Annotated in this window: 32 protein-coding genes, 1 tRNA gene and 7 pseudogenes (1 of these 40 running past the window's edge); 27 read left to right on the top strand and 13 right to left on the bottom strand. The window is 71.2% G+C overall.

Annotation, left to right across the window (positions count from 1 at the left end; all coding sequences use genetic code 11):
- Together ACZ60X_RS07270 and ACZ60X_RS07265 are read left to right on the top strand one after the other, a co-directional pair.
- Nucleotides 1–101 (top strand): annotated as a pseudogene (locus ACZ60X_RS07270) (DUF1772 domain-containing protein); the annotation flags it as partial.
- A gap of 456 nt (nucleotides 102–557) precedes the next feature.
- A complete protein-coding gene (locus ACZ60X_RS07265) occupies nucleotides 558–1,067 on the top strand; it encodes a hypothetical protein (protein WP_469594356.1) in 510 nt (169 codons plus the stop codon).
- Between the two features lie 1,483 nt (nucleotides 1,068–2,550).
- Here ACZ60X_RS07265 and ACZ60X_RS07260 read toward each other — a convergent pair.
- Nucleotides 2,551–2,865, bottom strand: a pseudogene (locus ACZ60X_RS07260) (LysR family transcriptional regulator); the annotation flags it as partial.
- A 116-nt stretch (nucleotides 2,866–2,981) separates the two neighbouring features.
- Between ACZ60X_RS07260 and ACZ60X_RS07255 the strand changes: the two are divergent.
- The 3 genes and pseudogenes from ACZ60X_RS07255 to ACZ60X_RS07245 all read left to right on the top strand — a co-directional run.
- A pseudogene (locus tag ACZ60X_RS07255) lies at nucleotides 2,982–3,146 on the top strand (helix-turn-helix domain-containing protein); the annotation flags it as partial.
- A 720-nt stretch (nucleotides 3,147–3,866) separates the two neighbouring features.
- Complete coding sequence (locus ACZ60X_RS07250) at nucleotides 3,867–4,316, top strand: DUF4395 domain-containing protein (RefSeq protein ID WP_469594354.1); 450 nt, start codon at nucleotides 3,867–3,869, stop codon at nucleotides 4,314–4,316.
- Nucleotides 4,317–4,323: 7 nt separating this feature from the next.
- A complete protein-coding gene (locus ACZ60X_RS07245; RefSeq protein WP_469594352.1) occupies nucleotides 4,324–4,752 on the top strand; it encodes a thioredoxin family protein in 429 nt (142 codons plus the stop codon).
- A gap of 369 nt (nucleotides 4,753–5,121) precedes the next feature.
- Here the strand turns inward: ACZ60X_RS07245 and ACZ60X_RS07240 are convergent, their stop codons facing one another.
- Entirely contained in the window at nucleotides 5,122–5,859 is a 738-nt protein-coding gene (locus tag ACZ60X_RS07240) for a metallophosphoesterase family protein (protein WP_469594349.1), read from the bottom strand.
- Nucleotides 5,860–5,945: 86 nt separating this feature from the next.
- On the opposite strand from ACZ60X_RS07240, the gene ACZ60X_RS07235 reads away from it, so the two are divergent.
- A complete protein-coding gene (locus ACZ60X_RS07235; protein WP_469594347.1) occupies nucleotides 5,946–6,449 on the top strand; it encodes a GNAT family N-acetyltransferase in 504 nt (167 codons plus the stop codon).
- Here ACZ60X_RS07235 and ACZ60X_RS07230 read toward each other — a convergent pair.
- Together ACZ60X_RS07230 and ACZ60X_RS07225 are read right to left on the bottom strand one after the other, a co-directional pair.
- The gene (locus ACZ60X_RS07230; protein ID WP_469594344.1) at nucleotides 6,416–7,441 is read right to left on the bottom strand and encodes an SAM-dependent methyltransferase; all 1,026 of its coding nucleotides are present in this window, start codon (nucleotides 7,439–7,441) and stop codon (nucleotides 6,416–6,418) included. The two genes, ACZ60X_RS07235 and ACZ60X_RS07230, sit on opposite strands and share 34 nt — an antisense overlap.
- Nucleotides 7,442–7,494: 53 nt before the next feature.
- Entirely contained in the window at nucleotides 7,495–8,721 is a 1,227-nt protein-coding gene (locus ACZ60X_RS07225; RefSeq protein WP_469594341.1) for an ATP-grasp domain-containing protein, read from the bottom strand.
- Nucleotides 8,722–9,185: 464 nt separating this feature from the next.
- Here ACZ60X_RS07225 and ACZ60X_RS07220 point away from each other — a divergent pair, with 464 nt between their 5' ends.
- The 13 genes from ACZ60X_RS07220 (at nucleotide 9,186) to ACZ60X_RS07160 (ending at nucleotide 23,660) form a co-directional block, all read left to right on the top strand.
- Nucleotides 9,186–9,935, top strand: coding sequence for a YqcI/YcgG family protein (locus ACZ60X_RS07220; RefSeq protein WP_469594339.1), 750 nt, complete (start codon nucleotides 9,186–9,188; stop codon nucleotides 9,933–9,935).
- A gap of 166 nt (nucleotides 9,936–10,101) precedes the next feature.
- Nucleotides 10,102–11,007: a nucleoside-diphosphate kinase gene (locus ACZ60X_RS07215; RefSeq protein WP_469594336.1), complete on the top strand. Its 906-nt coding sequence runs from the start codon at nucleotides 10,102–10,104 to the stop codon at nucleotides 11,005–11,007.
- Nucleotides 11,004–12,050, top strand: a complete 1,047-nt coding sequence (locus ACZ60X_RS07210; protein ID WP_469594333.1) for a GNAT family N-acetyltransferase — start codon at nucleotides 11,004–11,006, stop codon at nucleotides 12,048–12,050. The genes ACZ60X_RS07215 and ACZ60X_RS07210 overlap by 4 nt, the downstream gene beginning before the upstream one ends.
- 53 nt (nucleotides 12,051–12,103) lie before the next feature.
- On the top strand, nucleotides 12,104–13,486 hold the full coding sequence (locus ACZ60X_RS07205) for a cupin domain-containing protein (protein WP_469594330.1): 1,383 nt from the start codon (nucleotides 12,104–12,106) through the stop codon (nucleotides 13,484–13,486).
- 5 nt (nucleotides 13,487–13,491) lie between these two features.
- Entirely contained in the window at nucleotides 13,492–14,376 is an 885-nt protein-coding gene (locus ACZ60X_RS07200; RefSeq protein ID WP_469594328.1) for an isocitrate lyase/phosphoenolpyruvate mutase family protein, read from the top strand.
- Nucleotides 14,373–15,527, top strand: coding sequence for a phosphonopyruvate decarboxylase (gene aepY / locus ACZ60X_RS07195; RefSeq protein ID WP_469594326.1), 1,155 nt, complete (start codon nucleotides 14,373–14,375; stop codon nucleotides 15,525–15,527). The genes ACZ60X_RS07200 and aepY overlap by 4 nt, the downstream gene beginning before the upstream one ends.
- Before the next feature lie 5 nt (nucleotides 15,528–15,532).
- A complete protein-coding gene (locus ACZ60X_RS07190) occupies nucleotides 15,533–16,723 on the top strand; it encodes a phosphonoacetaldehyde reductase (protein WP_469594435.1) in 1,191 nt (396 codons plus the stop codon).
- Between the two features lie 103 nt (nucleotides 16,724–16,826).
- Nucleotides 16,827–17,864 (top strand): C-terminal binding protein, encoded by a 1,038-nt coding sequence (locus tag ACZ60X_RS07185; RefSeq protein WP_469594323.1) that lies wholly within the window; start codon nucleotides 16,827–16,829, stop codon nucleotides 17,862–17,864.
- Entirely contained in the window at nucleotides 17,861–18,997 is a 1,137-nt protein-coding gene (locus ACZ60X_RS07180; protein ID WP_469594321.1) for a pyridoxal phosphate-dependent aminotransferase, read from the top strand. Before ACZ60X_RS07185 ends, ACZ60X_RS07180 begins: the two co-directional genes overlap by 4 nt.
- A gap of 51 nt (nucleotides 18,998–19,048) precedes the next feature.
- Nucleotides 19,049–19,984, top strand: coding sequence for a nucleotidyltransferase domain-containing protein (locus ACZ60X_RS07175; RefSeq protein ID WP_469594319.1), 936 nt, complete (start codon nucleotides 19,049–19,051; stop codon nucleotides 19,982–19,984).
- A complete protein-coding gene (locus ACZ60X_RS07170; RefSeq protein ID WP_469594316.1) occupies nucleotides 19,981–21,159 on the top strand; it encodes a GNAT family N-acetyltransferase in 1,179 nt (392 codons plus the stop codon). The genes ACZ60X_RS07175 and ACZ60X_RS07170 overlap by 4 nt, the downstream gene beginning before the upstream one ends.
- 10 nt (nucleotides 21,160–21,169) lie before the next feature.
- The gene (locus ACZ60X_RS07165; RefSeq protein WP_469594314.1) at nucleotides 21,170–22,546 is read left to right on the top strand and encodes an MFS transporter; all 1,377 of its coding nucleotides are present in this window, start codon (nucleotides 21,170–21,172) and stop codon (nucleotides 22,544–22,546) included.
- Between the two features lie 43 nt (nucleotides 22,547–22,589).
- Nucleotides 22,590–23,660, top strand: a complete 1,071-nt coding sequence (locus tag ACZ60X_RS07160) for a GNAT family N-acetyltransferase (RefSeq protein WP_469594312.1) — start codon at nucleotides 22,590–22,592, stop codon at nucleotides 23,658–23,660.
- Nucleotides 23,661–23,969: 309 nt separating this feature from the next.
- On the opposite strand, the pseudogene ACZ60X_RS07155 reads toward ACZ60X_RS07160, so the two are convergent.
- Together ACZ60X_RS07155 and ACZ60X_RS07150 are read right to left on the bottom strand one after the other, a co-directional pair.
- A pseudogene (locus tag ACZ60X_RS07155) lies at nucleotides 23,970–24,110 on the bottom strand (MFS transporter); the annotation flags it as partial.
- Nucleotides 24,111–24,730: 620 nt separating this feature from the next.
- Entirely contained in the window at nucleotides 24,731–28,066 is a 3,336-nt protein-coding gene (locus ACZ60X_RS07150; protein WP_469594310.1) for a GH92 family glycosyl hydrolase, read from the bottom strand.
- Nucleotides 28,067–28,875: 809 nt separating this feature from the next.
- On the opposite strand from ACZ60X_RS07150, the gene ACZ60X_RS07145 reads away from it, so the two are divergent.
- On the top strand, nucleotides 28,876–29,295 hold the full coding sequence (locus tag ACZ60X_RS07145; RefSeq protein ID WP_469594308.1) for a ribonuclease domain-containing protein: 420 nt from the start codon (nucleotides 28,876–28,878) through the stop codon (nucleotides 29,293–29,295).
- A 931-nt stretch (nucleotides 29,296–30,226) separates the two neighbouring features.
- Here ACZ60X_RS07145 and ACZ60X_RS07140 read toward each other — a convergent pair.
- Nucleotides 30,227–30,841 carry a TetR/AcrR family transcriptional regulator gene (locus tag ACZ60X_RS07140; RefSeq protein ID WP_469594305.1) on the bottom strand — a complete coding sequence of 205 codons (615 nt, stop codon included), beginning with the start codon at nucleotides 30,839–30,841 and terminating at the stop codon, nucleotides 30,227–30,229.
- 136 nt (nucleotides 30,842–30,977) lie between these two features.
- On the opposite strand from ACZ60X_RS07140, the gene ACZ60X_RS07135 reads away from it, so the two are divergent.
- From ACZ60X_RS07135 to ACZ60X_RS07115, 5 genes and pseudogenes are all read left to right on the top strand, one after another.
- A complete protein-coding gene (locus tag ACZ60X_RS07135) occupies nucleotides 30,978–31,436 on the top strand; it encodes a cupin domain-containing protein (RefSeq protein ID WP_469594302.1) in 459 nt (152 codons plus the stop codon).
- A 49-nt stretch (nucleotides 31,437–31,485) separates the two neighbouring features.
- Nucleotides 31,486–32,304: an alpha/beta fold hydrolase gene (locus ACZ60X_RS07130; RefSeq protein ID WP_469594300.1), complete on the top strand. Its 819-nt coding sequence runs from the start codon at nucleotides 31,486–31,488 to the stop codon at nucleotides 32,302–32,304.
- Nucleotides 32,305–32,558: 254 nt separating this feature from the next.
- Complete coding sequence (locus ACZ60X_RS07125) at nucleotides 32,559–32,882, top strand: hypothetical protein (protein ID WP_469594297.1); 324 nt, start codon at nucleotides 32,559–32,561, stop codon at nucleotides 32,880–32,882.
- Between the two features lie 424 nt (nucleotides 32,883–33,306).
- Nucleotides 33,307–34,588 (top strand): annotated as a pseudogene (locus ACZ60X_RS07120) (IS256 family transposase).
- 349 nt (nucleotides 34,589–34,937) lie between these two features.
- A complete protein-coding gene (locus tag ACZ60X_RS07115) occupies nucleotides 34,938–35,327 on the top strand; it encodes a hypothetical protein (RefSeq protein ID WP_469594295.1) in 390 nt (129 codons plus the stop codon).
- Here ACZ60X_RS07115 and ACZ60X_RS07110 read toward each other — a convergent pair.
- Both ACZ60X_RS07110 and ACZ60X_RS07105 read right to left on the bottom strand, forming a co-directional pair.
- Nucleotides 35,292–35,376 (bottom strand) — tRNA-Leu (locus tag ACZ60X_RS07110). The genes ACZ60X_RS07115 and ACZ60X_RS07110 overlap by 36 nt on opposite strands.
- Before the next feature lie 226 nt (nucleotides 35,377–35,602).
- Nucleotides 35,603–35,982 (bottom strand): annotated as a pseudogene (locus ACZ60X_RS07105) (aldehyde dehydrogenase family protein); the annotation flags it as partial.
- 538 nt (nucleotides 35,983–36,520) lie between these two features.
- Here ACZ60X_RS07105 and ACZ60X_RS07100 point away from each other — a divergent pair.
- Both ACZ60X_RS07100 and ACZ60X_RS07095 read left to right on the top strand, forming a co-directional pair.
- Nucleotides 36,521–36,962 (top strand): annotated as a pseudogene (locus ACZ60X_RS07100) (MFS transporter); the annotation flags it as partial.
- A gap of 118 nt (nucleotides 36,963–37,080) precedes the next feature.
- Nucleotides 37,081–38,325, top strand: a complete 1,245-nt coding sequence (locus tag ACZ60X_RS07095) for a low temperature requirement protein A (RefSeq protein WP_469594293.1) — start codon at nucleotides 37,081–37,083, stop codon at nucleotides 38,323–38,325.
- Here the strand turns inward: ACZ60X_RS07095 and ACZ60X_RS07090 are convergent, their stop codons facing one another.
- The 4 genes from ACZ60X_RS07090 to ACZ60X_RS07075 form a co-directional block, all read right to left on the bottom strand.
- The gene (locus ACZ60X_RS07090) at nucleotides 38,326–39,003 is read right to left on the bottom strand and encodes a GntR family transcriptional regulator (RefSeq protein WP_469594291.1); all 678 of its coding nucleotides are present in this window, start codon (nucleotides 39,001–39,003) and stop codon (nucleotides 38,326–38,328) included.
- Between the two features lie 181 nt (nucleotides 39,004–39,184).
- The gene (locus ACZ60X_RS07085; protein WP_469594289.1) at nucleotides 39,185–40,132 is read right to left on the bottom strand and encodes a beta-ketoacyl-ACP synthase III; all 948 of its coding nucleotides are present in this window, start codon (nucleotides 40,130–40,132) and stop codon (nucleotides 39,185–39,187) included.
- A 147-nt stretch (nucleotides 40,133–40,279) separates the two neighbouring features.
- Nucleotides 40,280–40,408 (bottom strand): MFS transporter small subunit, encoded by a 129-nt coding sequence (locus tag ACZ60X_RS07080; protein ID WP_469594286.1) that lies wholly within the window; start codon nucleotides 40,406–40,408, stop codon nucleotides 40,280–40,282.
- Nucleotides 40,383–40,936 carry the end of an OFA family MFS transporter gene (locus ACZ60X_RS07075; RefSeq protein ID WP_469594284.1) on the bottom strand. Its footprint extends 781 nt past the window's final position, so only the last 554 of its 1,335 coding nucleotides appear in the window; its start codon lies beyond the right edge, outside the window; it ends in the stop codon at nucleotides 40,383–40,385. Before ACZ60X_RS07075 ends, ACZ60X_RS07080 begins: the two co-directional genes overlap by 26 nt.

Here is a 40,936-nt window from a genome sequence, read left to right as displayed (position 1 = left end):
CCGACTGGAAGGAGCAGTCGAACCGCTGGGACCGCTGGCACTACGTCCGCGTCGCCGTCCTCATCGCCGCCTTCACCCTGCTGGTCGCCGCCCTCGCCTGACCCCGCGGACCGACACCGCGGTCTTGGTATTCGACAGCCACGGTCCGGACTTGGTCTCATCCCGAGAACCAGAGCACGCACGCCGCATTCGCCACGACACATTTCCTCCACCGAGACTGCTGCGGTTGAGTGGCAAGGAGTACGGCTCTCCGAGGACCTCCCGAAATGACGAGTTGATTTCTCCTATCTTCTGCTGAGATGCGGATCCGGAGATACGGATGTGTCACCCAGCAGGCGGTCGCCTGCGTCCGCCGCCCATGGAGGTATTGGATGAGTCTTCGTCCCTGGGTTGCAGCGCCGCTGGCGGGTGCGGCTATCGCCCTCGTGTCCTCGTCGGCCGGAGTCGCGGCGCCGGCTCCTGCGCGGCAGGCGTCCGGCTCTCTGTCGCGGCCTGAAGGGGACGGACATCACGATCACCACAGTCCCTGGCGCGACTGCCACAGCCACCGCCGTGTCGTGCTCATCGACAAAGGCTTGAGGGCGATTCTCAAGAATGGCCGACGTGGGCCGGAGGCACTCGTCCTCCAGGGCTCGGGACCCTCCTCGTCGCCGGGGGCACCGTGGAACACCTTTACCGTCTCGACGTTTCTTGACGTGAACTATCCCACCCAGACCTCGGGCCAGTATGAGTTCGCGATTCGCGACTTCTTCAGGGTGCACCCGATCTTCGTGGTGAAGGCCTTCGACAACCACGAGCGGGTCTTCCCCTTCCCGGCCGCCCACTGCAACGACGGCCAGGACGACGGTGACCGCGAGGACGGTGCTCGTCCGCATGGCGGGAAGGCTGCTGACGGCAGTGGCTCGTCCAGTTCCCCGTCGCCAGGGAAAGGCCGTGAAGGCGCTGCTGCCGGCTGGAGCACCGACCTTCTGAGCGCGAAGCACATCGCGATCGCGGTCGGTGGTCTGCTGACGGTTCTGGGAATGTTCGCCATGACCTGGCTTCGCCGACGTCGTTCTGCCGAGTGACACTCGGCCGGAAGAGGAAACGGCAGCACCTCTGGGCCCTGACTCACATCATGTCAGTGCCCAGAGGTGCCGGCGTGTCAGCTGTACCGATCGACGAACGGCCCGCCTCCGGGGAGGCGCTCGGACCGGACATCCCGGGGCTGTGCCGCGTCCGTGTAGTCCCGTCCGGCTGCCCATGTGCCCGTCGGACAGCCGAGGACGTGGTTCTCCGCAACTGCATGTGCGGCTTGCAGAAGGCTCGCTGTGTAGTCTGCGAGGCCGGCCCGGTCAATTGCCGGCCGGCCGATCCCGCTGGGGAGATCGGGGCGAGAGCCGTGCAGGTCTCCCGCACTCGGTAGCACCTGCGGTTCGACCGCCACCGGCGGGTGCGCACCGCCGCTGCTCATGGCCGCCGGAGGTGTCTCGGCGGGACCGGTCAGGGGGAACTGCTGCTGCTTCTGGCGGTGGCCGAGGGGGCGGGACACGGCCGTCGTGGCGGGAATGGCCGAGTGCTTGGGCGTAGCCAAGCGGTGGGGCCTGGCTAAGCGGCTGAGTCCGGCCGAGGTACCGCCGCTGCCGGTGGACGAACCACCGCTCGTGGAGGAACCGCCGCTCGTGGAGGAACCGCCACTCCCGGTGGAGCCCGATGTTTCCGACGAACTGGGTGAAGCCGAGGCTTCGGGTGTGGCCGAGGGGCTCGGGCGGGGGTCGTGACGGCAGATCCAATCAGGGTCCTTGAATCCGTAACTCAGGCCCCAGTCCTTGTCGCAGCCGCCCCAGTACGTTCTCACCCAGCCGCAGTAGGGGCCGCCGTAGCTGAAACAGGGAGGTCCTGCTCCCCGCAGACCCGGATCCGTGACGGATGGCTCGGGCCCTTCGGCTCTGTTCCGCGAGACACCGACGGCACTGACCATGCGGACCTGCGCGGCATCGGAGCTCTGGGAGGTCCTGCCCGCGAAGAAGAGGGGCACGCCGATGGCTGAGGCGGCCGCCGCCACCGTTGCAGCAGCGAGAGCGCAGCGGGTCACACGCATGACTGCTCCTCTCGACTTTGTGGTCTGTGGAAGGTGGCAACGCCGTACACGAGCGCCGCCGCTATGAGCGTCAGAGCTGAACGTATGGTTTACAGACCACTCCAACAACCAGCGAACCGCCAGTCAGGTGGCCCTGCTCCGGTTTTTCACTCGAAGGGTCTCGCCTCGATCCACTGTCATGCGGCCGGCCAGTTTCACCGGAAGCTGTCCCGAGGTGACATGAGGATTCCCGTGGCTGCGGGACGACATCGTGTGGCAGGCCCTGAACCATTCATCGGCGCACGCAAGAAAGTCGCAGGCGGCATCCACCTGTTGTCCCGGATCGGATCGCCACCACAGGCCCTCGCATGACCACGGCACGGGAACGGCCGAGCCGGCCCCGGAGGCCGATAGTGCCTGGAGCCGATACGCCTCTGGCGAGCACGGCCGGTCACCACCAGGCCGCCTCCCGGAGAACCGATGACAGTTGCTCACGGCTGGTCCAACCGGCGATCGAGCGCGGCACTCGCGTCGGGGCAGTTCCTGCGGACGCAGTCGAGGAAGGCGCCCAGCACGGGCGAGCGGTCCCCGTCGGCGAAGGACAGGACCAGGTCGGCAAGCGCCGTGCGCGGGGTCACTTCACAGAACCGGATCCCCGGGCGCGGGGCCGACAGCATGCGAGAGGGCCCGAGGCCCACGCCGACCCCGCAGGCGGCCAGGCCGATGATCGTGTGCACGTCCCTGGCGACGGTCGCACCGTCCAGTGCGGCGGCGTCCTCGTCCAGCAGAGTGCGCAACCCCGCGGCCTTCGGCCCACACCTCGGCCGCGGCCCGAGCCGGGGCGCTCGGCCACGCCGCCGCCCGCAGCAACAGGGCGGACAGCATGCACCGTTCAGGACCCGCGTCCTGCACGAGCACGGCCACCGGCCACACCGTCGTCGCCTGCATCCGTCAGCGCCGCCTGGAACGCGCCCGCCACCTGCTGCGCGAGTCGACCCTCTCCGTCGCCGTGATCGCCGCCGCGGTGGGCATCCCCGACCTCCAGGCCTTCAACAAGGCCTGCCGCCGGGAACCGGGAGCCTCCCCCGGGCCCTGCGCGAGGCAGCGGGGCCCGCCCACCACCGGGCAGCGTCGCGGGAACCCGGCGACTGACAGCCGCCCCGCGCGCCCGACGGCACCGACGGCGGCGGACTCGACCACCGCCGAGGGCGCCCGACCGGAAGTCAGTCGTCACGGGCCCACCGCGGGGACGTGCAGGGTGCCGTCGGCACGCGGGATCACGACGGTCCGCTGAGCGCCGTCCGCGAAGGCGTGCATTCGGGGTTCGACGCCGTCCGCCCGGACCGAGACCGGGCGCCGGTCAGGACGTTGGTCCAGGTGCCCCTCGGGCACGTGGTACTCGACCGTGCCGTCGCCGGTGGAGACAGGGGCGACGAGGAGGTCGTCGCCGTAGTCCTACCGGACCCGTAGGAACGGCTGCCGTGCAGGCGGCTGTGCGAGGAGCGCAGACGAACTGCAGCCAGCGTGCGCCGCCGACGTACGACGAGCAACGAGGACCGCGACCGTCAGGTCGAGGCCCTCGATCCCGTATTCGGCCTGCTCCACTCGCCCCCGCCGGCCGGCCCGTGTGTCCGGCAGGTGGGCGGTGATTGACCCCGGTCGGGGCGGCTGCTGCAATGACGGGATGTTCTCCGTGACGTTCCTGGTGATCAGGGCACACATCGACTTCGGTCGGGTGTGGTCGGCCGCGTGTCGCTGAAGCGCCTCTGCCTCACCGAAGTCCGTCCGTGCCGTCCCGGAGTCCCTCATGCCCGATCGCACCCCCGATGTGCCCGTCCGCGTCGACCCGCGCGGGCCGCGCTTCGCCGCCGTGCTCACGACCCTCGTTCTGCTTCTGGTCCTGGTCACCGGCAGCGGCGTGCTGCTCGTGACGCAGGCCGTCGTATTCGCCCTCGGGGCCGTTCTGGGACTGCGCTGGTCCCCGTACGGTCTGCTCTACCGTCAGTTGGTACGACCCCGTCTCGGACCGCCGCGGGAACTCGAGGACGAGAAGCCGCCGCGGTTCGCGCAGGCGGTCGGCCTGGGCTTCGCGGCCGTCGGGGCGGCAGGTTACCTGTCCGGTGTCACCTGGCTCGGCGTCGCCGCGGGCGCGGCGGCACTCGCGGCCGCATTTCTGAACGCCGCGTTCGGTTACTGCCTGGGCTGCGAGCTCTTCCTGCTCGCGGTCCGCGGCCGGGCCCGGCTGAGCCGCGGGTGATGCGGCCGTGAGCGATCCCACCGGGCTGATCGTGGCCGCTGTCGTGCTGGCAGCCGCGACCGCCTTCGGGCTGGTCCGTGCCCGTCGTGAGGGCAGGCTGCGCGACGGTGGCCGGGGCGACGCGCTGCGGTTGTCCGCCGGTGAGCTGGGTGTGGCGCTGGGCGAGCGGGCGACACTGGTGCAGTTCTCCACAGCCCTCTGCGCGACCTGCCCCGGCACCCGGCGACTGCTGGCCGGCGTGGCCGCCGAGACACCCGGCGTGCGCCATGTGGAGGTCGACGCCGAGGCACGGCTCGACCTGGTCCGCCGCGTCGAGGTGATGCGCACGCCGACCGTGCTCGTCCTCGACCGCACCGGTCGGGTCGTGCGCCGCGCCTCTGGAGCGCCGACCCGGGCCGATGTGGTGTCGGCGGTGGAGCTGGCCACGGCGGACTGACCACCGCTCCGGCGGGTCCGGGCGCGACGGGTGCTCGGGAGGCCGGCTCGGGCTCGGGGCAGAGGTCGGTGAGGGGACGCGTGAGGCAGGTGCAGGTGTGCCGGGCGGCGTCGTCGTTTCAACGGCTCGGCCTGACCTGCTGGACATCTGTGAAGGCGAGGTGCACGGCAATGAAGAGGTGCGGGGGTGGAACATGCCGCCTCCACCAGCTCCGCGGCCGTCGATACCCGCGTCCCCCTCCACCGACCGTGACCTCCCGCACCTTCGTGCGCGCTGCGCTTCCCCGTGTACACACGGCCCGCCAGGGCCCAGCCACCGTTACGCCCTGGAAGACCAGCAGCGATATCCGGCGGATATCGCAGCCCCCGCTCAGGTGCGGAAGATCTCGAACGCCTGGTCCTCCGTGCACCGCGCGTTCAGACAGTAGTCGGCCCACTCGGCCGCCTGCTCGAAGGAGGAGTCCGCGGCGATGCGGGCCGTGGCGGAGGGAACGTCCAGGAGGGTGCGGCGTAGCTGGATGTCCGGACCGAGCAGGGCCCAGTGGGCGCCGGGCCTGCCGTACGGCATACCGATGCTGCCGGGGTTCACGACGAGGCGGCCGGCCGCGAGGCGGGTGAAGGGCATGTGGGTGTGGCCGCAGACGACGGTGGTGACCTCGGGGTCGACGTCGGCGAACGCCTGCGCCCACCGCTCGAGGGGACTGTCGACCAGGAGCACCTCCTCGTCGTCGCGTGGGGTGGCATGGCAGAACAGCACCGCGCCGAGCCCCTCGACCGGGAGGGTGAGTGAGGTCGGCAGTGCCTCGAGGAAGTCGACCTGGTCCTCGCGCAGACCACGGGCGGCCGACGGGCCGATGGGGTCGGGGATGGAGTCCCGCAGCCCGCGCCGATACTCGACCAGCTCCCGGTCGGCGTTGCCCCGGATCCAGGCCACCCGGTCGCCGAGGCCGGTCAGCAGGTCCAGAACCGCGGCGGGTTGCGGTCCGCACGCGATGTCACCCGTGAGGACGATCAGGTCCGCGCCGGTGACCTCGGGTTCCGCAAGGACCGCCTCCACGGCCGGCAGCACACCGTGGATGTCGGAGAGGACCGCTACACGCTTCACCATGGCCTCAAGTATTCCGGGTTGACGCGAACGCGGTGGCTTAGCATGGACCGCATCAAGTCGGGGCCGGTGCGGTCGAGGAGTGGGTGATGTCGGAGCCTGTCATCGAGGTCCTTACGGACGCCGACGATGCCGTGGTCGGTGCGTTCCGACGGCTGCTGCCCCAACTGGGGAAGGAGCCGCCCGAGCTGACCGCAGAGTACGTCAGCGGCGTCGTCACGCACCCGGCGAACCTCGTGCTCGCGGCGCGTACCGGACAGGGCGTGGTCGGGCTGCTCACCCTGGTCGTTCTCGCCCTGCCGACCGGGATCACAGCCCGCTTCGAGGACGTGGTCGTCGACGAGTCGGCGCGCGGCGGCGGCATCGGGCTCGCTCTCGTACGGCGGGGACTGGAGCTGGCGCGGTCGCAGGGGGCCCGCCAGGTCGACCTGACGTCCCGGCCGAGCCGCACGGCCGCCCACCGCCTGTACGAAAGGGCCGGATTCGTGCGGCGGGAGACCCATGTGTTCCGCCATCACCTGGAGCACAGCTCGGCCCCCGCCCACTCCACCGCCCCGGTTCAGTCCGCCACGGGAGCCAGCTCGAACAGGTAGCCGTTGGGCGGGACGGTGGTCGGCCGGACGGTCCGGCACTCCCAGCCGGACTCCCGGAACGCCGCCTGCCACTGGTCGAGCGTGGGGAGGTAGTCCCCCATCAGCGCGTGCACGGCCTCGAAGCCGAGAGTGAAGACGGTGGTGTCCGGGCCGGGCAGTTCACTGGTCCGTACGACATCGCAGATGAACAGGCGTCGGGCCGCCGGGAACGCGGTGCGCAGCCTGCGCAGGGTCCGTACGCAACTGTCGTACGGCCAGAAGTCGTGCCCCATGAAGACGCAGGTGACCGTGTCCACGTCGGCGAACTCGGCGCGTGGTTCGAGGTCGAGGACGTCGCCCTGGAGCAGGGTGATCCGGTCCGTGAGGCCGGCGGACTCGACAGACTCGCCGGCCAGCTGCACCGCAGCGGGTGAGATGTCGACTCCGACTCCGCGCGCGCCGGGGTGGTTGCCGAGGATCCGGATGAGCCGCTGCCCGGAGCCGCAGCCGAGGTCGGCGACCTTCCCGACGGGCGGGTCGGCCAGGATGCGGTCGAAGAGCGGCTCGACCTCCTCGTCCCCGATCAGCCGGGAGCCGACGGCCACGGCCCGCATGTCGCGATGGTAGAAGTCCCCCTTCCTGCGCTCCCTGAGGGCCACGTCCGGGGCGATGCTGAAGAGTTCGCCGCAGCCCTTGACCAGCCAGTAGAAGTAGCCGCGGGCCGCGTACGCCTCGGCGAAGAGCGCGCCGGGAATCACCACCTCGTCGTCTTTGACCTCGACGACCCGCGCCCAGTGCAGGGTGCGGTGCACGGCGCGGACCACGGTGTCGGAGAGACTCTCGTCGCCGCCGTTGCCGAAGGGTGCCTGGCCGTGCTCGGCCAGTCGGTCGAGGATGCCGAGCTGGTGGGCGGCGGACAGGGCCGCGGTGGCCACGTAGGACGAGAAGAGATCGGCGACCGGTCCGCGGACCCAGTCCGCCGGCGCCGGCGAGCTTTCCTTCGGTGAAGGCATGACGTTTCCCCCTTTTGTTCTGGGCAGTCCTTCGTTTCTGGCATGTGTGCTGATCATGATCGGTCGCCGGGTGACACCACGGGGGCCATGTGCCGGCCCACTTGGTCGAGGCGCCGGATCACCTCGTCCTCGGAGTCACCCCGTACAGAGACGATCGCCACGGCGTCGTTGCAGTTCTCGGGGCGGGCCAGGCGGTCCCCGGGACGGGCGAGCACCTGGCACTCCAGCACCCAGGGCTCGTCCGGGGGCGTCAGGGGCTGCTGGAGGACGCCGGCGCCCGCATAGATGACCGTGAACCCGGTGAGATGGCCGGCGGGGGCGGCGGGTACGGGTACCGTCCCCTCCACCTGTGCCTGGACGACGGCCTCGTCCAGGTTGACGCCGGTCCGGGACAGGAAACCGGCGATGACCCCACCGCCGCCCGCCCGGGCACCGATCTCGCAGAAGACGATCTCGCCGTCGCGTACGAACATCTCGTGGTGGGTGACGCCGGTGAAGCCCGGGTGGGCCGCCAGGACGCGCTCGTTGAACTCCAGCAGCGCGTCGAGCCGTGGGCCGGGGCCCACGGCCACGTCACGGCAGGGCCGCAGTCGGGTGTAGGACGTGGTCTTGTCGATGTACCGGGCGGCGACGGCCGCCAGCACCTTGGAGTCCTGAACGACGCTGTCGACATGGAAGAGTTCGCCGTCGATGAACTCCTCGACCTCGAACTCGTCGAGGCGGTCCGCCTGTTCGGCCGTGAAGGAGGCGACGTCGGCCGAATCCCGCAGGACGAAGATGTCCCGCGCACCGCTGCCCAGCCGGGGCTTGGCGACCACGGCGCCGGTCCGGGACAGCAGTTCCAGGGCGGCGTCCTCATCGAACGGGGCGAACTCCGGGACGCGGATGCCGTGAGCGCTCAGGTGTTCCTTCATGCGGACCTTGTCGCGAAAGAGCAGCGCCTCCCGCACGGTCTGGCCCGGCAGGCCAAGCTCCTCCCGCAGTTCCGCGGCGCGCAGCAGGAGCCGTTCGGTGATGGCCACCAGGCGGTCCACCCTGCGCCCCTTGAAGCCGGCCTGGTGGTGGACCGCGTCGGCGAGCGCGCGGTTGTCGTAGACATCGACCGCGATGACGGATTCCAGTTCTTTTCCGGCTGCTTCGCCGACCTTGTCGAGGGAGGTGACCAGACGTACCGAGTAGCGGTCTTCCGGCAGGAATCTGCGTCCGTCCCTGTCCCGGTAGAAGGAATAGCCGATCCGGTCGAGCAGAAGGACGGGAATCCTGTGCCGTGGATCACTCATGTTTGTCACTGCCCCCGGTTTGAGTGCGCATGCGGCCGCGTGTGCCTGGTATGTCCTGCGCAAGAGATTTCGGGTGCCTCGAGAAGTCCGCGTCCGTCCGGTCGGACCGTTGCCCGAAGAAGTGGACGGAGAAGTGGAGAGGCATGACATCGAACCCGGAGCCACCGTAGGCAGGCCACTCGGCCGGTGTCCAGTCCTAATTGTTGAAGACGGAAAACTGGGGGTTGCTTCCTGGAGCACTGCCGCCTTTTGTCCGGTTTGCAGGCGGCGACCCATAGTCACTACCGCTATGAAGCACACACTTTCAGCCAGTTGCCGGGGCAAGATCATTCAACCTTGACGACCGCTTGGCGGCGTGTTTTGATCGGTGAATCTCTGCTGAACACAAGGAAACGCCGTGGGCTTCCGCCGGCGGCGCACGGGCCTTGACCTGGGTCTTCCGGGCATGGCGGAGAAGGGGGAAAGTGGTACACGTGGGACGAATTTGGTCTGCCCTGGAGCAACCGCAGACGGATGCGCCGGGAGGGTTTCCCGGCTGGGTTCCGCACGCATACGAGACCTTTACAGCAAAGTTGCTCGACCAGGAACGCCCGTATCCCTGTTACTTCGGAGTGCAGGGCCAGCAGCGTGGAAACAATTGGTTCACCGTATTCGACTCATCTTTTCCGGACGAGCACGGGGTGCGGGCGCTGGGCGACGCCCTGGTGGAATTCCGTGAGCAGGCCCGGCGAGGTCCCAAGCGGCAGACGCTGATCGTTTTCGCGGGGCCGCCCGAGCCGCACGCCGAGCTGGCCGACCACCAGGCGGCGTTCTGGACACTGCTGAGAGATCTGAGTGCCATCGACACCGACCCGTGGCCGGAGGGCTTTCCCACCGACACCGCGGACCCCGCCTGGCAGTGGTGTTTCGCGGGGGAGCCGTGGTTCACCTTCATGGCCAGTCCCGGCTACCGTCACCGCGACAGCCGCGATCTGGGTCCCTGTCTGACGCTGGTCTTCCAGACCCGGCGCGTCTTCGAGGGCCTCAGCGGCTCCACGGTGGCCGGGCAGGCCGCCAAGCAGCGCATCCGTGCGGACCTGGAGCGCTACGACACGGTGCCGCCTCATCCCTATCTCGGCGACCCCATGTACTCCTCCGTCCACAAGTGGCGCCAGTACGCGCTGCCGGACGACCAGTCGGTGGGCAGACCCGAGAAGTGCCCCTTCGCCGGCTGACGCCGTCCTCCACCCGGCCCCACTCGGCCGCCACCCGCCCTGCCCGCACGCGTCGTGAACCCGTCCGCGTGCCGGCCCAGCAGCGCCGCACCACGTCGCATGCGTGCTTCATGAGTGCTTCCTGAGTGCTCCTCTCCGATCCGACCGGTCGAAAGGTGACTCCGTCGTGCCCGACTCCGACTTCTGGTCCCGTCATGTCTTCGTGCTCTTCAGCTCCGACGCGCCCTACCGGGGCGTTCACGCGGACATGGTCAAGCGGCTGCGCAAGGAGGGATTCCCGCCCGTCGCCGCCCGCGCCCTGCACGCCGACCCGGAGCTGATCGACGACCTGTACGCGGACCTCATCGCCGGCCAGTGGCAGACCTGGCGGTACCGGCTGGTGGACGCGGTCCTCGCGCTCGGCCCGGCCATGGCCCTGATCTGCCGGTACGAGGGGGACACCGGGTCCGGGCCGGACGGCGGTGCCCATGACGTCCTCGCCCTGCGCAAGGGCTACCAGCACCCGGAGCAAGCCGAACACGGCACCCTGCGCCGGGACTTCGGCGCCGTCAACAGCATCGTCGGGCTGATGCACAGCTCCGACGGGCCGGTGGAGTCCGAGCGCGAGGCCGCCATCTTCGGGCTGACCGCGGCGGACGCCGCCGCCGATCCGGACGCCGTGGCGGCCGAGATCGACTACCTGTGCCAGGTGATCGCCCCGCACACGCCCGAGCACCGGGACTTCGACCACGTGCTCGCCGCCGTCCGCACCCGGGTGGTGGCCGCCCTGTGGGAGGACCTGCCCGTGGACGTCCGCCACCGCGTGCGGGACCGGTTCCCGGAAACCGCCCGGCTGGGCGACGTGGGCGCCGGAGCCGAACTGGCCGCGCTGCTCACCGGCCACGTCCCCGAGCCGCTGCTGCCCTTCCTCGCCTGCGAGTTCGAGCCGTCGGCGGCCGACGGCATGCGCATGTCGGTGGCCGAGCAGGCGCTGCGGACCACCGGGGTGGTCCTCGACGCCTGGGAGCGGGTGGTGCTGGAGTCCTCGCTGCACTTCCCGCCGCTGCGCGCGAGCCGGCAGGCCGTCCGATGACGGTCGCCGGCGCCGACGCGCGGGTCCGGATCACCGTCACGGACTCCCTCGCCTCCGTGGGCCGCGAGGCCTGGAACGAGCTGGTGGCCGCCTGCGACGCCAGTGTCTTCCAGTCCTACGACTTCCTGCGCAGCGTCGAGTCCGACCCGCTGACGTACCCGTCGGCCGCGACCTACCTGCTGGCCCGCACTGACGCGGGCGACCTGGTCGCGGCCCTGCCCGTGTACCTCCAGCGGACCCGCGACCCCTTCGCGACCGGCCCCGGCGCCGACGCCGTGCTGAACGCCCTGGTCGGACAGGTCTGGCACTGCTACGACACCCGCCTGCTGCACCGCGGAGAGCTGACGGCGTGGCTCGTCGAGCAGTTCTGGCAGGCACTCGGGGACCTGGCGGCCGAGCACCGGGCCGAGATGTGGGGCCTGGTCAACGTGCCGCTGAGGGAGCCGCTGGCGCAGCAGCTCAAGGCCATCGGCGTACCGGTGGAGGAGACGGCGCCGCGCTACCGCCTGCCCATCGCGGGCGGCCCGGCGACCCTGGACGAGCACCTGGCCGGCATCGGCCGGGCCTCGCGCAGGTCGTTGCGGCAGTACGCGCGCCGGGCCGAGCGCTCCGGTGCGCGGGTCACCCTGCGCACCGGCCGCGACGCCGTCGACCAGGACGTGCTCGATCTGTGCCTCGGCACGGCGAACAAGCACGCGCCGGGCTACTACCCGCCCGACCGGCTCGGCGCGTTGATCGAGCGGCTGGGCGAGGCCTGCCGGATCCTGCGCATCGATCTGGACGGCACGCTCCTGGCCACTTCCATCTGCCTCTACGACGACACCCGTATGCACGCCTGGGCCGGCGGCTGTCTGTATCCGGCGGAACTCAACTGGAGCCCGCAGTACGCCTTGTTCGAGGCTGAGCTGAGAGCGGGTTTCGGCTCCGGCCGGCCGGTCCTCGAATGCGGCCGACGCAACGACGAGTTCAAGCTCCGCTACGGCCTGCAGGCGTATCCCCTCGGCCGCGCGGTGCTGCGCGGCCAGGCACGGACCTTCATCTGACGACCCGGAACTCCGGGCCCCACCCAACGACTTGGAATTCGGGGAACAACACCATGTCAGCCTCAGTGGGAGAGGGATTCGACCGCAGGGCCGCCGCACTGCTGCGCGCCGCGGCCAACGACCTCAAACGCGACGACGACAACGCCGAGCGTGACCTCGGCCTGGAACCGGGCACCTTCGCCGAGTACACCTCCGGGCGGCGGCCGGTCGACTGGGCCCTGCTGCGCCGGGCAGCCGAGGTCTGGCCGCTCAACGAGCGTGATCTGCTGCCCGTCCACGACGACTGCCCGACCGGTCTGGCGGTCCTGCGGGCCAAGGAGTCCGTGGCCAGCTCCCGGGTGCTGGCCCGGGGCGGCACGGACTACTACGAGTACCGCGACACCGCCATGTCCCGGCTCGCCTCCTACCGGCCGGAGTGGATCCGGATGCTCCAGGTGGTCGGGGACGACCGGGCGGACAACCCGAAGGTGCAGTGGAACCGCGGGCACCTGCTGTACCAGTTCACCTATTTCGTCGGCCCCGTCAACTACTACTACCGCTGGCAGGGCGAGTCGTACTGCGTGCCCATGCAGACCGGGGACTCCGTGTGGGGCCTGCCCTTCGCCCCGCACTCCTTCACGGCCCGCAGCGATGCCGAGCCGGCCTACATCCTCGCCCTGACCTACGGCGGCGGCCTGACCGGGGACGCCCAGCGGGAACTGGCGGTACTCGGCCGGCAGGCGGCCCGCGACCTTGCCCTGCCCGTCACGCCGGACGCCTCGTCCGCCGCCGGACCGGTCCGCTCCTTCATGGCGGCGGGCTGCGTCACGCCTGCCGAACTGGCCGCCCGCACCGGACTCGCGCCCGAACGGATCCGGCAGCTGACCGGCGGCGGCCCGGACGCCGTCCCCACACCGGCCGAACTCGCCGTGCTCGCCGAGGGGTTGGGGGCCTCCGTACGGGACCTGCTGCCGCCGCGCAGCACCGCGCGGCACGGTGTGTCCATCCAGCACGCCCGCGACGCGCGCAGCTGGGTGTATCCGGACGACGGCCGGCCCGCCTACCGGCTCACCCGGCTCGCGGGCGACCCGCTGCACCCGCACACCTCGTCCCTCCAGTTGGACGTGCTCGCCACGGCGGCCACCGACAGCGCCCCGCTGGCCACCTACCAGCACCAGTACCTGTTCGTGCTCGGAGACGCGCCGGTGCGGGTCGGCTGGGAGCGCGACGGCGAGCGCCGTACCGACATTCTCGAACCGGGCGACTCCGCCTACACCGAACCACTGGTCCCCCTCACGTTCTCGGCCGTCACCGGCGCCGCCCCCCGCGTCCTGCTGCTGCGCATCGGCGGACATGTCACCCCCGAGGTGCGCCACGCGCTGGGCTCCATGGCCGAGCAGGGCATCGACCGCTACATCGCCGAAGACCGCCTCTGGTACAGCAAGGAAGGAAACTGATCGCCGTGCCGGACACTCAGCCGATCGGGGCTCAGGGCTCCAAGGCCGCCCGCCTGCGCGCGCTCCTCGCCGGGACCTCCGTGGTCCGCGCCGTCGGCGCGCACGACGGTCTGACCGCCAAGCTGGTGCAGCGCGCCGGGTTCGAGGCCGTGTGGGCCTCCAGCTTCGAGATCTCCGCGAGCCACGGGCTGCCGGACGCGAGCCTGGTGACCATGACGCAGTACCTGGATGCCGCGATCGCGATGGACGCGGTCACCGACATCCCGGTCATCGCCGACTGCGACACCGGCTTCGGCGGCCCGATGAACGCCGCGTACGCGATGCAGCGTTACGAGCGGGCGGGCATCGCGGCGCTCTGCATCGAGGACAAGCTCTTCCCGAAGATCAACAGCTTCGCCGACGCGGCCCAGGACCTGCTGCCCACCGAGGACTTCGCCCTGAAGATCAAGAACGCCAAGGAGGTGCAGTCCGACCCCGACACCGTGCTGATCGCCCGCACCGAGGCGCTGATCGCCGGCCATCCGGTGACGGAGGCGCTGGAGCGGGCACACGCCTACGTCGCCGCGGGCGCCGACGCGGTCCTCGTGCACAGCAAGAGCCGCCGCCCCGAGGAGGTACTGGAGTTCGCCTCCCGCTGGCAGTCGCCGGTGCCGCTGGTCGCCGTACCGACCACCTACAACACCGTGACCGAGGGCGAGCTGTACGACGCCGGGTACCGACTGGTGATCTACGCGAACCAGGGCCTGCGAGCCGCGGTGAAGGGCATGCAGGAGGTCCTGCAGGATCTCGGCGGGGCGGACCGGGCCGCCGAGATCGAGGAGCGCATCGCGCCGATGGCCGAGGTCTTCGCGCTCCAGGGCATGCCGTCGACGTTCCGCACGAAACCGTGACCGGCCGGGCCGCCGGCGGGGCGGATGCCTTCCTCGCCGGGCTGGAGGACATCGGGGTCTCGCTGGTGTCCGGGGTGCCCTGTTCCTACTTCAAGGAGCCGATCCGGCGCCTGGAGCGGCACCCCCGGATCCGCTACGTCCCGGCGGTGAACGAGGGCAGCGCGCTGGCGATCGCCGCCGGTGCCCGGCTCACCGGCGAACCGGCCGCGGTGGTCGCGCAGAACTCCGGCTTCGGCAACCTGGTCAACCCGCTCACCTCGCTGGTGCTGCCGTACCGGATCCCCCTGCTGGTCTTCGTCAGCATGCGGGGCTGGCCCACAGCCGACGCGGGCGAGCCGCAGCACCACTGGATGGGCAGGGTCGTGCCCTCCTGGCTGGACTCGCTGGAGGTGCCGTACTGGTGGCTGACCGCCGACGGCCCCTCGCCCGATGCGGTCGTCAAGGAGGCGGGCACCGCCCTGGACTCCGGGCGCAGCGCGTTCGTCCTGGTGGGCAAGGGCGCCCTCAAGGACACCGCGCCGGCGCCGGAGGCAAGCACGGCCGACGTCTCGGTCCCCGACCGTGACGACCTGGTGGACGCGGTGCTCGCCGAGGTCCACGGGGAACGGATCCTGTCCACCACCGGCTACCTCTCCCGCACCCTCTACAACCGGGGCGACCGGCGCGGGAACTTCTACATGCAGGGCTCGATGGGCCACGTCGCGGGCCTCGCCCTGGGCGCGGCGCTGGCCCGGCCCGAGGAGCGGTTCGTGGTCCTGGACGGCGACGGCTCGGCCCTGATGCACCTGGGCTCTCTCGCCACCGTCGGCCACTACGCGCCCGCCAACCTGGTCCATGTCGTCTTCGACAACCAGGCGTACGACTCCACCGGCGGGCAGCCCACCACGTCCGGCACCACCGACTTCGCCGCAGTCGCCCGCGCCGTGGGCTACCGGCAGGTCCGCCGGGTGGGTACGAGGGCGGGGCTCCGGCCTGCTCTGCGGGCGCTGCTGGACGCACCGGGGCCCGGCCTGCTGGCGGTGGACGGGAAGGTCGGGGGCGCGCCCGGCGAGCGGGCTTCCAGCAGCCTGTCGGTGGCGGACATCGCTGCACGCTTCACCGCCCTGCACGGGGCAGCGGTTCCGCCCGGCGGCCACCGGGAGGAGGCGTGAGCGGCATGATGCTGCCGGCGCTCCCCGGCGCCTGGCCCGGCCTGACCCGGCTGCCCGGCCACCCGGCGGCCCATATCGGCGCCGGTGCCGCGGCCTGGCTGGGCGACGCGCTTGCCGCGCTCGGCGCCGACCGGGTGCTCGTGGTGCACGGCAGATCCTCCTACCTGCGCTCCGGCGCCGCCCGGAGCGTGGCGGCCCTGTCGGAGCGCCACACGGTGGAGCACTTCGACGGAGTGCGCCCCAACCCCGGCATCGAGCAGATCCGGGCCGGTGTCGACGCCGTACGGCGCTTCGCGCCCCACGCGGTCGTCGGCATCGGCGGCGGCAGCAGCCTGGACGTGGCCAAGGCCATCGCCGTCCTGGCCGCCCAGCGGCACGACGCCGAGGACTGCCTGCGCCACCCCGAGGCTGTCACCGAGCGCCGGGAGTGCGCACTCGTCCTGCTGCCCACCACGGCCGGCTCCGGCAGCGAGATGACCCGCTTCGCCACCGTCTACATCGAAGGCCGCAAGCACTCGCTCGATGTCGACCAGGCCCGGGCCGACCTGGTCCTGGTCGACACCGACCTGACCGCTTCGCTCCCCCTCGAAGACTCTGTGACCAGCGGCTTGGACGCGCTGAGCCAGGCCGTCGAGTCGTACTGGTCCGTCGCGGCCACCGGCGCCTCCCGGGAACTGGCCCTCGCCGCCCTGGACCGGCTCGTGCCGGCCCTGGCCCGCGCGGCCGACACCGGCACGTTCGCGGACCCGGCGATCCGCGTCGGCACCGCGCACGGGGCCTCCCTGGCGGGCGCGGCCATCGACCTCACCCGCACCACGGCGGCGCACGCCCTGTCGTACGACCTGACGGCGCGGCTGGGCCTCGCCCATGGCACCGCCGTGGCCCTGCATCTGCCGTGGCTGCTGGAGCGGCACGCGGCGGCCGGCACGGCCGACTGCCGCCATCCGCAGGGCGCCGCAGCGGTGCGGGACGCCGTGGCCGTCATCGAGGACACCACCCGTAGCCGCGCCGGCCGGAGCGTGCGGCAGCTGGTGGAACAGTTGCTGACCCGCGCCGGGCAGCCGACCCGGATCGAAGATCTGGCGCTGCCCGCGGAGCACTGGCTCGGCCCCATGACGGAGGCGCTCGCCTCCGGCCGGGCCGCCAACAACCCCTGCGTACTGACCGAGGCCGACGTGCTTCAGCTGCTCGGCTGAAACCGCTCCACGAAGCACGAAGAAACACGACGGAACACGCCGAAGCACGAAGAACGCGTGACCGGCGCACGACTGACCGACGCACGACGAAAGGCGGACGACGATGGCCACTGGCCGCGTGCTGTACACCGACCCCGCGTGGCTCGTGGAGGACGGCACCTGGAGCCGCGAACGGGCCACGGTGGAACGGGAGATCCTCGGACCGGACGTGGAGCTGCGCTTCGGCCCCTACGAGAACGGCCGCTACCTGGTCGACAGCCCCGCGATGCGTGAGGCGGCCGGCGGGTGCGAGGTGCTGGTGGTCTACCGCACCCAGGTCACCGGGGAACTCCTCGACGCGGCCGGGGACCGCCTGCGGGTGGTCGTGCGCCAGGGCGTCGGCGTGGACAACCTCAACGCCGATCTGCTCGCCGCCCGCGGCATCCCCGCCTACAACGTGCCCGACTACTGCGTGGACGAGGTCGCCGCCCACACCTCGGCGCTCGCCCTGGCGCTGGAGCGGCAGCTGGTCCCGCAGCACCGGACGCTGACCGGCGGGACCTTCGACATCTACGCCGGCGGCGTCCCGCACCGCACCAACCGGCGAACCCTCGGCATCGTCGGTTTCGGCCGCATCGGCCGCGCCGTCGCCCGGCGCCTCGGCTCCTTCTACGGCGAGGTCCGGGTCTACGACCCCTACCTCGGCCGCGACCTCGCCGAGGGCTACGGCGCCCGCGCCGCCGACACCCTCGAGGAACTGCTCGCCGCGTCCGACCTGGTGACCCTGCACTGCCCGTTGACCCCCGAGACCGAGCGGCTGATGGACGCCGACGCGCTGCGCGCCATGAAGCCGGGCGCCTTCCTGGTCAACGCGGCCCGCGGCAAGCTGGTCGATCCCGAGGCCCTGGGCAAGGCGCTGGAGCAGGAGTGGATCGCGGGCGCCGCCCTCGACGTCTTCTTCCCCGAGAACCCCCACCACGATCCCCGGTGGGAGCCGGTGCTGCGGCATCCCCGGATCGTGGTCACCAGCCACCGCGCCTTCCTGTCCGAGGAGGCCGAGGCCAGCAGCCGCCGCCGGGTGGCCGAGCTGGTGCGGGCGGCGCTGGACGGCCGCGTGGACGGCCACCCCGGCCGAGTCCCGGGACAGGGGGCGGCCCGGTGACCTCGCTCTCCCCGACGGCCGCCGGGGCCCACGGCCAGGACGTCGTCGTCCTGTCCACCGGCGACGTGCGCGTCCCGGTGCACCCGGCCGCCTCGGCCGTACGGGTACGGCGGGCCGACCAGCACTACCGGGCGCCCGCCGGCGACCCGGACCTCAGGGCCCTCATCGCCCGGTATGCCACCCCGGCGGGATCCCCGGCCGTCTCGGCCGAGCGGGTTCTCGTGGCGCCCGGGGCCCGGCAGGCCCTGGTCGCGGTGCTCGGCGCGATCCTGGGCGAGCGCCGCGAGGTGCTCTTCGCGACACCGTACTGGGCCAGCTACCCGCACCTCGTGCAGCTGGTCGGGGGCGTCCCCGTGCCGGTGCCGGGGCTGGTCGGCGACGGCACCCTCGACGTGGACGCGTGGGAGGCGCGGCGTACGCCGGACACGGCCGCCGTCATCGTCAACTCCCCCCGCAACCCCGACGGTGCCGTCATCCCCGAGGACTCGCTGCGCGCCCTGGTCGAGTGGGCCGGCCGGCACGGGCTGACCGTGATCTGCGACGAGGTGTACCGGGGGGTGCCGCTCGGCGGCCGGGCCGCACCCTCGCTGCGGGACGTGTTCCCGCAGCTGCCGGAGCACTGCGTGGTCGTCGACGGGCTGTCCAAGAGCCACGCCCTCGCGGGGCTGCGGTTCGGCTGGGCGATCGCACCCGAGGGCATCCGCGCCCGCGCCGTCGCCGTCGCCTCCCATCTCATCGGCAACACCAGCGGCCTGGTGCAGGACGCGGCGGCCGTCGTACTGGCCGAAGGGGAGCCTGAGCGGCAGAGGGTCGGCAGCGAACTCACCGCGAATCTGGATCTGGCGATGAAGGTCCTCGACTCCGTCGAGGGGCTCGTCTGCCCCCGTCCGCGAGGCGGCATCTTCCTGTTCCCGGACGTCCGGACGCCGCTCGCCGGCCTCGGCCGGCCCGGTGGGACCGGGGACGAGGCGCGCCGTGCGCCGGCCGCCTGGCTGAAGGACCGGCACCGGGTCGCGGTCGTGGACGGCTCGGCGTTCGGCGCGCCGGGCCATCTGCGGCTGTCGTTCGCCCTCCCCGCCGAACAGCTCACCACCGGACTGGAACGCCTGCGGCACGCGCTGACCACCGCGTGAACCGCGCCCGACGCACCGACGCCCCCGACCCGTTGTGAGAGGAAACCTTTCGTGGATGTCTCCGTGCTGGACCGGCTGCCCGCCCCGGTACGGGCCGAACTCGACCGCCGGCAGGTCGCCCTGCCCGCGATAGCGGCCCTGGTGCAGGCCGACGAGGACGAACCCGTGCTGCTCGCCGGCTCCTACGCGACCGGGGAGTGGAACCCCACCTCCGACCTCGATCTGCTGGTCCTCACCAAGCGGCACCGCCGGCGCCGCACACCCGGCACCACCAACCACCCGTCGATCCTCGGCGACAGCTTCGACGGACAGGCGGGCGACCTTCCGGTCAACGTCGAGTACGTCTCCGCGGAGCGCCTGCACGACCTCGCCCGGGTGCTGGAGAACACCGCACAGGACGGCGGCACGGTCGACCTGCCGAACTTCCAGGGACTGGAGATACGGCTCGTGCAGCGCGTGCACAAGGGCATCGCGCTGAGCGGCGACGGGGAACTGGACCGGCTCCGTGCGGGCCTCGACCTCGACGCGGTCCGCTCGGCGGCCACCGCCCTCGCCTTCGTCGGCACGCTCAGCCTGCTGGAGGACACGACGGTCCTGGCGAGCCCTACCCGCGAGCTGATGTGCCGGGGCGCCGCGGAGTCCCTGCTGATGTCGGCGGTGAACGCCTTCGGCCCGCTCACCCACGACGGCAAACACCTGCTCACCCGGGCGGCCGGCATCGCGGAACTGCCCCATGCGCCACGCCTGTTCGGGCAGATCGAGCCCCTGCTGTTCGCGGAACGCCTGCCTCACGAGGAGGCGCTCGGCCTGGTCCTGGACCTGGCCGAGGACCTGTACCGGTCGTTCACCGATCCGCGCTGCCCCTCGCGGGTGCTCCCGATGCTCGACCCGTTCGTCCCGGCCTGGGCGTGGACGGGGCGTGCGTGGCCGGCGACGGGACACGGCCTCGCGGGGACGGGGCAGGCCTTCGCGGGAGGAGGCGCGTGACGGGCGGCGGTGCCGGCCGGGCGGCCGACGAGGCGTGGGGGCTGTTGGACCCCGACCCGCCGCTGTTCGCGTCCGAGGCGTGGCTGGATCACATGTCCGGCCGGATCGAGGGCAGCCACCGCCGCTTCGTCAGCGCGCCCGGAACGCCCGACGCCACCGGCTTCTTCGGCACCGTCATCGGCGACAGCGAGATATCCGAGAGCAAGAACCCCTGGCAGCTGTTGTTCGAGCCGTGCGCCCTGCGGACGCTGACCCCCGGGGCCATGGCGGCGCAGGCCGCGGCCCGGGCCGGGGGGCCGCCCCGCGAGGCCTGGTTCCCCTCCCTGGTGCTGACGTACCCGGGCCTGGAATGCTTCCCGGCCGGTCCGGGCCGCCACCGCCCCGCCGCGCTCGACCGCGCGATCACGGACCTCGTCGGCCGGGCCCGTGACGAGGGCCTGCGGTCGGTGGCCTTCCTGTACGTACAGCCGGAGGAGCGGGCGCTCGCAAAGGCGCTGCGGCGGGCGGGGTTCGTGGAGTTCCCGCTCGCCCTGCGCTGCAACCTGCGCCCGCCGGGGACCTCGTTCGCCGACTACCGGGCCACACTGAGCCGCAGCGCGGTCCACAGCATGGACCGCATCCGGCGCCGTATGGCCGAACGGGGCGTGTCCTTCGGCCGGTTCCCCCTGAGCGAGCTGGACGACACGGATGTCGAGCGGCTCGTCGAGCTACGGCTCCAGCACCGCGCCAAGTACGGCCGACGCCCCGACGCCTGCGGGGAGCGGGACCAACTGACGGCGTTCCGAAGGTACTTCGGGGACCGGGTGGAGGTCGTGGCCGCGCTGGCCGACGAGCGGATCATCGGGTTCTGCCTGTTCCTCGATGCCGGAGACCAACGGCACGCCTGGTCGAACGGCACCGACTACACCGACAGCCGGTCCAAGGACACCTATTTCGAGGTCTGTTACTACCGGCCGGTCGAGGACGCCTACCGCACCGGCCGCAAGGAGCTGTCCTTCAGCTACGGCGCGGAGATCACCAAGCTCGAGCGGGGCTGCCGCCTGGACGAGGTGAGCGGCTTCGTCCTCCCGCTGGACGACGGCGACCTGGAGTCGGCTCGCCGCGCGGCGCGGGCCCTCGCCGGGGGGCTCGCCCGTCCCGGCAGGGGAACGCACAGGACGACGACGGGAGAGTGACGGGACAGTGATGGACGCCGACGCCGGCAACGCCCGCAAGAGGCTGGGCATCTTGCGGGAGCCGGGCTTCCGGTACTACTGGACGGCCCGCGCCCTGTCCCTGGTCGGGGACTACGCCTTTCGTACCGCCTTCGCCACGCACATCATCAGTGTCAGCGGCTCGGCGTCCACGCTGGCCACCGCGACGGCCGTGCTGCTGGTGCCCTCACTGGTGTTCTACCTGGTGGGAGGCGCCGTCGGGGACCGCACGCGGTCCCGGCGGGCGATCATGGTCGGGGCGGACATCACCCGGTTCGTGGTCCTCCTGCTCATCGCGGGGGTGACCTACTGGACGTCCAGCGTGGTGCTGCTCGTCGTCCTCGCCGTGCTGATCGGTGTGGCGGACGGCTTCTTCCAGCCCGTGTCCTTCGCGTACATGCTGGAGATCACGCCCAAGGAGAAGCTGGTCGCGGCGAACTCGGCGCTCTCCGTCGGCCAGCAGATCGGACTCATCGGCGGCCCGCTCGTCGGCGGGTTCATGGTGAGCCTCGCGGGTGCCTCCGCGACGTTCGCGTTCGACGCGGCCACCTTCCTGCTCTCGGCGATCCTGCTCCTGCTCGTCCGCACGTCCCGGAACACCGGCGAGGAGAGCGGCCCCGGCGCCGCGGAGCCGGACCCCGTGGCCGAGGACAGCACGGCCGGGGAACCGGTGACCGGCATCCACCGGCTCCGGCAGGTCGGCGCGGACGTCACCCAGGCGGGCCGGTATGTGGCCGGCCTGCGCTGGCTGCTGGTCTCCCTGGTGGTCGGCGCCTGCACCAACGCCGTGTACGCGGGTGTCCTCGATGTCTCGGTGCCGCTGATCATGGCACCGCAGGGGACGTCCGAGGGCCGGTCGCTGGGCACGTTCTACGCGCTCCAGGGCATCGGCGCGCTGGCCGGGGCGGCGGTGCTGGTCAAGCTGACGGTGCGCAGGATGGGGCCCGTCCTGTTCCTCATGCTGGCCATCATGGCGCTGTCCCTCGCGGCGACCGGTGTGATCGGCGGCGGCGCGGGCGCGCTCGCGATGGCCTTCGTCTACGGGATCGGCCTGCACTTCTTCAACTCGCTCTTCCCCAGCCTGCTGCAGGAACGGGTACCGGAGTCCCTGCTCAGCCGCGTGGGCAGCCTGGCGTTTCTCGGCTTCAACGGCCTGATGCCGCTCGGCGCCCTGCTGATGGGCCCGCTGGTGAGCACGCTCGACGCCCGTGGTGCGGCCGCCTGGGCCGGTCTCGCGGCCGCTCTGGCAAGCCTTGCCGCCCTGATGTCCGGCGACGTGCGCCGCCTCACCGCCCAGAGCCCGAAGCCGGACACGAGTGCGCGGCCGGACCCAGCCGACGGAGACAAGGACGCCGTCGCCAGGCACTAGGCGCGCTCGTCAGTTGCCCGCCCCGACAAGGAACAGGAAGATCATGCACAGGACAGAAGTAACCCCGCTGTCCGGCCCGTTCGACGGCGCCGCCTGGGACCGCCTGGGTCCGGGCGCCGCGGTGCAGGGGGGCCGCTGGCTGCGGTCGATGATCAGTCGGCTGCCGGGCGAGCCGGTGACGGTCCGGTACGACGGCCCGAACGGCGCGCTCGCCTTCACCGGTGCGGTGGTCCGGGACGGCGACGCGTACGAGGCGTACAACCCATGGGCGATCCTGCGCCGTCAGGACCCCGTCTTCCCCGAGGCGGAGTGCTCGAGCCGACGCGTCCTGCCGCAGCTCGGCGACGGGCGCGAGGAGATCCTGCCGGGACTGCTGCTGGTGGCACCCGGATACCTCGGGGATCCGGTAGGGCCGGCCGCGGACCACCCCGAGAGCGTGGAGCAGTGCCTCGCCGACGTCTGCGCCTGGGCAAGCGGGAAGGGCCTGGCCACGGTGTCGGTGCTGTACGCCACACCGGTCGGCTCCCGGGTCCTGGCCCCGGCCGTCGGCGCCCTGGGGGGCGAGAGCTTCCGTCTGACGACGCGTTCGATGATGCCGGTGACGTGGGACGACGAGGAGGCCCTTGCAGGGAGCCGGTCGAGGCGGCGGCGCATCGAGGTGCAGCGGCAGCTGCGCCGCCTCGCGGAACACGGTTGCGCCGTCGGGACGGGAGACCCCGGCGAACTGTTCGACGAGGTCGTCGAGGGCAGGTGCACACTGCTGCACTGGTACGGCCAGCCCGCCGACGAGGCGGCCGAGCGGCGCCGGCTGCGCACCCTCATCGACTCGTTCGGCACGGACCTGTTGCTCTACACCGCCCACCTCGACGGCCGGCTGATCGCCCACGCGCTGTTCGTGTCCGACATGAGGACGTTGCAGAACGTGTACGCCGGCACCACAGAGACCGGCCGCAAGACCCCATACGCACACCTGGCGGTGACCTATCACGAACCGATGCGGCGTGCCACGCGCGAGCGCTACGACCGGATCGACTACGGCGTCGGCCATGGGGACACGAAGCGGTTGCAGGGTTGTGACGCCGTACCGCTGACGGGACATGTGATCCCGCTGTAGTGGCTTCGTACAACGTCCGCCGCGCCCACGCCATCTCCCCGCTCTCCGCCCTGTAGTACGAGTACTCGGTCTCCGAGCGCTGGCAGGGCGAGAACTACGCCTGCAACCTGCGGGCCGCTGATCAGCCCCGCCAGCTCGCCGCCGCCAAGGGCGTCACACCCGCCCAGCTCGCCCCGTCAGGCAGATCCTGCCCCGGGGGTCCGCCGGCAGCCGCTACCCCGGCGCCTTCATGCCCGACCACCTCACCGACCGACTCACCGCAGAGGAGCCCTACGTCCTGGACTACGAGATCTGCCGGGGCGACGACGGGACGTACTTGGCTGTGGCCAGGTTGGCGCCGGGTGCCGAGGACATTCCGGCCTGGGCGTGCATGAGGGGAACGATGGGGGTGTAGACGAACCTGCCGATCCCCTGTCCCGCGGCGAGCGCTGCCGCCGCCTGGACGACGATCGTCCAAGGCGACCGCGTTCGGAGACGGGCGCGGGCCGATGACTGCACGGTCTTGGCACCTTCCTGGGCGGCGTTCGGTGGCCGCCTTTCACGCTGGGCAGCGCCCGCAGGCTTGTGAAATGCCGGCTGAGCTGCCGCTATGCCCGGCAGGCATGGATGCTGCGAAGGCAACGGAGTGCCCGTCTCGGGCGAGGCCGGCCGTGCCCTCGGCCCGGAGTGCGACCGCGTCGACGTCGCACCGACCGCGGTCAGGGTCGCATCGCACCGGAGCGGACGTCGACTCCCGATGCGGTGCCCGGCACCTCGCGTCGTCGGACGACGGCGCCGTCCGCGCCCCGGCCACGCTCCGCCAGGTCCCGCCGCCCCGCCTCCGCCACGGCATCGACCTGCTGGCCGTCACCGCCGTACCGCGGCCGCGAGGAGCCGCGCTTTCGAGCACACCCCGGGCGCGAGCACCCCGGCCGACCGTCCGCACCCGTACGCGGGTTCTGCCGCCGCCGAAGCCGGCCTGTTCCTGCCGGACGCCCCATTGGCCGCATCCGCCGGGAGGCCGCACGCGGGCCGGTTCCCGGGCTCGCGCCCGGCAACCGGCCCGCCGTCGTGCTCGCCTGTGGTGTCCGTCACCGGCCGAAGCCGTAGGCGAACAGATGGTCGGTGCCCGTCGAGCCGGTCACCGGCAGCGTGATCGACGCCACCTGCTTGGACGAGTCCAGCGGGACCCTCGTGGCGAAGACGTACGTCTTGACGTTGTCCCGGCCGCCGCTCCCGGTGTTCCGGTACGCCGTCGTCACGGCCGTCGTGTCACCCGCGAGCGGCTTGCCCGCCCCGCCGTTGAGCGTCCAGTCCGAGAAGCCGACGGTCGCCTTCGATGCGGTGCCGTCCGTGTAGGTGACGGTCACCGTGCCCGAGACCCCGCTGCCGTCGGTCGGCGCGTTGGTCGCCGTACCCAGCAGGCCCAGCGACGCTCCCGATGTCCCGGCCGGCATGAGGAGGGTCTGGCCGGCCATCTCCACGTTGTCCAGCCGGCCGGACGCCACGGTGGGCCAGTTGTAGGAGATGCCGTCGACCGTGAGGGGGGAGCCGCTGGTGACGCCCGCCGCTGACAGCGCGTTCTGCGAGAGGGCCCAACCGCCGCCGTCGAAGCCGCCCGAGAAGCCGGTGCCGTCGGGGTAGATGCCCTCGTTGGTGTCGAACGGCCACAGCGCACCGGCCTTGGCCACGGCCACGCGGAGGGTCGCCCCGCTCAGCGCCGCACCGGTGCCGTGGTCGGTCAGCGCGAAGGCGACGGGGAACGTCCCCTCGCCCGCGCCCGCACTCACGTGGACCTTTGCCTCGGCGCTCCCCGAGGCGGGCACCGTCAGCGAACCGGACGACGTGTCCAGCGTGACGCCGGTGGGCGCCGTCGCCTTCCAGTCGACCGTGACCGCCTTGCTGCCGAGGTTGGTCAGGTCGAGCGTGCCGTCACCGGACGTGCCCGGCTGGAGCACCAGGCCGTCGCTGGAGGGGCCGGTCGCGGCCAGCACCCGGCCACCACCGGTGGTGTCCGACGGCGGCGCCGCCGACGCGCCGGACGCCCATGAGGTGTCGGGCCGGGTGCCGAGCGTGAAGTCGATCGTACCCGCGCCCCTGAGCTGCTGGTACGTCAGCCAGGATCTCTTCCACTCCTTGCCCCTGACGTCGAGCGACTGCACATACGGCGCGTCGGGCGCGGCCTGCGGGGCGTTGATCCGCACCGTCCCGCCGCCCCCGAAGGTCACCTGGGCCACCGGGAAGACCGGACTGCCGAGCGCCAGCGTGTCCGTACCCGGGGTCTCGGGATACATGCCGAGCTCGGACCAGACGTACCAGGAGCTCATCGCGCCGAGATCGTCGTTGCCGAAGGAGCCCACCGGAGCGTTGAAGTACAACTTCTGCTGGGCTGCACGGACGGCCGCCTGGGTCTTCCACGGCCGGCCCGTGTAGTCGTACTCCCAGGGGATCTCCACGCTGGGCTCGTTGCTCAGGTCGGCGTTGGTGTTGCCGGGGTCGGTGATGTTGCCGAGCAGGCTGTCCAGGTAGGACGAGTACGCCGTGTCACCGCCGCGCGCCTGGATGAGCTGCTTGAGGTTGAACGGGACCATCGGCGTGTACTGGGCCGACGTGCCCTCCACGAAGCCGTTGGAGGTGCCCGGGGTGAAACCGCCCGCGAACTGGCCGTCCTTGTTCCTGCCCTGCAGGTAGCCGGTCTGCGGGTTGAACACGTTCATCCAGTCCTGGGCGCGGGTGGCGAACTTCTCGTAGACGGCAGTCCTGCCCAGCGACTTCGCGAAGGCGGCCAGGGCGTAGTCGGCGGAGTCGTACTCCAGTTGCGTGGAGACCGGGCCGTAGAAGTTGCAGCAGCCGTAGTCGTTCTCGTCCAGCGGGAGATAGCCCTTCGCGGCCCGCACCGACTCGCCGGGGCGATCGTTGTTCGGGACGGTGGCCTCGTGCTGCAGGGCGGCCAGCGCCTTGCCCGTGTCGAAGCCCCGGGCGCCGAAGGCGTACGCGTCGGCGATGATGCCGGCGGCCGGGTCTCCGACCATCACATAGCTCTCACCGTTGTTCGAGGCCCACTTGGGCAGCAGGCCCGTCTGGTCGTACCCGTTGAGCATCGAGGTGACGACGTCGCTTGTGACCTTGGGCTCGACGATCGCCATCAGCTGGGTCTGGGAGCGGTAGGTGTCCCAGCCGGAGTAGTTGGCGTACTGGGCCTTCTGTCCCCTGGCCAGCTTGTGGACCTGGTTGTCCATCCCCATGTACCGGCCGTCGTCGTCCGAGAAGACGTTCGGGTGCAGCAGCGCGTGGTAGAGCGCGGTGTAGAACTGCACCCGCTGGTCCGAGGAACCACCCCCGATCCGAAGCCTGTTCAGCACCGCGTCCCAGGCGTCATGGTTGGCCCGCTGCACGGCGTCGAAGTTCCACCTCTTGATCTCGGTGGCGAGGTTGTCCGCCGCGCCTGCGTCACTCGTGTACGAGATGCCGACCTTCGCGCTCACCGTCGGATCGACCGAGGTGTCGAAGGTCAGGTACATGCCGTTCGCGCCGGTCGTGGGAGGCTGGGCGGCCGTGCCCGCGGTGGACGAGCGGGGCACGGCGCCGGCGTCCGGGGCCGGGGAGGGGGTGCCGGAGGCCTTGTCACCGCTCCCGTGGATCGTGGGGGACGGCGTCGCCGGGACGGTGAAGTGCCTTTCCTTCAACGGGGCCGGGCTGGAAGCCCGTTGCGGGACCTGCCGCACCCTGCCCGCCTTGAGCGACGTCGCGCCGGGATTGACGGTGCTGCCGACCCAGGTGCCGCTCGCGGTGAACGGCTGGTCGAACTTGATGTCGAAGTGCAGCGTGTACCTGTTGCTCGCGCCGCAGAAGTGACCGCTGTCGATCGCGCCGCTGATCTCCTTGTCGTTCACCACCCGCACGCGGGTTCCGTCCACCTGCGTGGCGCCACCGCTGAGCTTGAACAGCAGGTTCGCCTGCCGGCCTGCGGGGAAGGTGAAGGTGCCCAGCCCGGCGCGGGTGGTATCGGTCAGCCGGGTCGTGACACCGTTCGCGTCGGTGACCCCGTAGTACCCGATGCCCGCCCGCTCGTCCGCGTGGCGGAAGCCGACGGACGCGTCGCCGGGGTTGCCCGGCAACGCGCCGGTCACCGGCAGGACGGGCAGGTCGCCCGCGACGGGACAGCCGGGCCCCGAAAGGTGGGTGAGGCTGAAGCCGGAAATCTTGTTGTCGTTGTACTCGTAGCCGCCACCGTCAGGGCGGTCCGGCGTCGTGTCGGGACCCCACTGCACCATGCCGGCCGGCATGTCGGGGCCGGGGAAGGTGTCCACCGCCCCGGAGGTGCCGATGAGGGGGTTGACGAGGGAAGCGGGGTCCTTCACCAGGGCCGGCGTCGCGGCACTGACGGCATGGGCGCTCCCGATCGCCGGGAGCGGAAGCACGGCCATGCCCAGAACGGACACCACGGCCAGGCGTTGCCGCAATCTCCTTCGGTTACGTGACGCGGCTGAACGTCGGGGTCTCACCATCGGTTGCCTCCGCAGCGGTTCGTGCTTCGCACATCAGGTGGCGGCGCGCCGAAGCAGGCCGGAACGCCGGCGACAGGCAACGGTTCCGGCCACTCCCACCCGGCCTGACAACGTTGCCATTCACGAGTGTCGAGTGAAACGCGTGTTCTTACGGCGTGTCAACGAGGCCAACGAGACTTTCTGATTGCGAAGTTCAGCAGGGCACGTGCGGCTGCGGATGCCGTCGACCGTGTCCATGGCCCGGCGCCTGCGGTTTGTCGCGCGCGGCCGCTGATCGCGGGATGGGCGTGTCCGACGTATCAGGCCGGGTGATCGTGCGGTTGCAACCGCCCCTCTCCCCGCGTCGACGCGTTCGCCCGCGTCCGGCCGCCGCCGACCAGCGCCAGGGACAACCAACCCACGCTGCCACGCGGCGCGTTCGACAAGGGCCGCGTGAACCCCACGACCCCGGACAGGCCGGCCGCAGGCATTCACCACCGCACCGAAGCCGGAGCGTCGGGTTGCGGGCCGTCATCGACATGCCCGACAACCTCGATCGACCCTGCGGAACTCCCCGGCCGGCGGGTATCCGCCATCCGGCCGTCCCAGCCGTGACCGCCCTGCATCGCCGGACTCCCAGGCACTCCATTGCCGAACTTTTAAGCACTCAACAACCGGCGATACACCCGGATGTCACCCGAGGCCCTGAAAATGTCATGTCCATGCGTTCTTTCAACCTGGAGGGTCCCTTGCCGACTCTGCGACGTCCCCAGCTGTCCTGGCCCAGGCGGTTCGCGGTGCTGATCGCCGCCATCGCGTCCGTGGTCAGCGTGTCCGCCGTCAACAGCCCGGCCGCGAATGCCGCGGTCTACGGCTCCTGCAACATCAGCGGATGCGGCGACGCTGCCTCGGCCAACTCGACCTGGTCCGGTCTCGGCTACCCGACCGCTCGGGGTTGGTACGACTGGCCCGACGGCGAGTGCAGCTACGCGGGCGGCGAGTTCTACAACAACGACGGGCAGTTGCCCTCCGGCGACACCTTCTACGAGTACGACGTCTACCCGCGCGCCTGTGGCGCCCATCGTGACGCCTACCGGATCGTCGTCGACTCCAACACCGGTGCGGTCTGGTACTCGCCCGACCACTACAGCGACTTCTACCAGCTCTGACCACTCCGGCCGGACTACAACGATCCGCCTGCACGGACGGGCGGGTGAGTGAGTGTCGCGGCTGATACCCCATCAGGGGCGGTCCTCCCGGGACCGCCCCTCGATCATGTGCAGGCCCACCGGATCCGGCAGCGCCCACGGGGTCGACGAGCCAGGTGCGCTGTCCCGGGACGTCGGTGACACGCGTGCTGGGTGCTTGAACAGGTGGGGGCCTTCTGGGTTCGGTGTGGAATGCGACATCTCCACCGGTACTCAGGAGGCCCTCGTATCCCCCACCGTCATGCCCCGCTGACGCCGACCGGCAGGCGTCACCGACCTCGGAGGCCTGGCCGCGGCACCACATCGGAGTCCGCATCCGCAAGGCGATCCACTTCGGCGGGCAGTCGCCTGCGCCGGGGCGCGCTTGCCCTGCTCGAGTACGGCAACTGCCTGTGCCCCGACCGTCTGGTGCTCATGCACGGGGACGTGCACCCGGGCCCCACCGCCGTGGAGCGGCACCATCCGGCCCCCGGCACTGTCGACGCTGCTGTTCTGGACCGACACCGGCATCGGCGCTCCCGCGGTGGACTTCGTCGACATGCCCTACGCCGGCCGCCCGGACGTCCTCGACCGACTCCTCGGGGCCTACCGGTCGGCGCGGCGAGGCCCCGGCGGGATGCGGACGCACATCCTGGCCCACGGTGCATGGCGGTCCGGCTGCTGTCGAATAGTACGGCGAGAGGTTCCGCGGCCAGGTTGACGCGCAGGCGCAGCACGCTGGGCAAGGCCTGGTCGGGGAAGGCGGGCCGGGCGGGCGACCACGTCGTGGTCGCAGTTCCCGCGTTCGACACGGGAGCGTGAGCCGGGATCCTTCATCTCTGACCGGCCACGATGCCGGCTCACGGGGGCTCGGGCACGGCCGTGCAACGCTTCGGAGACCTCCGCGCTCGGCTCAGCCTCGCGCAATCCTCCGCTGCGCGGCTTCGGTCAGTGCGGTCGCCGTATGTACCGCGCTGGCGATGGCGTCGTCGGGGCCGAGGCCGCACAGGTCAGTCAGGGAGAAGAGGGCCTCTGCGCTGACGACCACGGCGAGGTCCCGCTTGAGCTGGGCGAGGGCTTCCGGATCCGTCACCCCCAGTGTCTCCTCCAGTGGCAGGAGCGCGAGGTCGATCAACCCGAACCGGACACCCGGCCTGGCGGCCGCCGCCTCGGGGCGGGTGATGGTGGCCGCGATCATGGCGCGCACCGCTCCCTGCCGCAGGAGTACGCCGCGCAACAGGAACTCACAGGCGAAGGCGACCCGTTCCACGGGATCGGTGGAGTCCGCGACCGGCGCGAGCGCCTCGACGGGGGACGGCCAGGCGCCGGTCAGGGCCTCGCTGATCAGCGAGGGGAGGTCGGGGAAGTAACGGTAGGCGGTGGCCTCGGAGACCAGGGCCGCGCGCGCGATCGCGGGCATGGTCACCTCGCCGCCCATGCCGATGAGTTCACGGGCGGCTTCGACGATCGCCGTACGCGTGCGCTTCTTCTGGTTGCTGCGGCCGGTGTCCGTCTGCGTGGTCGCCACCCGTCCGTCCCTTCCGTGCCCGTCCACTCAACCCAACCTTATCACTGACTGCTCTCATTATAAGAGTTCACTTGCATGACGCGGCTCCACTCTCTAATCTCCTTCATGAGAGCCGACTCTCACGAAGGAGATGGCGATGACCGAGGTTTCCGTGGTCGGCCCGGACGACGGCGAGACGATCCGTCTGGGGCCGGCACAGATCCGCATCCTTGAGGACGGCAGCACCACCGGCCACCGTCTCGGCATCGGCGAGATCACCCTCGCCCCGCACACCGAAGGCCCGCCGCAGCACCGCCACGCCCAGCACGACGAGGGCTTCTACGTGGTCTCCGGCACCGTGCACTTCACCGTCGGCGAGACGACCCACGTCGCGCCGGCCGGCACCCTCGCGATGATCCCACCCGGCGCCCCGCACACCTTCGCCAACCTCGGCGACGAGCCGGCGGTGATGCTCAACACTTTCACGCCCGACCTGTACGTGCAGTACTTCCGCGACCTGCGGGACATGATCGCCGCCGGCCGGGAGCTGACCCCGCAGGCGACCGTCCAGGTGATGAGCCGGTACGCCACCGTGCCGGCGACCGACTACGCGTGACGGCCCGCGTCGAGAACCCCCGCCGCCAGCAATCGACTTGGAGACTTCCATGACCGGCACCACCAGCACGATCACCCTCACCCTCGACTCCGGCGACGTCGACCTGAGCTTCACCGTCGACGGGCGGGGCAGCGGTCACCCCTTCCTGCTCCTGCACGGCGGCGGCGGTCCGCAGACCGTCACGGGATTCGCCGCGCTCCTCGCCGAACAGCGGCCGGCCCGGGTCGTCACCCCGGTCCACCCCGGCTTCGGTGGCACCGACCGGCCCGACTGGCTCACCGACGTGCCCACCCTCGCCCAGGTCTACGCACGCCTGCTGGACGAACTCGACCTGGAGGACGTCACCGTCGCCGGCAACTCCATAGGCGGCTGGGTCGCCGCCGAAATGGCCCTGCTCGGCAGTGACCGGATCAGCGCCGTGGTCCTCGTCGACGCCGTCGGCATCCAGGTCCCCGGCCACCCGGTCGCCGATCCCTTCACCCTGGCACCCGCCGAACTGTCCGCTCTCTCCTTCCACGACGTCGAGAGGTTTCGCATCGACCCCAGCACGTTCTCCGACGAGCAGCGCGCCGTCGCGGCCACCAACCGGGCGGCGCTGCAGGCCTATTCGGGCCCGCACGCCATGGCCGATCCCGCCCTGCGCGAGCGCCTGGCCAAGGTCAACTGCCCCGTACTCGTCGCGTGGGGCGAGAGCGACCAGGTCGTCGACACCGAGTACGGACGCGCGTACGCCGCCGCCGTCCCCGGCGCCAGGTTCGAAGTCCTCCGCCGCGCCGGTCACATGCCCCAGATCGAGACCCCGGAGCAACTTCTGCTGTCCGTCTGGGACTTCGCCGCCGCTCACACCACCCATGGGCCCGCCGACTGAACACGTGAGCGCACATGCCCGACCCCATACCGGGGCGGCGCACCCCCGTCCTGGCCGTCTGCTGACTGAGCGTGCTGCTGGTCAGCCTCGACGTCACCATCCTCGACGTCGCGCTCCCCTCGCTGCGGCGGTCCCTGAACTCGTCCCTCTCCGGCCGACGTCATCACCGTCCAAGGCCTCCCGGCTCACCGTGAGGGCGCTTCCGGTCGCTCCTACCTCCTGACCCGCTGTGTTGCGGCATCTGCGGCCGCCGCATGGAATCCCACTGGACCCACCACCGCCCCGGCTACCGTTGCCGCCACGGCCACACCAGCGCCACCCAACCCGAACCCAGCCGCGCGACCCACACCTACCTGTGCGAAGACCACGTTCTGCCGCATCTGGCGCCCCTGCACCTCCGCCTCACCAGCCGCCTGGATGCTCCTGGATTGGCGTCCGTGAGCCGTGACGCGGTGCACCCGACACCCGCCCAGGCGATCGCCCATCTCCGCAGCGAGGAGATCGTCCTTGCCTACGACCCCGTGACCAAGACCCTGACCGCGAACACACCTCAGGCAGGATGGGTCACCATCAGCTGACAACGAGCGGGCGCTGCTCGCCATGGACGCCGACGAGCACATGGCCGAGGTGTGCCGGCGGCTTCCACATAGGCGGCTGCCATGTCGCCAAGGCCTGGAATTCGGTTCCGTCGAGGATGTTCTGACGGGCAGGCTGCTCGAAAAGGGGTGGACGCCCCCGGGATACTGATTGCCATGGCCGTCATGCAGCAGCTTGCCCGCGTCTCTGCCGAGTACCTCGCCGCCTGCCGGACACGCGCCGAGGAGTCCTCCGATGGTTTTCACCAGTGGGACCGTCGGAGGCTGACTGCCTCGACCTGGACTGGGCCCCAGCCATGCTTGAACGTGCGTGCACCGTAGCCGGAGTCAGCGAAGTGCATCTCGCCGCGCTCAGGCAGGGACTGTACGGTCACTGGTGTAACTCCCGAGCTGGAAGCGACAGTTGATGACTGACGTGGTGAGTGACGCCAAGGCCCAGGAGGTGCCCGTGACGAGGTCGTGGACGACGCCCTGATCCAGCAGCTGATGGCCCGTGCGAAGGACGGCGGGATGAAGCTGGCCGGCGAGGGCGGTCTGCTGCAGCAGCTGACCAAGAAGCTGCTGGAGTCCGCCTTGGAGGGCGAGATCACCGACCACCTGGGCCACGAGGCCGGCGAGCGGGCCGAGGCCGGGCGGAGGGAGAACTACCGCAACGGCCACCGGGCCAAGACAGTGACCACCGACATCGGCACCGTCGAGATCGAGGTTCCCCGGGACCGGGCCGGCACCTTCGAACCGATGATGGTCAAGAAGCGCCAGAAGCGCCTTGCCGGTGTCGATGAGATGGTGCTGTCCCTGTCGCCACGGGCCTGACCCACGGCGAGATCTCCGCCCACCTGGCCGAGGTCTACGGGGCGAGCGTCTCCAAGCAGACCATCTCCACGATCACCGACAGCGTGGTCGCGGGGATGGCGGAATGGCAGAACCGGCCGCTCGACGCGGTTTACCCGGTCGTCTTCATCGACTGCGTGAACGTGCAGATCAGGGAGGGGCAGGTCGCCAACCGGCCCGTCTACATGGCCGTGGCGGTCACCGCCGAGGGCCACCGCGACATCCTCGGTCTGTGGGTCGGCGACGGGGGCGAGGGCGCGAAATATTGGCTCCAGGTGCTGACCGAGATCAAGAACCGCGGCGCCGCGGACGTGCTGATGCTGCTCTGCGACGGGCTGACGGGGTTGCCGGACGCGGTCAATGCGGTCTGGCCTGCGACGATCGTGCAAACGTGCGTGGTTCACCTGTTGCGCAACTCGTTCAAGTACTGCGGGCGGCAGGACTGGGAGGAGATCGCGCGTGGACTGAAGCCGGTCTACACCGCGCCGACCGAAGAGGCCGCTCTGGAGCGGTTCGTGGAGTTCGCCGAGGTGCGGGGGAAGAAATGCCCGGCGATCGTGCGGTTGTGGGAGTCGTCCTGGCCGGAGTTCGTGCCGTTCCTGCGGTTCGACGTGGAGATCCGCCGGATCGTGTGCACCACCAATGCCATCGAGTCGATCAACGCTCGCATCCGCAAGGCCGTGCGGGCCCGTGGGCACTTTCCGACGGAGCAGGCGGCGCTGAAGTGCGTGTATCTGGCCGTGATGAGCCTGGACCCGACCGGGACAGGACGGCGACGCTGGGCGATCCGGTGGAAGCCGGCGCTGCAAGCATTCGACATCACCTTCGACGGACGACTCTCGGCCGCCCGCCGCTAGAACCCGACAACCGAGTTACACCACTGGCTGGACACACCCGTCCCTACGCCCTGCGCGGCCGGGTCCGGTGCAGCCCTGTGCGGGCGTAAGATGCAGCCCGCCACCATCCGCAGCCACGTCTACTACCGCTGCGAGTTCAAAGAGGAGGAAGCCGCCCTCTATCCCGGCCTGACGCACCCACGCACCGTCTACCTGCGCGAAGACATCGCGCGCCAGACCTTGGACCGGTTGATCGCCCACTCCTTCGCCCCGGACCGGCTCTCCGCCACCATCGAAGCGCTCAGCCACGCGAGCGCCGCAGCGAGCAACGCAGAGCCCCAGACCCCCCGAGCAGGCTCAAGCACGCCAGGTGATCAAGGAGTGCGAGCGGCGACTCGCCCGCTACCAGGCAGCCCTCGACGCCGGAGCCGACCCCACCGTCGTCACCCAGTGGATCAACGAGGCCCAGCGGGAAAACGACGCGGCGCAGAAGAAGCTCGACGCACACCCCGCCGTCCCCCGGAAGAAGCAATCCCCGCTCGACGCACGACAGATCCGGCAGATCACTGAGAGTCTCGGAGATATTGCACAGCGCATCCAGACTACCGCCGTCGAGAAGAAAGGTCCGCTCTACGACGCCCTGGGCATCACCATCAGCCACGAACACGCAACGAGGACCGCGACCGTTAGGTCGAGGCCCTCGTCACCGTATCGTCAATCGTTGTGTCCGAGGGGGGACTTGAACCCCCACGCCCGATAAAGGGCACTAGCACCTCAAGCTAGCGCGTCTGCCATTCCGCCACCCGGACTAGGTGTCTGCCGCCTTTCCGGGGAGTGTTCCCCGCGGCGACAGGGACAACAATACCAAGGTTTCGGGGTGCCTTTCACCTGCGTATCCGTGCCCTGGACGGCGGCCCGGGGTGGTCGGGCCGCCAGGGCCGACGACTGTATACGGAATGCGAGATCCTGTGTACGAATCGTGAGAACCGGGCACCGGGGTGAGCCGTCGGGATATGAGCCGGTACTCCGCGAAGGTCCGGGCGGCCGCTCCCCCTCCGGGCTCCGGGTGACGGCGCGCGCCAGCAGGTCGCCGCCGACGAAGGCGCCGTACCAGGAGGCACCGAACCCGCCGCACGGCTCTTCGCGGTCGCCGCGCGAGCGTGACACCCCGTGTCCGGTCTCGAAGGCGCGGATCGGGGGGGGGGAGCCCCTCGCAGAGGCCCGGGTCACGGGTGGCGAGGGTGGCGAGGGTGGCGACCGACGGGCCGTTGGCCGCGTTCATGGCGGTCAACGGCTCCCGCCTCGGTGTCGACAAGGACCATTGTGCCGACCGCCGAGGGATTCCGCGCCGTGTAGTCGTATAGCCAGCAGGAGGGCGGCGGGCTGAGCAGGGTGATCGCGCGGTCGGGGCCGGGCGGCGGGTGAGGCGACCGCCAGCGGATGGCCGACGCATGCCGCCCGCACCGCGCGGACAAGGGCCGCGTAGAGCACGTCGCCTACCAATATGCGCGCTGGTGCTGCTGCGGGATGCGATCCGCTGCCGCGAGATCTACGAGGCGGGCGGGCTGAGGGACATCAGCAGCAGCCGCCTGTACCGCGTCGACGACGCCCGCCCGCCTGGGCGGCCCTCGGCGGCTCGCCGGCTCGGCCGATCCGCTGGGATCTGAGCGCCCAGCGGTACGACCGGATGATCGGATGTGCCACCGCGTTGCGCCTGGGACGGCGGAAGCCGGGCAGGTGCTGCGCCGCTTCGCTCGCGGCGGCCCCGAGCACCCCGCCCACGCCCCCCTCGAAGACTCGGCCGGCCATCCGCACGATCTCAGTCGTCGTAACCCGCCCTCGCATCCCGGCGGTCCCCTCTCCCCGCACCGCCGCGAAGAGGCCAGAAGGACTTCACGCCAAAGGGGGTGGTCAGGACCGGCATGGTGCCGCTGACGTGGGTCATCTCCGTCCCGCGGTGTGGTGGGCTGGCTGTCGGGCCTGTGGGGCCGCGGGACGGCCCTGGTTCTTCGCCATCGTGGTGCTGGGTCTCGCGCAGTTCGGTGTCATCTGGGCCGGCGCCGTCGAGAACGAGTGGCTGCTCCTGTTCTTCGCCTTCCTCTCCGGCTTCGGCGGCGGCGACTTCTGCCCGATGTTCGCCGCCCGCATCCCGGACCACTTCGGCGAGAGCTACAACGCCTCCGACTACGGCGTGGTGTACAGCGGCACGCTGGTCGGCGGCCTGTTCGGCGGCGGTCTCGGCTCGATGGTGGTCGACGCCCGGGGGGACGACGGCGCCTACGCGTCGGCCGGTGGTGTGTCGATGGCGGCGGCGATCGCGCTGCTGCTGCGCCGGCCGGGCGGCGACGGCGGCACGGCGGCCGTCCCCGCGTCGGACGCACGGCCCGCGTCCTGACCGGCGCCGGTCCGCACCGCACCGCACCGCACGGCACCGCACCGCACCGCACCGCACCGCACCTGTGGTGGCTGCCCCTCTACGATCTGCACACCGATCACCGGAGGGGGAACACCGCATGCACACCGCGCCGCCGGACACGGCGAAGGAAGAGGCCGGGCGCCGGGTCACCACCCTGGAACTCTTCTTCGACCTGGTCTTCGTCTTCACGCTGACCCAGCTGACCGTGCTGCTCACGCGCGACCTGACGTTCGCCGCGGCCGGCCGGGTGGCGCTCATCCTCGTCGTGCTGTTCTGGATGTACGGCGCCTACGCCTATCTCACCAACCAGGTGCCGCCCGACCGCCCGTCGCGACGGCTGCTGCTGATGTGCGGGATGGGCGCGTTCCTGGTGTGCGCGCTCGCCATCCCCCGGGTGTTCGACGACACCGGCGTGGTGTTCGGCATCGGCTTCCTTCTGGTGGTCGTCGTCCACACCGCCCTGTACACCCGCGGCCACGGCTGGGACTCCATCTGGTACGGCGTCCCCAACGCGCTGGCCGCCCTGTCCGTGACCGGTGCCGGGCTCGTGCGCGGGCTCGCGGCGGACGGGCTGTGGCTGCTCGCGGTCGTCCTGCAGTTCGTGACACCGTTCGTCGCGGAACACGGGCCGGTGTGGCGCCGGGGGACCTCCCGGGCGAGCGGAGCCGAGCGTGGGGCAGAGCGCAGCGCGGTGATGCTGCGGGTGCAGCTCGGAGCGCTGGATCCGGCGCACTTCGTGGAGCGGCACGGGCTGCTGCTGATCATCGCGTTCGGCGAGTCCGTGATCTCCATCGGAGTCGGCATCGGTGATCTGCCGCTCACCCCGGGCCTGTTCACCGGTGCGTTCCTTGCACTTGCCCTGTCGGTGGCGCTGTGGTGGACGTACTTCGTGCGCGACGAGGAGGCCGCCGAGGCCGCGTTCCGGGCGACGGATCCGCCCGCGCGCTGGCGGCTGGCGATGAACGCCTACTACTACGCGTTCCTGCCCATGCTGCTCGGCATCGCCTATCTGTCGACGGGGATCAAGACGACGCTCGGGCACTTGACCGAACGTCCGCACTGGGGGCCCGCGTTGGCGCTCGCGGGCGGGGTCGCGCTGTTCCTCGCGGGCGACGTCGCGTTCCGGACGGCCCTGCGGCTCCGGCCGGTGCGCCACCGCGCGGCCGCCGCACCCCTCGCCCTGGCGACTGCGGCAGCGGGCGTGCGCATGCCCGCGTACGGCGAACTCCTGCTGCTGGTAGCCGTGTTGGTGGCCATGCTGGCGACGGAGGCCCGCCCCTGCACGGCCGCCGCGGCACCGACCCCCACGACGACGGCCCCACCGGGGAACGAAGCGGTGTGATCAGGACTCGTCGCGCTCGTGGTAGGAGCGGCGGGTGTGGTCGATGTGGGCGCGCATCAGGTGGGCGGCCCGCGGTCCGTCGTTGTGGGCGAGGGCGATGATCAGTTCCCGGTGTTCGACCCAGGACTGCCGCCCGCGCCGCCGGGCCGCCGGGGTGTAGAACCAGCGGGCCCTGCGTTCCACCTGGGCGGCGAGTTCGGCGAGGACGGCGTTGCCCGCCAGTTCCATGATCTTTGCGTGGAAGGCCGCGTTGAGGGCGACGGCGCGGTCCACGTCGTCGGCGGTGACGGCCTTGTCGCCCTCTACGCACAGCGCCTCCAGCGCGTCGAGCCCCGCGGCGTCGGTGACGGCGGCCGCCAGCCGGGCCCCCTCGGCCTCCAGCAGGGTGCGGACCGAGAGCAACTGGTCGGCCTCCTCCTCGGTCGGCTCGTGCACGAACGCGCCTTGGGCGGGCCGCAGATCGACCCAGCCCTCGGTGTTCAGCCGCTGCAACGCCTCGCGCACCGGTTGCCGGGAGACCCCGAGATGCCCGGCCAGCTCACTCTCGACGAGATGCCGGCCGGGCTGGAGCGCGCGGGTGGTGATCAGCTCCAGCAGCGCCTCGTAGACGCGATCACGCAGCGGGCCGGGGCGTTCCAGCTTGGGCACGCTCCCCTGCGGCAGCCCGGTCGACAACATCGCGGTCCCCCTCCTCGGCAGGTCTGGCGCGCGGGCGCCGATCGCTCCGGTATCGATGGTTCGATTGTGTTTTGTCTACAGTCTGCGGTGTACAGAATCCAGGCCGCGGCACCTGCTTCGGCTCCCACCAGCCGCGGCCCACCGCGTCGCGCGCCCGTCACGGCCGACGGCCGCACCCCCGTCACGGGCAGCGTACGACCTGCCCGGCGTACGACAGATTGCCGCCGAAGCCGAACAGCAGGACGGGGTCGCCGCCGCGCAGCGCTCCTCGCTCGACGAGCTTGGAGAAGGCGAGCGGGACACTGGCGGCCGAGGTGTTGCCGGATTCGGTGACATCGCGGGCGATCACCGCGTTGACGGCGCCGAGCTTCTCGGCGAGCGGTTCGATGATGCGCAGGTTCGCCTGGTGCAGCACGACCCCGGCCAGCTCCTCGGGAGCCACGCCGGCCTTCTCGCAGGCCTGGCGGGCGATGGCCGGCAGCTGGGTGGTGGCCCAGCGGTAGACGCTCTGGCCCTCCTGCGCGAACCGCGGCGGGGTGCCCTCGATCCGCACCGCGTGCCCCATCTCGGGCACCGACCCCCACAGCACCGGCCCGATCCCGGGCTCCTCCCCCGCGCCGCACGCCTCGACCACCGCGGCCCCGGCACCGTCGCCGACGAGGACGCAGGTGCTGCGGTCGGTCCAGTCGGTGACGTCGGACATCTTGTCGGCGCCGATGACCAGCGCCCGGGTGGCCGCGCCGGCCCGGACCGTGTGGTCCGCGGTGGCCAGGGCATGGGTGAACCCGGCGCACACCACGTTCACGTCCATCGCGGCCGGACGCGGGACGCCGAGCCGGGCCGCGACCCGGGCGGCGGTGTTCGGGGAGCGGTCGACCGCCGTGGAGGTGGCGACGAGTACCAGGTCGATGTCGCCGGGGGTCAGTCCGGCGGCGGCGAGGGCCTTGGCGGCGGCGTGCGCGGCCAGCTCGTCGACCGGCTCGTCGGGCCCGGCGATGTGCCGGGTGCGGATGCCGACCCGGCTGCGGATCCACTCGTCGCTGGTGTCGACCATGCCCGCCAGTTCCTCGTTGGTGAGGACTCTGGCGGGCTGGTAGTGGCCGATGGCGGCGATGCGCGAGCCGTTCATGGCGGAGATCCCCTCGGTGCCGTGGGTAGCGGGATCCACCAGTCTGATCAGTGACTCACGGGTACGACGGCAGGTGAAGCCACAGGAATCGGGCGCGCGGGTTGTCGGCTTCCCTCAGACCCTCGGACGCCCCCTGCTCAGCACTGCTCACCCGGTGAACAGTTGCGTCGCCTTGCGCAGGAGTTCGTACACCCCGTAGGCGAGGGGCGCGGCCACCCACAGCCAGGCGAGGACGATCAGGCCGCGCCGGCTAGGCGGGCTGCTGTCGCTGGACATCAGCGGTCTCCTTGCCGTCGCGGACGTGGTGGCGGGCGTGGACCGGGCGGACGAGTTCGTTGGCGACGAAGCCGAGGAGGAGCAGCCCGATCATGATGCCGAACGACAGCGTGTACAGGGACGCGCCGTGCTTGCCGGCGGCCTTCTGCCGGTCGGCGATCCAGTTGACGATCAGCGGGCCGAGCACGCCCGCGGTGGACCAGGCGGTGAGCAGCCGGCCGTGGATCGCGCCGACCTGGTAGGTGCCGAAGAGATCCTTCAGGTAGGCGGGCACGGTGGCGAAGCCGCCGCCGTAGAAGGAGAGGATGACGAGGGCGCACAGCACGAACAGCGGCTTCGCCGAGTCGCCGAACAGCGCGATGAGCAGGTACATCAGTACGCCCGCGCCGAGGTAGAGGCGGTAGATGTTCTTGCGGCCGATCCGGTCGGAGGCGGAGGACCAGCCGATCCGGCCCGCCATGTTGGCCGCGGACAGCAGCGCGACGAAACCGGCGGCCGCGGAGGCCGACACGGGGGCGGAGCTGTCCG

Source organism: Streptomyces sp. NPDC104106 (assembly GCF_055584345.1).
Note: the sequence above shows the minus strand (reverse complement) of the source record. Positions and strands in the feature narration are given on the sequence as shown.

Bases quoted from the DNA above. Each gene is read 5' to 3' on its own strand.
- ACZ60X_RS07085 (WP_469594289.1), bottom strand. From the start codon at position 40,132: ATGAACGGCTCGCGCATCGCCGCCATCGGCCACTACCAGCCCGCCAGA.
- ACZ60X_RS07080 (WP_469594286.1), bottom strand. From the start codon at position 40,408: ATGTCCAGCGACAGCAGCCCGCCTAGCCGGCGCGGCCTGATCGTCCTC.
- ACZ60X_RS07240 (WP_469594349.1), bottom strand. From the start codon at position 5,859: ATGGTGAAGCGTGTAGCGGTCCTCTCCGACATCCACGGTGTGCTGCCG.
- ACZ60X_RS07190 (WP_469594435.1), top strand. From the start codon at position 15,533: ATGATGCTGCCGGCGCTCCCCGGCGCCTGGCCCGGCCTGACCCGGCTG.
- ACZ60X_RS07090 (WP_469594291.1), bottom strand. From the start codon at position 39,003: ATGTTGTCGACCGGGCTGCCGCAGGGGAGCGTGCCCAAGCTGGAACGC.
- ACZ60X_RS07165 (WP_469594314.1), top strand. From the start codon at position 21,170: ATGGACGCCGACGCCGGCAACGCCCGCAAGAGGCTGGGCATCTTGCGG.
- ACZ60X_RS07150 (WP_469594310.1), bottom strand. From the start codon at position 28,066: ATGGCCGTGCTTCCGCTCCCGGCGATCGGGAGCGCCCATGCCGTCAGT.
- ACZ60X_RS07205 (WP_469594330.1), top strand. From the start codon at position 12,104: ATGTCAGCCTCAGTGGGAGAGGGATTCGACCGCAGGGCCGCCGCACTG.
- ACZ60X_RS07160 (WP_469594312.1), top strand. From the start codon at position 22,590: ATGCACAGGACAGAAGTAACCCCGCTGTCCGGCCCGTTCGACGGCGCC.
- ACZ60X_RS07210 (WP_469594333.1), top strand. From the start codon at position 11,004: ATGACGGTCGCCGGCGCCGACGCGCGGGTCCGGATCACCGTCACGGAC.
- ACZ60X_RS07135 (WP_469594302.1), top strand. From the start codon at position 30,978: ATGACCGAGGTTTCCGTGGTCGGCCCGGACGACGGCGAGACGATCCGT.
- ACZ60X_RS07095 (WP_469594293.1), top strand. From the start codon at position 37,081: ATGCACACCGCGCCGCCGGACACGGCGAAGGAAGAGGCCGGGCGCCGG.
- ACZ60X_RS07230 (WP_469594344.1), bottom strand. From the start codon at position 7,441: ATGCCTTCACCGAAGGAAAGCTCGCCGGCGCCGGCGGACTGGGTCCGC.
- ACZ60X_RS07250 (WP_469594354.1), top strand. From the start codon at position 3,867: ATGCCCGATCGCACCCCCGATGTGCCCGTCCGCGTCGACCCGCGCGGG.
- ACZ60X_RS07225 (WP_469594341.1), bottom strand. From the start codon at position 8,721: ATGAGTGATCCACGGCACAGGATTCCCGTCCTTCTGCTCGACCGGATC.
- ACZ60X_RS07125 (WP_469594297.1), top strand. From the start codon at position 32,559: ATGGAATCCCACTGGACCCACCACCGCCCCGGCTACCGTTGCCGCCAC.
- ACZ60X_RS07185 (WP_469594323.1), top strand. From the start codon at position 16,827: ATGGCCACTGGCCGCGTGCTGTACACCGACCCCGCGTGGCTCGTGGAG.
- ACZ60X_RS07130 (WP_469594300.1), top strand. From the start codon at position 31,486: ATGACCGGCACCACCAGCACGATCACCCTCACCCTCGACTCCGGCGAC.
- ACZ60X_RS07235 (WP_469594347.1), top strand. From the start codon at position 5,946: ATGTCGGAGCCTGTCATCGAGGTCCTTACGGACGCCGACGATGCCGTG.